Below are 56,978 nucleotides of genomic sequence, written 5' to 3'. Positions count from 1 at the left end.
GCTACGTGACTTCCGCGACGACAGAATGACGCCGATAGTGGTCAGAATGAGGATGGCGAACGGGTAGGAGTACCGCTCATATTTCTCGATGAGGTAGGTTTCGGTGTCGTCGGCGCCCCGGTCAATTTTCTGCTGGATAAAGCGGTTCAGCTCGGGCAGGGTGAGAGTTTCGGCCAGGCGGTAGGTGCTGGCAAAGTCCTTGGGGTAGAGGTTGAGCGTGGTGTCGCGGGCTGGCACGCTGCGCAGGGTTTCCTTGTCGCCCTGGAAGGTGTGAATCAGCTGGGGCGAGAGTTGCCAGGCCTTGCGCGTGGAGTCCCACTGGATGGTGTTGGCCGTGAGCCGGCGCTTGAGCTGGGTGCCCTCAATGGTTTCGAGCGCGAAACGGTAGCCAATGTTGCTCACGTTGTCGTAGCTCTCCATGTAGGCGTAGCTTTTCGGCCCGATCTTGATGTGGATGTTGCGGGCCTGAAAGCGGAAGGGGTTTTTGATGTAGGCCCGCTCAAACGTGACGCGCGTCTTGTTGGCATTCGGAATCACCCAGCCAATAAGCCCGAAAATCGACACCCCGATGATGGTGGCGCCCATGAGGTAAGGCACCAGCAGCCGCTGAAAGCTGATGCCGCTGCTGAGCATGGCCACAATTTCGGTGCGCGCCGCCAGCCGCGCCGTCACGAACACGGTGGCAATAAACACGGTGATGGGCGAAAGCAGGTTGGCGAAGTACGGAAACAGGTTCACGTAGTACTCCGAAATAATCTGCCAGGCTCCCAGGTCGTGCTTGATGAAGTCGTCGTTTTTCTCCGTGAAGTCAATCACACAGATAACCGACACCAGCATCACCACCGTGAAGATGTAAGACGTCAGAAACTTCTTTAAAATGTATTTATCGAGCAGCTTCACGTTGGTGCTTAGTTGTTAGTGCCTCGTGCTTAAAGCGTGTCATTGCGAGCAGCGCGAAGCAATCCGTCCTGTACAACGCAAAAATCATTATTTACCCCACAAAGCCCTTGGAAAGAGGATAACGTGTGTTAAGCTAGTCTCGTCTCGGGGTTCAGCACGTTGCCCAGGACGGATTGCTTCGCGCTGCTCGTAATGACAGCGTCTTATGACAACTCACTATAACCGTACCATCACCTGCTGCACCATTCGCTCTTTCCACTCGCGGAAGGTGCCGGCCAGGATTTGCCGGCGCGCCTCACCTACCAGCCAGAGGTAGAAGGTAAGGTTGTGGACCGAGGCAATCATGCCGGCCAGGTACTCGCTGGCCTGAAACAGGTGGCGCAGGTAGGCGCGGGAGTAGAACGTGCTGGCGTAGCCGCCTAACTCGGCATCAATGGGCGAGAAGTCGTCGGCCCACTTCTTGTTTTTGATATTGATGATGCCCTGCGTGGTGAAGAGCATGCCGTTGCGGGCATTGCGGGTGGGCAGCACGCAGTCGAACATATCCACGCCTAGGGCAATGTTTTCGAGGATGTTGGCCGGGGTGCCCACGCCCATCAGGTAGCGCGGCTTGTCCTGAGGCAGGATGTCGCACACGATTTCCGTCATTTCATACATCAGCTCGGCCGGCTCGCCCACGCTCAGGCCGCCAATGGCATTGCCCTCGCGCTCCTGCCGGGCCACAAACTCCGCCGACTTCACCCGCAAATCCTTGAAGGTGCTGCCCTGCACAATGGGGAAAAGCGTCTGCTGGTAGCCGTAGAGGCCCTCGGTGCTGTCGAACCGCTCGATGCAGCGCTGCAGCCAACGGTGCGTCATGTCGAGGGAGCGGCTGGCGTAGCCGTACTCGCAGGGCCAAGGCGTGCATTCGTCAAAGGCCATAATAATATCGGCCCCGATGATGCGCTGAATGTCCATTACGCCCTCCGGCGAAAACAAGTGCTGAGAGCCATCAATGTGGGAGCGGAACTTCACGCCTTCCTCCTTGATTTTGCGCGTCTTGCTGAGCGAGTATACCTGGTAGCCGCCCGAGTCGGTGAGAATGGGCCGGTCCCAGCCGTTGAACTTGTGCAGGCCGCCTGCCTGGCGCAGCACGTCGAGGCCCGGGCGCAGGTACAGGTGGTAGGTGTTGCCGAGAATAATCTGGGCCTTGATGTCCTCTTTCAGCTCACGCTGGTGCACTGCTTTCACGGAGCCCGCCGTGCCCACCGGCATAAAAATGGGTGTTTGAATGATGCCGTGGGCTGTGTGGACCACGCCGGCTCGGGCTTTGGTCTGCGGATCTTGCGCTACTAAATCGAAGGTCATGCGGGAAATCAGTTGCCGGTTGTCGGTTGATAGGTGCCAGTTGCTTGTTGCCGGTTGTCAGGGAATATCATGGCGGACAACTGGCAACGGACAACTATCAACCGAAGACAACCACAAAGGTAGCCCACCGCCGCCGAATGCCTACTTTTGCGGGCTTACCCCTGTTCTGCATCGTGCTACCCCTGTTTTCCCCGTTGGTTTGGCTGCTGCTCGTGTGCTTGCTGGTGCAGCTGTACTACGTGGGCTACTACTTTCTGCCCTTCGCCCGTCGTGCCCCCGAGACTCCGGCCGACGCTCCCGACCAGCCGCTGGAGGAGCCGGTGTCGGTGCTGGTGTGCGCCCACAACGAGCTGGAAAACCTGCGCCGCCTGCTGCCCCTGCTGCTTCAGCAGGACTACCCCGCCGGCTTCGAGTTGATTCTGGTAGACGACCGTTCCGAAGACGACACGTACCTGTACGTGCAGCAGCTGGCCCAGTACTACCCGCACGTGCGCCTGGTGTCCGTGGGCCGCACACCGGAGGGGTTGTCACCGAAAAAGTATGCCCTCACACTGGGCATCAAATCGGCCCAGCACCCGCGCCTGCTCTTCACCGATGCCGACTGCATTCCGGCTACCAATCAGTGGATCAGACTGATGCAGCGCGGCTTTGCCCGGCCCGCCGATCTGGTCATCGGATATTCGGCCTACGCCGCCGAAACAGGCTTTTTAAATAAAATGATTCGGTTTGAAACCCTGTTGAGCGGAGCGCAGTATCTGTCGTTCGCGTGGCGCGGCTACCCCTATATGGGGGTGGGGCGCAACCTGGCTTACACGCGGGCAGTCTTTCACTCTACCAAGGGCTTTGCCTCCCACATCCGCTCCCTCGGCGGCGACGACGACCTGCTGGTGCAGGATGCCGTACAGCGCGGGGCGCGGACTGTGGTGGTAGCCGAGCCGGCGGCCCATACTCTCAGCGAGCCAGCAACCAGCTGGGGCGCGTGGTGGCGACAAAAACGGCGGCACTTGTCGGCCGGCCGGCGCTACCGTTTGGCCGACCGGATGCGGATCGGAAACTTTATGGCCAGTAACGTGCTTTTCTACGGCATATCAGTGGCGCTGCTGTTTTCCCGTCCCGATTGGGTACCTTTGGCAGCCGTGTGGCTGGTGCGCACAGCGGCCATTTGCACCGCTTATGGGCAGCTCGGCCGTCGGCTCGACGACCCGCTGCCGGTAGGAGTGCTACCTTTTCTGGATGCTGTCTACTTTTTTTATTACTTAGCTCTGGGAATTTCACTGTTCCTTTACCGCTCTCTCCGATGGAAGTAAACAATCAGGAAATACAGAAGCAGTTTTCCGCTAAAGCCAAGCACGACTTCAAGCTGATTCGGGCCGCCGTGGAGCACGGCGACGAAAAGGCCTACGCCGAGCTAATGCAGATTTATAAGAAGCCGGTGTACCACGTGGTGCTCAAAATGGTGCGCAACCCCGACGACGCTGAGGACCTCACCATCGAAGCGTTTGCCAAGGCTTTCCGCAACCTGCACAAGTTCAACCCGGAATTTGCTTTCAGCACCTGGCTGTTTCGCATTGCCACCAACAACTGTATCGACTTTATTCGCAAGAATAAAATCAAAACGATGTCAATTGATTCGGCCATCAAAATTGACAACGGCGACGAAATCACCATCGACTTCCGCGACAACAACCTGAACCCGCAGGAAACGGCCATTAAAAACCAGAAAATCGAAATCATGCAGCACGTGGTGGCCCGGCTGCCCGAGAAGTACCAGCGCCTGGTGTCGCTGCGCTATTTCGACGAGCTGAGCTACGAGGAAATTGCCCAGGAGCTGAAAGCTCCCCTCGGCACCGTGAAGGCCCAGCTGCACCGCGCCCGCGAGCTGCTCTATGACATGGTAAAAAACAAGAAGCACATTATCTAAAGGGCTTTTTGTTGAAAGCTGAATAGTTAAAAGCCCCGGCGCGAGTCGGGGCTTTTCTATGAGGCTGGCCGCCACTACCGCGCATTCTTATCTTTGCCCGATGGATATTATTGCCCACTACTTTCCGCACCTCACCGACCGGCAGCGCGAGCAGTTCAGCGGCCTCATCACCGAATTCCGCAGCTGGAATGAGCGCCTGAACCTGGTAGCCCGCACCGACGTGGACAACCTGGCGGAACGCCACGTGCTGCACTCGTTGGGCATTGCTAAAGTAGTAGAGTTTCCGGCCGGCTCCTCGGTGCTGGACGTAGGAACCGGTGGCGGCCTGCCCGGGCTGCCGCTGGCCATCCTGTTTCCGGAAGTGAAGTTTCACCTCATCGACAGCATCGGCAAGAAAATCCGGGCAGTGCAGGAAATGGCCCACGCGCTGGGCCTCGCCAACGTGACGGCCGAGCAAATCCGCGCCGAGCAGGTGCGCCCCAAGTTCGACTTCGTGGTGAGCCGCGCCGTGGCCCGTCTGGCCACGTTCCACCCCTGGATTGAGCACCGCTACAAGCCCCACGGCCTGCCCTCCAGTGGCCTTTACTACCTCAAAGGCGGCGACCTGACCGAGGAAATCGAAGAGTCCGGCCTCGCCGCTCAGGTGTTCGACCTGCCCGATTATTTCCGGGAAGAGTTCTTCGAGACTAAGAAAGTGGTCTTTGTGCCCAGCAGCCCGGCCGGCCGGTAGCTTCTATACTGCAGCCAGTTAAGGAATCGGATGCTGCCCCGTGAGCGGGAGCTGCCGGAATAAACCAACCGGTTATTTCAAGTATTTTTATCTGGGGGAGAAGCGGAGATAAACCAACCACTTAGCTTTGCCCGGAGATACCAACGTGTGGTATTGCAACAGCTTAAATTCATTCTTTATCTCATGCAGAAAACCTTTACCAACCTAGTGGCAGCAGCTACCGTGGCCTCTACTTTAGCTGGTTGTGCTGGCAGCTACCGCGCCATCCAGCCCGAGCGTATCACCTCTTATCAATCTACCAGTGGCAAGGGGGTACCCGTCGAGTTTAGTTACCGGTATGGCGCCCTGCTTACTCATGGCCCTAACAAGAAGTACGTAAAAAAGAACGTAAGCGCGGGTATCAGCTGGTAGCTGTACAGGTCAAAAACAATACAGCCTCCGAGCTCAATTTCTCCCGCGACCTTGAGCTGTCATTTGGTGACCGGCCTATCCAACCGGTAGGCTCTTTGCAGGCTTCTGAAGACCTCAAGCAAGGAGTAGCTATTTACCTGCTATATCTACCCCTTAATTTCAATATCCAAAGTTCCACAAGTGTCAACGGCCAAGCAACAGGAAATAATTCGGTGTTTCTGCCAACTGGCCCCTTCATTGCAGCCGGCAACATGATTGGCGCTGGCACAGCTAACAAGAATATGCGCAACGAGCTGGCCCGCTATGACATGACCAATAAGGTAATTCGCCCCGGCGAAACGGTATATGGCCTTCTGCCGCTGCGCGAAACTAACGTAGCTCCGCTCAAACTAACGCTGCGCAACAGTGCCACCACCATTGCTCCTGCCACGGCACCCGCCGCTACGCCGGCAACTCCGGCTCCTGCCGGCAGCAACTAGCTGCACAAGATGTTACAAAAAAGCCCCGTCGGCAGCTGCCAGCGGGGCTTTTTACTTTGACTACCTGGCGGCCCCATCATCCGTTAAGGAGTGACTGGGCGGCAGGTAGGTTACTTATTGGCAATAACGTTGAAGCTCAGCGTGAACGTGTCGTCGATGGCTTTGTCGCCGATGCTTTCGAAGAACGATTTCGAGCCGTAGCGAATGTCGAACTGGGTACGGTCGATAGTGGCTACGCCGCTGGCGGAAGCTTTCCCGTTTTTCACCCCGATTTTAGCCGGGAACGTCACGGGCTTGGTGATGCCTTTGATGGTCAGGTCGCCGGTGATGGTGGCGTTGTTGCCCTGGGCATCAGCCTTAATGGGCGTGATGTTGGTGATTTTGAACGTTGAGGTCGGGTTCTTCTCGATGCTGAAGAAGTCGTCGGAGCGCAAGTGGCCTACCAGTTTGCCGTTCGTGCCTTCATCCTTGATGTCTACCACCTTCAGAGAGTTCATGTCGGCCGTGAACGTGCCGCCTACCAGCTTGTTGCCGCGCACCAGCATCTCGCCGTCCTTGAACTGCACCGTGCCGTTATGCTGGCCGGTTACTTTTTTGGCCAGCCAGCCCATGGTGCTGAGTTGGGGCTGTAATTTGTATACCGTAGCGGCCGCGTTGTCGGTGCCAGCGGTGGTTTTCTGCGCCATTGGCTTTTGAGCGAAAGCAGGGGCCGAGGCCAGAACGGCAGCAACCAGCGCCGGGAAGAACAATTTTTTCATGACAATGAAAAAGAGAAAAGAGAAAAAGTACGCGTGAAAAATTAGTCTCGAAGTTTATCCAGCAGATGGCTCAGCTGCTCGGCTTCCTGCTCCGACAGCTTGTGCAGGCCGTGCGCCTGCTGCTCCACCATCGGCTGCATGGTATCCAGCAGCGCCAGCCCCGCTTCCGTGATGCAGATATCCACGGCGCGGCGGTTGCTGGGGCACACCCGGCGCGTAACGAGCTGCTTGGCCTCCAGCTTGTCCACGATGCGTGAGGCGTTGCTGGTTTTGTCCAGCATGCGCTCAATCAGCATGTTGACGGTTGAAGGCCGGGGGTGCTGGCCCCGCAGAATCCGCAGCACGTTATACTGGGGTAAGGTGATATTGAATTCTTTGAAAGCCGCCGCCTGCCGGAGCTCCAGCCAGCCAGCCGTATACACCAGGTTGATGTATACTTTCTGGTAGACACTCTGAAAGTTGGCCTGCTTAATCTCGTCTTCAATTCTCATGGAATGGGACATGCTATCCAGGAATTACGCTGCAAATATATGTACATACATTTAATGTACAAACATCGTTTCCTGAAAATGGAAGATTTTTTTCGGCGGCAAGTTCTGCTTTATCCTTGATAAGCGCAGTTGCGTATGAGGCTGACACTCCTGAACTCAACCGCTTATGCGCCGTTTTTTTCTTCCGCTTTACTCGCGCTGGCCTTGGTGGCCTCGCTTGATGCCGCCGCCCAAACCAAAACCGCGCCGAAACCGGCCGGCGCCGTCAGCACCGGGGCTTCCGACCGTTTTCTGATGCAAAACGGGAGCGTGGTGCTGGTGCAGGGGGGGCGGCCCACGCCGCTCACCCAGAACGTGCGCCTGGGCAATGGCACCAAGGTCAACTATAAAAGCGGCATCGTGGAGCTGCCCGGCGGCAAGATTACCACGCTGCAGGAAGGTGACTATGTGACCAGCGGCGGCGAAATAATCTTTGCTACCCCGGCCAGTGCCGCCGCGGCCCGCGGGCAGAAAGCCGAGCCCGGTGCCAAGTTCGACCCTTATGTAGAGCGGGGCGCGGCCATGTCGCCTGCTGATTTCGACAGCCGGCTCACGTCCCTGAGTTCGCGCCTGGATCTGATGGCGCAGAAAATTCAGCTTCTCAACCAGAAGATTTCCCTGCTGAGCGTGAATGCCCAGCGCCCCACCGATACCAGCCAGCTCGACCAGCAGATTCAGCAGCTGGAGCAGCAACTGCAGCAGCTGAAATAGTTTAGATCAACAGCGGCGCCCCCGCCTGCGCCACCACGAGCCCTTCGGTTTCCCGCACGAAACCGAAGGGCTCGTCTCGTATAATCAGGAAACCGTCAAGGTCGTGCACCTGGGCCAGCCCGCTCACCTGCATTGCCGACCAGATGCCCAGTGAGGTTTCGACCATGCAGCCCAGCATGGTTTGCAGGCTGTGTGCCCGCGTCTGGCGCAGGATTTCCAGTCCCTGCCGGTAGCCGCCGGCTTTCATCAGCTTCATGTTCACGCCGTGAAACTGCCGGGCTGTGTCGGCAAAATCCGCGTCGTGCGTCACCGACTCATCGGCAAAAAGCGGAAATGGGCTGCGCGGCCGCAGGTAGCAATAGTCGGCGGCCGCGGCGGCGGGCAAAGGCTGCTCCAGCACCCGCACCTGCAGGCCCGGCAGCTGCTGGCAGGCTTCCAGAAACTGCAGCAGGGAATTGGCATCGGCCCAGGCTTCGTTGCCATCCACGATAAGCGGCTGCCCGGGCAATGCCTGCGTCACGGCCCGCAGCAGTTCCAGTCCACTTTCCCGGTTGACTTTCACTTTCAGCAGGGAAAAGCGCCCGGCGCGGTGCTCAGCCAGAAACCCTGCTACCGCGCCGGGCTCCATAATGGGTAGGGAAAATGCCGTGGGCACGGGCACCGGGGCCGGCACGCCCAGGTATTGCCACACGAACTGACGCTGGCCGGCAGCCCGCAGATGGATGTAGGCCGCTTCGAGAGCAAACCGCAGGGCATAGGCTACGGGATGGGCATGTAGCAGTGCGGCTAGGTCGTCTTCGCTTTGCACCAGGGGTAGTCCGGCTATCTGCAGCCCCTCAAACTGGCTTTGCAGTAGCTCGGGCGTTTCGCCGTAGCGGATGTTAGGCGCCGCTTCAGCCCAGCCGGCGGAACTCTTACCAGCCTCTGCAACGCCAACGAACAGGTTGGTTTTAGCCTCGGAGGCATTGCGGGAGATTTTCCAGGTGTAGCGAAGCGGCAGCGGCCGGGCCTGCAGAGTCCAGTTCAGCATAGGTGGGGTAGGGCTGAAAGTAAAGCGAGGCAGCAAGGTACGGACAGCGGTAATCCGCCGCGCTACTGGCCCGGCAGGTAGCCGTGTCCTAAAAACCTATCTTTGCCAGACCTCCCATCTATTCTGCTTGGTTTTCGCATGAAGTTTTCGCGTTTCGCACTGCTGGCCGGGCTGCTGCTCGTGCTGGCTGCCATCCTCACCGTTCTTTCCAACTATCAGCTGCTGGCCCTGGACCCGGTAGTAGCCCGGGTAGCCCGCTGGCTGGCCCTGGCCGCCGTGGTTGCCTACGCCACCGAGCGCCGCTCTCTCACCTTCTGGATTGTGGTGAGTATGCTGGTCGGGGCCGAAATCGGCCACGACTTCCCGACGGTGGCCGTGCAGCTGAAAGTGCTCAGTGACGTATTCCTGCGACTGGTCAAGACCATTATTGCGCCGCTGGTATTCGCCACGTTGGTGGTAGGCATTGCTGGCCACGCCGACCTCAAGCAGGTGGGCCGCATGGGGCTGAAGGCACTGATCTACTTTGAAATTGTCACCACGTTTGCGCTGTTCATCGGGCTGGCGGCCATCAACCTCACCCGCGCCGGCGCCGGCATCGACCGTTCCGGCATTGCCGCCGATACTGAGAAGCTGCAGGCCGTGGAGCAAAGCACGAGCGACATAATCCTGCACATTTTCCCCGAAAACATTGCCAAGTCCATAGCCGAAGGACAGGTGTTGCAAGTGGTGGTATTTGCCATCATTTTCGCCATTGGGCTGGCTATGGTACACGGCAAGCACCGCCGCCCCATGCTGGAGTGGTCGGAAAGCCTTTCGGAGGTGATGTTCAAGTTCACCAACGTGGTTATGTACTTCGCCCCAATTGGCGTGGGCGGCGCGCTGGCTTACACAGTGGGCAAAATGGGTTTCGACCCGCTCTTCAATGCCTTCAAGCTGCTGCTGACGCTCTACGCCGCGCTGCTTTCGTTCGTGCTGCTGGTGCTGCTGCCCATCGCCCTGATTGCCCGCATCCCGCTCCGGCGCTTTATTCAGGCTATTGCCGAGCCCGTGAGCATTGCTTTTGCCACTACGTCGTCGGAAGCGGCGCTGCCCCGGGCCATGGAGGCCATGGAAAGCATTGGGGTACCACGCCGGGTGGTGGCCTTTGTGATGCCTACGGGCTACTCCTTTAACCTCGATGGCACCACTCTCTACCTGTCGCTGGCGGCGGTGTTTGTGGCGCAGGCCGCCGGCATCGACTTGTCGTTTGGCCAGCAGCTGGTGATGGTGTTTACGCTTATGCTCACCAGCAAGGGCGTAGCCGGCGTGCCACGTGCTTCCCTCGTGATTCTGCTGGCCACGGTGGCTTCGTTCAACCTGCCGTCGTGGCCGGTATTCATCATCCTGGGCATTGATGCACTGATGGACATGGCCCGGACGGCGGTGAACGTGCTGGGCAACTGCCTTGCTACGGCCGTGGTGGCCCGCTGGGAGGGCGAGTTCGTGGACAACTTTGTGGCGCCCGACCCGGTGCTGGATCTGGCTGAGGCCGACAGCAGCCTGGCGCATCACTAGAGGCTTCGTAAAACCGAAGGCGTCCGTTTCCCCGTTTCTGGCCAGCAGAAACGGGGAAACCTGTTTTAAGGCCTATGCAAAACTTATTGTACAGCTTAATAGCGTTTGTCGTATTATTAGCAATGTTCTATCAAACCCATTTCCGTATCACATAATAATGTGAGGGATATGTAGTAAAAGTGCGCCTGTCAGATAATTCGTACAATATATTGTTGCATTAAATAAGTAAATTTTGGCTATCTAATAATAAGTCAAAAAGTAATATTTATACTCCTATTATAAAATGCACGTATTTCTATATCAGTCTGTTACTTTCGGAACTTGAACGCTACACTACTCGCCTAACCACCATGCTACTTCTACACCGCGCTGTATTGCTTTGTGCTTTCCCGGCTTTATTACTAGGCAGCTGCCGCTCCGCCGACCGGATCATGTTTAAAGCCAATCCGGCGGCGCTGACAATGCGTCTGCCCGCCCTCGAGGTGGCGGTGGAAAACGGCCCCCTCAACCGTATTGAGGATGAAGCCACCACCGACCCGATTCAGATTTTTCAGCGCGAAGCCAAGCAGAACCTGCTGGAGCCAAACGACAGCAGCGCCAAATTCGGCTACATGAAGCTGCAGGTGACGGAAGCCCAGATCACGCGCGGTGGCAAAGGGTTCCACGTTATTCAGATGCTGGGTATGCTTACGCCCAGCCTGCTGGGTATTCCTATTGAGTACTTCCGCACCAAGCTGCGTGCCGAACTGCAGGTAATTGATGCCAACGGGGACGTTGTGGGCTCCTATGTAGGGACAGGTAGCTCCAATGTGCGGGTGGCTATGTACCACGGCTACTCTCAGACGGCTGCGCCCCGCCTGGCCGATGCCGAAGCTCTGCGCCAGGCCCTGGCCCAGATCAAGCCGCAGCTCGACAGCGCCGCCACCCGCCTGCGGGCTCACCTCATCACGGCCGGTCCCATGACGGGCGAGGAAAGCGTTCCAACGGGCACCGGGCAGGAAATAGAGCTGGCTCCTGCCGCCGCTTCCACTACCCAACCCAACGAAGAATAAGCCGACGATAACGGCCGCTTATCGTTGGATTAGAGCAAGAACCGCTCTGGCGCCCTGCCGGAGCGGTTTTATTTTTTCGGTCGTGGCTGTTGCAGAACTCGTTTCGTTCGGCTCTTTTTCCAGCCCGTTACTGTGCGAGTTTCCATCTGTGCGTCAAGGTCGGGCAGTTGAGCTATACTAGCGCCTGGCAGCGGCCAGTAATGGCTGTGGCAGGGCCATGGTCAGGCTCACTTGCCGGTTGGGCCGGTACTTAAGCAGCTTTTTCAGGTTGTAGGCTACGGCCGTGAGCAGCATCGTCTTGTGGGCTCCGGCCTGGCCGCGCACGTTCATCCGGCGTAGGCCGTAGTGATGGAGCAGATTCCCGAAGACGGGCTCCACCGTGCCCTGGCGCACCCGGCGCATGTGTTGGCCCCGGCGGCTTTGCTGGCGCTGCCAGGCCCGGCGGTACGGCTCGTCGTAGAGCGTGCGGGTGAGCTGCTTGCGCTTGGCCCCGGGCACGCAGGTGGGCTTGAGCGGGCACTGCTGGCAGTCCGAGCAGGTGGCCCAGTAGATCTTCAGCCCGGTGCCGTCAGCCGAGGTGTCGTACTTACGAAACGAGAGGACCTTGCCGGCGGCACAGGTGTAGTCATCGGTTGAGGCCCGGTAGGTAAAGCCCTCGATAGCGGCCTTATAGCGGCCAAAAACCGGGATCCAGGCCGTCACCTGCTGGGCTTCGAGCAGGGCGTAGTTGGTGCCGTTGGCGTAGCCCGCATCGGCCAGCAGCTCCTGCATGCGCAGCTGCTGGGACCGTAACCGTTGCTGCAGGCCGGTGAGTAAGCGGGGTAGGTGCAGGCTGTCGCGACTATCGGCGAAATCGGCCTGCACGTGGCTGATCACGCCCTTAGCCGTGTCCACGGCCAGGCTGCAGAGGTAGTTCAGGGCCCGGGCTTTGCCGGGCTTGATGGAGATGCGCGCGTCGGGGTCGGTGGGGCTGTAGTGGGTCTTGTTGCTGAGCAAGCGGGCTTTTTCGTGCTGCGCGCCGGGTACGCTGGAGTGGGTGGCGAGCCGGGCCTGGTGAGCGGCCAGGTTGCGCAGCTGGTGGGCCGGAGCCGTCACCACGGACGCAGCCGGCGCGGTAGCCGCCTCGTCCGTGGCCAGAAAGGGACTTTTGACACCCGTTGTCCTCTTTTCCAGCACCGTTTCCAAGGAAGCATTGGCCTTGACGGGCGCCGAGTCGACGGCCTGCGTGTCGCCGGCGACCAGGCCCCGGGCCACGCACTGGGCAAAGACGTGGTCGAACAGGCGCTCGAAGACCGCGGCCGGAAAGAGCTGCCGCGTGCGGCTCACCGTGGAATGCCAGGGCAATTCCTCGTCCACCTCGTAGCCCAGAAACAACAAGATGTCGAGCCGCAGGGCGCAGTGTTCGACCAGGCGGCGGTCGCTGACCAGGTTTTCCAGCCGGCCCACCAGCACGAGCTTGAAGAACACGACCGGGTCCAAAGAGGGCTGGCCTGTGTGGCTGTACAGCGTCCGGGTCTCGTCGTAGAGAAACGACCAGTCGACGAGCTCGGCCAGCCGGCGGTACAGATTATGGCGCGGCACCCGCTCACTGAGCCGAAAGTGGGTCACCTCTTTGTCGAGAAACGGCTTCTTGCCTTGCATCTTCCCTGTACGAACCCGGGTTCTGCAACAGCCACGGTCGTTAAACCTGAACTTGGTTGAGGCCTCTATACAGCCATTGCTCATTTGTTCGTTTCTGCCTGTATGAAGACCTCTTTATTGACCATTGCCCGCCTCAGCACGCTGGCTTTACTGCTGCTGGGCCGTCCTCATTTTTCGGTGGCCGACTACGCCTCCAACCCGGTACGCCAGGAAACTCAGGCGTACCTGCAGCAGCAAGTGCTGCCGGTAGTGCGCCAGCAGCGCCTGAAGCTGGAGGCCCAGCTTAGTGCCGCCGACCGGGTGCAGGTGGCCGAATACCGGGCGCAGCTCAGCTCCCTGCAGAAGCAGCAGCGGGAGTTTCGGCGCAGCCTGCAGCAAGCTGGGGTACCTAAGGGGCCGCGCCCGGAACTGACGGAAGCGCAACGCCAGCAGGCCCGCAGCCTGCGCGAAGCCCGGCAGAAAGTAGACCGGGAGGTAAAACAGCTGGCCAAAAAGTACGAGCCCCAGATTCGGGAGCTGGCCGCCGAGGTGCAGCCGCAGCGCGAGAAATGGACCGCCGACCTGCAGGCCATCCGGCAGAAATACACCCAGTCCGACCCTACCCAGCCCCTGGATAACAAGCCCAAGAAGCAGCATTTGTCAAAGCCCGATGCCCAGTTTACCGCCACGCGTTTCTTGTTGTTTGATCCGGCTGCGCCGGCGCGTTCCTCCGCCTCGGCCGTTTTGCCTGCGCCCGGCCGTATGAGCGTGTATCCTAATCCGATAGAGCCACGCAGCCAGGTACAATACGACGTGCCGAAGTCCGGCAGTGTGCTGATAGAGCTGCTCGACAGCCGCGGCACCACCTTGCGGACGCTCCTGCAGGCGGAGCAGGAGAAAGGCGGCCACACCTTCGACCTGCCCACCCAGGACCTAAGCCGGGGCACGTACTACCTGAAAATAACTACCCGTACCGGCACCGAAACCCAGCGCTTTGTTAAGAACTAGCCTTGCCGATAACGCAAAAGAAACGCCGGCTCCTGCAGGAGCCGGCGTTTCTTTTGTGCCCGTTCCAAGCAGGTGCGGATGGCGGCCGTATCTTTGTAACGCTATGGCCACACGCTTTCCACTTAGTATTTTATTTCTGGGGCTTCTGCTAAGCCTGGCGGCCTGCTGCGGCAGCTCTACCTGCGACGAGTGCCAGGATGCGCACGCCGATGCTATTTATCTGCAGTTCAGCGTCGATTCTTCGGCTACCGGCAATGGTTTCCGGGCGGCGGAGCTGGATACCATTCAGCTGATCCGTCAGGCCGTCAGCGAAAAAATAACGCCCCGCCGGGATACGGCCCGCATAGTCCTGCGCCGAACGGCCGTAGCGGACTCTATCCGGCTGGACCGTACGTTGCCCTTCCCGGCCCGCGACACCCTGGTGACCGAAGACTATACCTACAGCATTCTGCTGCCGAACGCCAAACCCGCCCAGCGCTACGAGCTGACAGAGGTGAACATCGAAGGAAGCTTTGAGGCTGATGGCTGCTGCACCTGCTACCGCAACCGCGTGAAAACACTGCAGCTGGATGGGCGCCCTCTGGACCTCACCGACCCGGCCGGCAACAACGGCATCGTGCCCATCAGGCTCACCCGCAAGTAGGCAGCCGCCGCCCACTTTTTCGCGTATACGCCGGCATGGTTCGGGGCGCTACATAGTGGCGTGCCCAGGCCAGCCCCGACTGTATGACAAACGTGAACACGCTGGAACGCCCGGCTTCTACCGGCTTCTTTCCTTTCAAGACTTCGCTCAGCTTTGAGCCCCTTATCAAATACTGGAGCAACCGCCAGCACGACGCCAACGCGGGTACGGCCGCTCTGGCTCGGGCCGTAATGGCGCAGGTTGAGGAGGCCACCTGGAGCCGGGGCTGCATCACCGATATGCACGACCTGGTGCACGGCTGCGACCTGACCGAAACGCTGATGCTGGCCGTGTTCCCCCCGGCTTCTTTCAACAAGGATATTACCGGCGTAACGCCGCCCTTCACCCGCTATAGCTTTTACCAGACGCCGCGTTTCAGGGAAGTGCTGCTCAATGCCAACAGCACCATCAAGCAGCCGCTGAACGTGGACGCGGCCACCCTGGAAATCTACATGGCGCGCATGGCGTACCTACTGATTCTGGAAAAGGTGTACGACGTGCAGCTACCTTGGAATACAACCATTGTATTCACGGTGCCCGACTACAGCATTGGCCTGTACCGCCACTACGGCCTCGATTTCAACTCCACGTTTGTTGACGTGCAGGTAGTGGGCACGCCCCCCGAGCTCACGCCGGAGCAGGTGGAGCACCTGAGCCACAACCTGCACCGGCTGGATGTGTGGAAGGAAGTGCTGCCGCCTGAGCATTTTGAGTTGAGCGGCTTCAACATCATGCACCTGGTAGACGTGACGGACCAGGAAATCCTGTCGGAGCTGAAGTACGACCTGCTGGAGCGCGACGTGCTGCAGGCTTCCGACCGGCTGGAGCAGATACAGGAAAAGCTGCGGGTGCTGTTTGGCCGGCCGTTTCTGCAGCTGGGCATTGCCGCCTACGACGAGAAAAAGCGCGCCTTCGTGGATTTTGGCCGCAAAATCAACCACAGCTTCATCACCAAGCAATTGGCCAAGCAGCAGGAAGCCAGCGCCGGCTTCCGGCAGATTTATGCCCGCCTACTGATAGACCGCCAGCCGCTGATTCTGGAAAATGTAGAAACCGCCGACCTGCCCGAGGACCTGCGCCAGCAGATTCTGGGCCTGGGCATCCGCTCGGCCATTCTGGCGCTGCTGCCCTACGGCGACGATACGGTGGGGTTGCTGGAGCTGGGCTCCCCGCAGGTAGGCGACCTGGACGAGTTTTGCCTGGAGAAAGTAAACCAGTTTGTGCCGCTGTTTGCGGTGGCGGTGAAGCGCAACGCCGAGGAAATCCAGACGCGGGTGCAGGCCATTGTGAAAGAGAAGTTCACGGCCATTCATCCTACTATGGAATGGCGCTTTACCGACGCGGCCCTCAACCTGCTCAGCCAGCTGGAAGACGGCAATAAAAACGCTGAAATGGAGGATATCATCTTCCACGAGGTGTACCCGCTGCACGGTTCCAGCGACATCAGGGGCAGCAGTACGGCCCGCAACGAAGCCATCCAGGCCGACCTGATTGAGCAGCTCTCTTTAGCTAACAAGGCCCTTAAAAAGGCCTCCGAGCAGCAGGCCCTGCCTATTCTGGACGAGTTGAAGTTCTACGTTAACAAAAACCTGCGCCGCCTGCGCCAGAGCCTGGTGACAGGCGACGAAGTAACCATTCTTGACTCGTTGCGCACGCAGGTGGAGCCGCTGTTTGAGTACCTGGCCCAAAATACGCCGGAGTTGCGCCCCGTCATTGCCGAGTACTGGAACCACATCGACCCGGAGCTGGGCATCCTATACAAGCGCCGCAAAGCTTTCGAGCAGAGTGTAACCATGCTCAACGACATGGTGAGCGACTACCTCGACGAAGAGGAAGAAAAAGCGCAGAAGATGTTTCCGCATTACTTCCAGCGCTTCAAAACCGATGGGGTGGAGTTCAACATCTATGTGGGCGCCTCCCTGGTAGAAAACAAGCCGTTTGACCTCATCTTCCTGAAAAACCTGCGCCTGTGGCAGTTGCTGGCCATGGTAGAAATTACCCGGCGCACGGCGGTTCTCAAAAAGCAGCTGCCGCTCCCGCTGGAAACCACCCAGCTGGTGCTCATCCACGGCCAGCCGCTTAGCATCCGCTTCCGCCAGGACGAGCGGCAGTTCGACGTGGACGGAGCCTATAACATCCGCTACGAAATCATCAAGAAGCGCATCGATAAGGCTACCGTGCAGGGTACCGGGGAACGGCTTACCCAGCCTGGCCACCTGGCGCTGGTGTACAGCCAGGCCCGTGAAGCCGCCGAGTACATGGAGTACATCGACTACCTGCAGGACCGCAACCTGCTGGAGCCCGAGGTAGAAGAGCTAGGCCTCGAAGAGTTGCAAGGGGTAAAAGGCTTACTGGCTCTGCGGGTGAAGGTGAGGCTTTAATGTGCGGATGTAGTTGAATGTGAATAATGTGCCAATGAGGGCAATGTATCATTGTGAGGGAGAGCCAAAGCAAGTCCGTTCTGGGCAGCGTGCTAAGCCCTGAAATCGTGCATAACGAGTAAAGGCTTTTTAGTGAAAGTACGCGAAACACATTTCAGAGGACAGATAGCTTCGTCGTGCCTCCTCGCACTGACGACTCACCAGCTCACACTTTTACCTTCATTGCCAGCCGCAACAAGGCCAGCCACACCAGCCCGGCGGCAAAGCCGGCCAGCACGTCGGTGGCGTAGTGCACGTGCAGGTAGATGCGGGTAAGACCGATGACGACGGCCCAAACAACCAGCAGCAGTGCCCAGATGGGGTGCCGTCCGTGCTGCCACAGGAGCCAGGCCAAGCAGCCGTAGAGGGCCATGCCAATCATAGCGTGGCCACTAGGGAAGCTCAGGCCGGATTGGGGCAGTAAGGCGGAATCGGGGCGGATGCGGTGGTAATGTAGCTTCAGGAGCTGGTTGAACAAGGCTGCGCCGGCCACCGCCAGCAGTACTTCCCAGGCTTCGCGCCGGTGGCCGGCGCGGGCCAGCCCGGCTGGTATCAGCAGGCCAGCTGCCACCAGCCAAGGCAACGACGCAAAAAACGTAATGCCCCGGACCCAGGGCGTCAGGCCCGGCCAGGCGGCCCGCAGGGAATCCAGCTGCTGAAACGCCCAGCCATCCAGCGCCGCCGACTTTGCCACGAACACCACGCGGGTGAGATAAAAAAACAGCAGCAAAGCGGCCCCGAACACCAACCCCAGCACCGCCGCTTCGGTGGTGAGTACGGCCAGGCGGGCCAGCAGACGGGCAAGGTGGTTGCGCATACGTTCTGTGCTCAACGCAGGCGGGCCAGATGGGGTTAACGCCCCGGCCACCCAGGCGCCAAAACAAAAAAGCCGGCCCTGAAAAGGACCGGCTTTCGTGGTGCGCTCGGAGAGACTCGAACTCTCACACCTTGCGGAACTGCCGCCTGAAGACAGCGCGTCTACCAATTTCGCCACAAGCGCAGCTGTTCATCTCGGGCCTGAACTCTTAGGAGAGTAGCCTTTTGATGTTGCAAAGATACGGGCCTATTTCCGGGAAAGTCAAGCCAGGGGTTAATATTTTGGTAAAATAAATTGCGAATGCGCGCTACTGAGCCTGTTTTTCAACTAATTGCGGGTTGCGCTGAAAACGTTTTCTAATCGTTTTTTCCAACCGCCGAATCAACGGAATGGCAATCAGCAGCCAAGTAATGCCCGCTAGAAAGCCGGCCAGCACATCGGTGGCGTAGTGCACCCGCAGGTACACCCGCGTAGCCCCAATCAGCAGGATCAGTAAGCTTAGTCCCACCATCAGCACTACCCGCAGCCCACGGTGCCGCCGTACATGTGTGGCCACTAAGTAAATGAGCAGCCCGTAGAAACAGGCCGAAATCATGGCGTGGCCGCTGGGGAAGCTCAGGCCGCTGGCCGAAGTGAGCGGCAGCAGCGGCCGGGGGCGCTGGTAGATGTTTTTGAGTACTAGGTTGAGGCAGATGCCACCCAGGGCTACCACCGGCACCATGAGCGTGTACCAGCGGTGCCGCCGTAGCACCAGAAACCAGCCAATCAGGGCCAGGGAGGCAACCACGATAAAGTTGCGGGAAGCCAGAAACGTGACTCCCTCTACCCACTGCTGCCGCTCCCGCCCAAAAAACTGCTGCGTCCAGCGGAAGGCCGCTTCGTCGAACGGGGCCGCGTGCTGGTCCAGCACTTCCCGGCTGATGTACAGAAAGCCGACCACTCCCAATACGCCCACCAGCAGCACCAAAGCAAACTCCGTGAGAAACAGGGCAGCTCCGGCCAGCAGGCGTCGTAAGTGGTTGGTCATGTCGAAGAAAGGTAGGTGAGCAGTGGCGGTGAATGTAAACCTGTTTTTGCAAAGCAAAGATGCTTCGGCTGCTCGGGGCGCTTGCCCTGGAGGAGCCCTACGGCCAGCAGCCCCTGTTATTGTCGGGGTACCCTAACCCGCCTCAGGCCGGTACCTCGGCCGTCAGAAACTCAAGGGCCCGCCGCTCGGAGTAGTAACTGCCATCCGGGGAGCCTTCTCCAAACCCGACGTGGCCGCCAGCTTCGGGTGTTTCCAGAAACACGTAGCGGCTTTGGGCGGCCACGTCCCGCGGAAAGCAGGCCGGCGGTAGAAAAGGGTCGTTCTGGGCATTCACCAGCAGTGTGGGCACCTGGATGCTGCCGAGGTAGCGCCCGGAGCTGGCATGCTCGTAATATTCATCCGCCGATTTAAAGCCGTGCATGGGGGCCGTGTACCGGTCATCAAACTCCGGGAAAAAGCGCAGGTCATCCAGCCGCGAAATGTCCACCTGATCGGGTAGGAGCAGGGCCTTCTGCCGGATTTTCTCCCGCAGGGTGCGCATGAAGTTGTTGAGGTACAGCCGGTTTTCAAGGCGGGAAATTTGGTGGGAGCTGGCCTTCAGATCCGTAGGCACCGAGAAAACCGCCGCCCGCTGTACCTGTGGAGGCACGCGCTCCGGTTTTTCGCCCAGGTACTTTAGCGTCACGTTGCCGCCGGCCGAGAAGCCCGTCAGGAAAATGCGCTTGTAGCGCAGCTTGCTCAGGGCGTGGCGCACCACAAAGTCGAGGTCGTCGGTCTCGCCCAGGTGGTATGAGCGAAGCAGGCGGTTCATTTCGCCGCTGCAGCTGCGGTAGTTCCAGGCCAGTGCGTCGAAGCCGGCTTCGTTCAGGGCCCGCACCATGCCGCGCACGTAGGGCCGGTCGGCGTTGCCCTCCAGGCCGTGCGACACGATGCCCAGGGTATCAGCGGCCGGCTCACCACCCGGCCGCCGCGACCAGTCGAGGTCCAGAAAGTCTCCGTCTTCGGTTTCTACCCGCTCCCGCTGGTAGCGCACCTCGGGCACCGTGCGCCACAGGCTGGGCACAATGGTTTGCAGGTGGGCGCTGAACATATACAGCGGCGGCTGGTAGGCAGAAGCAGCAACAAGAGGCATAAAGAAAGGAAAAGCATACGGCAGGAACCCGTAACCACCTGACAAGATACGGAAAAGGCGGCATGCATACTATATTCAGCGGTGGCAGCTGACCAGGCAGCGTCACTATTTCGGGCGGAGTATTTGCAGATTCAAACCAAAGCCCTACCTTTGCCCACCCAATTGAATTGATTTCGAGCAGAACGTCACTTTACCATACCCATGGCAAACCATAAATCGGCCCTCAAGCGCATCCGCTCCAACGAAGCTAAGCGCGTACTGAACCGTTACCAAGCTAAATCGACCCGCACCGCTATCAAGAAGCTGCGCGCCACTACCGATGCCTCGGCTGCTCAGGAGCTGCTGCAGAAAGTATCGTCGATGCTGGACCGCTTGGCCAAAAAGAACATCATTCACAAGAACAAAGCCGCCAACAACAAATCGAAGCTGGCTAAGTTCGTGAAGTCGCTGGCTGCCTAAGCGGCAACAAACCAGCGTTTCTGCTCTCGTATAGACAAGGCCCGCGGCGCAAGCTGCGGGCCTTGTCGCGTGCGAGGCATTCGTGGTTTATTTGCGCCTGCCTGAGAAAAAAGAGCCCGCCGGATGCATCCGGCGGGCTCTTTACATAGTTGTTGAACTCGGAGTCAATTACACAACCGTCACCTTAATCATGTTGGCCTGGCCGTGCTCCGTGATAGGCGTGGAGCCGGTGGTGATGAAGGCGTCGCCGGCTTTGAGGTGGCCGGTGGTGGTGAGGATATACTTGATGTCGGCAATGGTGCTGTCGGTGCTGTTGAACCGGTCGTAGTAGAAGCCGCGCACGCCCCATACCAAACTCAGGGCCGTGAGCAGCGGGCGGTTGTCGGTGAAGATGAAGATGTCGGCCTTGGGCCGGTACTTCGAAATCTGGAAGGCCGTGTAGCCTTTATGCGTCACGCCGGTCAGCGCCTTTGACTTGGTATTGCGCGACAAGTGGACCGAGGCCGACAGCACGCTGTCTACCATAAAGGAAGGGGAGTTGGGGTCGACGGGGTAGAAGCGGTGGTACACGTCGGCCTGGCTTTCTACGCTGCGGATAGTGCCCACCATCGAGCGGATAACTTCTACCGGGTACTGGCCTACGGCCGTTTCGGCGGAAAGCATCAGGGCGTCGGCTCCGTCTATCACAGCATTGGCTACGTCGCTGGTTTCGGCGCGGGTGGGGCGGGGGGCCGTAATCATGCTCTCCATCATCTGAGTAGCCACGATGACGGGTTTGCCAAGCTTGTTGCACTTCTGCACAATCATCTTCTGCGACATCGGCACCTCCTCCATCTTCACTTCCACGCCCAGGTCGCCGCGGGCCACCATCACGGCATCCGTAATGGCAATGATTTCGTCGAGGTTGCGCAGGCCTTCGGGCGTTTCAATCTTGGCTACCACGCGGGCTTCCTTTCCACTTTCGGCAATGAGGCTTTTGATGAAGCGGATATCCTCGGCGCGGCGGGCAAACGACAGGGCAATCCAGTCGACGTCGTGTTCCAGACCGAACTTCAAATCCTCGATATCCTTCTCTGTCATCGACGGAGCCGACACGTCGGAGTCGGGCAGGTTGATGCCCTTGCGGGGTTTCACCAAACCGCCGTAGATTACTTCCACGTCCACTTCCTTGTCGCGGTCGGTGGCCAGCACGCGCAGCTCAATCTTGCCGTCGTCGATCAGAATCATGTCGCCGGGCTTCACGTCGCGGGCCAGGCCCAGGTAAATCGTGCTCAGGCGCGTGGCCGTGGTGATTTCCTTTTCGCCACAGACCAGCTTGATTTTGTCGCCGGCCTTGATTTCGACGCCGCCGCCTTCCACATCACCCAACCGGATCTTCGGACCCTGCAAATCCTGCAGCAAGCCCACATTGGTGCGCAGGTCTTTGTTGAGGCGGCGCACGAGGTTGATTACTTTCAGGTGCTCTTCGTGGGCACCGTGCGAAAAGTTCAGCCGGAACACGTCCACGCCTTCGCGGATGAGCGTGGCCAGCTTTTCATAGGTATTGGAAGCGGGCCCCACGGTGGCCACGATTTTGGTCTTGTTGTACTTGGGAAATGATTCCATGCAGGACGGTAACTGGTGACGGGTAACAGGTGACAAAAAAGCGGCTCAATGAAAGCAAGCAGGCGCGCGAAGCTCCTGCGGCGCGCATCGTGGGGGCCAATGTAAGGAATACCGGGCCACGATGCGCGCCGCGGAAGCTTCGCGCTACAATCTCAAAAGAGTAGGTTCTCTTTGAATTTTAAAGAATTTGGGTCGAACTGGCAGGCGTACTGTACGGCCGGCAGCTCCGTGAGGCGGGCCAGCAGCTCGTCGCCGGCCAAGCTACCCGTGCCGTTGCTGACTTGGAGCAGGTAGTCATACTCCTTGATATCAGGCGCCAAAAACGGCTTTTTCAGCGCCGATGGATCCACGGAGCGGTTGCGCAGCAGGCGCAAACTCAGCGTTTCGGTGGCGTGCAAGTAATTGCTAATCACCAGCCGGCCACGGCTGAGCAGGTCGTAGATGAGGTCCTGCTGTTTTACGAGGCGCAGGCGCAGGGCCGTGTTCAGCGTCCAGGCCAGGGTGTGTTCCCGGCTGGAAGACACGATGCCGAACAGGTCGAAGTCACAGTCGTACTCAACGTCGAGAGTGAGCATGGCAAGAAGAGAATTAGGCGGTCAGGGGCAAAGATACAAGCCGGCCGGGGCGGCTGCACGCAACGTCCGGTGCCCAGACAAGATTGCGTCTTTGTTTGACAATGTTAGGGAAGATAGTGTTATTTGTGGCGAGTTTTCTTTAAACCCCCACGGAAATGTCTGAAATCGCAGAAAAAGTAAAGGCCATCATCATCGACAAACTCGGCGTAGAGGCTTCGGAAGTTACTCCGGAGGCTTCGTTCACCAACGACCTGGGTGCCGACTCGCTGGATACCGTTGAACTGATCATGGAGTTCGAGAAGGAGTTCAACGTGTCTATCCCGGACGACCAGGCCGAAAACATCGGTACCGTGGGCCAGGCTATCAGCTACCTCGAAGAACACGCCAAGTAGTTGTCAGAACTTAGTTGTTAGTGCTTAGCCGCTTAGGTGTATGCCGAAAGCTGACAGCAAGTCAGCCGGCACTGACCACTAACAACTAAGTACTGCCCTCAACTGTGCTTACCGGCCGGCTCGCCGCCGGCCGTTTTGCTTTTTTACCTTTTTAGTTTCGCTTCTCTGCGCCAGCCTATGTCTCTCCGGAGAGTTGTTGTGACCGGCCTGGGTGCCATTACGCCCCTGGGCAGCACGGTGCCCGCTTATTGGGAAGGCCTGCGGGCCGGAAAAAGTGGGGCCGCCCCCATCACCCGTTTCGACGCCAGCAAGTTCAAAACCCGCTTTGCCTGCGAAGTGAAGGGCTATTCGCCGGATAATTACTTCCCTACCAAGGAAGGCCGCAAAATGGACCTGTTCACGCAGTTTGCCGTCATTGCCTCCGATGAAGCCATCAAGGATGCCGGCCTGCTTGAAGGCGTGAACAAGGACCGCGTGGGCGTTATCTGGGGCTCGGGCATTGGCGGGCTGAAAACCTTCCAGGACGAGTGCTTCAGCTTCGCCAAGGGCGACGGCACCCCGCGCTACAACCCGTTCTTTATTCCGAAGATGATTGCCGACTCCTCGTCGGGCAACATCTCCATCAAGAACGGTTTTCGGGGCCCCAACTTCGTGACTACCTCCGCCTGCGCTTCGTCGTCGGACTCCATTGTGGCGGCCTACAACTTTCTGCGTCTTGGCATGGCCGACGTGATTGTAACGGGTGGCTCGGAGGCGGCTATTACCGAAGCTGGCGTGGGCGGGTTCAACGCCCTGAAGGCCATGAGCGAACGGAACGACGACCCCGAAACCGGCTCCCGCCCCTACGACAAGGACCGGGACGGATTTGTGCTGGGTGAAGGTGCCGGCGCGCTGGTGCTCGAAGAGTACGAGCACGCCAAAGCCCGCGGCGCCAAGATCTACGCCGAAATCATCGGTGGCGGCTTGTCGTCGGATGCTTACCACATCACGGCGCCCGATCCTACGGGAGAAGGCGTGGTGCTGGTGATGCAGAACGCCCTGCGCGACGCCGGCATCCGGCCCGAGGAGGTGGACTACATCAACACCCACGGTACCAGCACGCCGCTGGGCGACGGGGCCGAAATTACCGCCATTCAGAAGGTGTTCGGTGAGGCTGCCTACGGCCTGAACATCAGCTCTACCAAGAGCATGACGGGCCACCTGCTGGGCGGGGCCGGCGGTATTGAGGCCGTTGCCAGCATTATGGCCATGCAGCACGGCATCGTGCCGCCCACCATCAACCACTTCACCGACGACCCCGAGCTGGATGCCCGCCTGAACTTCACGTTCAACAAGGCCCAGGAGCGGGAAATCAACATTGCGGTCAGCAACACCTTCGGGTTTGGGGGCCACAATACGTCGGTGGTGTTCCGCAAATTCCGCGACTAATGCCCAAGCCCGGTCAGCCCTTGCCGCTTTTCGGCTTTTTCCGCCGGTTGCTGGGGCAGGACCGGGCTTTTCGGCAGGCCATTGCCACGCTCATCGGGCGCACGCCCGACAATATTCGCCTGTACCAGCTGGCTTTCACGCACTCTTCGGTGGTGCGCCAACAGGGTGAGCAGGCCCGTCACCAAAGCAACGAGCGGCTGGAGTTTCTCGGCGACGCCGTGCTGGGCACGGTGGTGGCGGAGTACCTGTTCCGTAAATATCCCTACGAGCAGGAAGGCTTTCTGACGGAGATGCGCAGCCGCATCGTGAACCGGGAAAGCCTCAATGGGCTGGCACTTAAGCTTGGCCTCGATAAACTGGTTCAGTTGGACGCCACCCAGGGTCGCGCCACCCGCTCGCGCTCCGTGAACGGCAATGCCCTGGAGGCCTTGGTAGGTGCCGTATACCTGGACCAGGGCTACAAAGCCGCTCGCAAGTTTGTGCTCAGCCGCCTCATCAAGCCTTTCGTGGATGTGAAGGCTATGACGCAGACGACCACCAACTTCAAGAGCAAGCTCATTGAGTGGGCGCAGCGCCACGGCAAAGCCATTCGCTACGACCTGCAGGGCGAGGCGCGCCCCGGCGGCGTAATGGAGTTTACGGCCTCCGTAGTGCTGGAGGATGAAGTAGTAGCCACCGGTATGGGCCTCTCCAAGAAGCAAGCCGAGCAGTTGGCCGCCGAGCGGGCCTTGGTGGCGCTGGGCGTGTAGGAATCAATGAGTTACCTAAAGTAGAACAACTCTTATAGCCGGCTATTATGCTCAAAAAAATACTGCTGGGTACACTTTTGCTATACGTCGCCTACGTGCTTGGCGGCATTGGCCTTATTGCCTTGGGCACTATTGACAAAGTGTATTTTATGCCGGGCTGGTCGGTTAAGGGGCCTAAGAGCGACAAGTCGGGCTTCTCTGCCGACGGCCCCTTGGTGTTTTACCAAGATAGTCTGCTGATCAGCCGGCGCATTGCCCCGCAGGGCGGCTCCCTTGTGCTGCTGACGGATACGCTGCGCGCCGGCACCGCAAACGTGGTGACGTGCTTTGCCGACGAAACCAGCCAGGAGTTTCAGGTACCCCTGCGGTCGGAAAATCAGGTTCCGGCCGATACGTACGCCGAGCCGGAAAAGCTGCTGGCTGTTTCCGACATCGAAGGCAACTTCAAAGGTTTTCAGGCCCTGTTGCAGGGCGCCGGGGTAGTGAATGATAAACTAAGCTGGCAGTTTGGCCGGGGCCACCTGGTGCTGGTCGGTGACTTTTTTGACCGGGGCCTCAACGTGACGGAATGCCTGTGGCTTATCTACAAGCTGGAGCAGGAAGCCGAGCAGGCCGGGGGCCGGGTGCACTTCATCGTGGGCAACCACGAGCGGATGAACATGACGGAACATTTCAAGTACGTGCGCCGGAAATACCGCGTGAATGCCGATACATTGGGTGTACCGTACAACCAGTGGTACAACCGTACAACCGTGCTGGGGCGGTGGCTGCGGAGCAAGAACGTAGTCGAAAAAATCGGGGCTACGCTGTTTGTCCACGGCGGCCTCAGTCCGGAAGTAGTGGGGCAAAAACTACCCCTATCGAAGCTCAATGATCTGGCCCGGATCAGCCTCGACAAACCCGTTGCGGCCCTCACGGCACTGGAAAAGCAGGTGACGCAGCCACCGAGCAGCCCGGACTGGTACCGTGGGCTGGCGCTGAAGGAAGCTTCGGCGGCGCACGTAGCGCAGCTGTTGCAGCTCTACGCAGCTTCGCGAGTCGTCATCGGGCACACGCCGGTCGAACACATCAGTACGCTTTATGATGGCAAAGTAGTAGCTATTGACCTGCCGCACCAGGAGCTTACTGATGCCGGCAGCCCGGTACAAGCACTGTGGCTGGAAAAAGGCCAACTGGCGGTAATAGACAGTAAGGGACAGAAAAGCGCGTTGAAGTAAAGCCGGACTGTTCTTCGGGCCGGCGCAACCCAATCCGCCGAAATACAGTTGCTTTGTGGGACCAACCTTTGCTTCCCACCATGCGAATAGCCGGCGCTGCCCTTAATCAAATTCCCTTCGACTGGAGCCACAATCTGCGGAATATCCGCGAAGCCATTGAGCAGGCCCAGGCCGCCGGCGTGGAGCTGCTCTGCCTGCCCGAGCTGTGCCTGACGGGCTACGGCTGCGAAGACCTGTTTTTGAGCGAGTGGCTGCCCGAGGCGGCATTGGAGCACCTGCAGCTCATTCGGCCCTGGACGCAGGGAATCTGCGTGGTGGTGGGCCTGCCGGTACGCCTGAATCACCGGACCTATAATACAGCCGCCGTGCTGCGCGACGGGCAGATTCTGGGCTTCGCGGCCAAGCAGTTTCTGGCCAATGACGGCGTGCACTATGAGCCGCGCTTTTTCCACGCCTGGCCCGCTGGTGAAACGACCACGGTAACGTGGAAAGGGGAGGAGTGGCCGCTCGGGGATATGATTTTTGAGCACCAGGGCGTGAAGTTCGGCTTCGAAATCTGTGAGGACGCGTGGCGGCCCGACGACGTGCGCCCCGCCTGCCGCCTTGTCGACCGGGTGCAGCTGATTGTAAACCCCTCGGCCTCGCACTTTGCTATGAGCAAGACCGACGTGCGCTACCACCTCGTGACGGAGGCCTCCCGCAACTTCCGCTGCACCTACCTCTACGCCAACCTGCTCGGCAACGAAGCCGGCCGCATCACCTACGATGGTGAAATTTTGGTAGCCCGCCACGGCCACCTGCTGCTGCGCAACCAGCTCATGAGCTTCAAGGAAGTGGACATGGAGTGCGTGGACGTGGATTTCGCCCAGGAGCTAGCGCCGGCCGAAACTATTGAGCTGCTGCCTGCCCCCGACGAATACCGGGAGCTGAATCAGGCGCTCAGTCTGGCCCTGTTTGACTACCTGCGCAAGGCCCGCAGCCGGGGCTTCGTGCTGAGTCTCAGCGGTGGCGCCGACTCCTGCCTATGTGCCGTAGCCGTAGCCGAAATGGTAAGGCTGGGCACGACCGAGCTGGGCACGGCCGAGTTCATGCGCCGCTCGGGCTGCTTTACGGCCGAGGAGATAGAGCAGCTGGCTGGCCCTGTTGCCCCCGTGCCCGACCAGAACGCGCCCGGCCCGAAGGACGCATCCCTGACGGACCCCAGCCAGCACCAAAAGACCATCAACCAACAGCTAATGGCGCGGCTGCTTACCTGCGCTTACCAGGGCACCGTCAACTCGTCCGACGACACCTTCAACTCCGCCAAAGAGCTGGCCGATTCCATTGGAGCCGTGTTTTACAACTGGGAAATCGACGCGGAGGTGACGGGCTACACCGGCAAGATTGAGCAGGCCATTGGCCGGCCCCTAACGTGGAAAACCGACGACCTAGCCTTGCAAAACATCCAGGCCCGGGTGCGCGCCCCCGCCATCTGGCTGCTGGCCAACGTGCAGAACTGCCTGCTCATCACCACCTCCAACCGCTCGGAGGCCAGCGTGGGCTATTGCACCATGGACGGCGACACAGCCGGCTCCATCTCGCCTATTGCGGGCGTAGATAAGGACTTTGTGAAGAAGTGGCTGCGCTGGGCCGAAACGGAGTTGAACTACCCCGCCCTGCGCCACGTGAACGGCCTGCAGCCCACCGCCGAGCTACGCCCCCTCGAAGAAAAGCAAACCGACGAGCGGGACCTGATGCCCTACGTGCTGCTCAACCGCATCGAGCGGCTGGCTTTCTACGACCGGCTCAGCCCGCGCCAGGTTCTGGCCACGCTGGTGCAGGAAGACCCCGTCGCCGATGCCGAGCAGCTCAAAACCTACGTGAAGCGCTTCTACTCGCTCTGGAGCCGCAACCAGTGGAAGCGCGAGCGGTACGCTCCCAGCTTTCACCTCGACGACTACAACGTGGACCCGCGCTCCTGGCTGCGCTTCCCCATCCTGAGCGGGGGCTACACCCAGGAACTGAACGCACTGTAGCAGCTTGGGAGGTTCTTGCCAGCCGTTGTAGGTGCGGTACTTTGCTGAAATAATACAGCTCATTGCCAGTACATTGCGGAATAATTGGCCCGGTTGGCGCAAGTTTTTTGTGCTAACCGGGCCTAAGCTTGTGTGACCCCAGTACTTGCGGCAGCGGCCGGAGACAAACCGGGCCCTTTTCTATTCTTCCGTTTTCGCTTCACTGGTGTACACTCTTCCGCTGCCCGCTACGCAACCGCCCGTGCTTTTTGAGCCGCCTGCCATTGCTTCTGCCGATGCCGAGCTGGTAGCGCAGTTGCAAGCAGGCAGCGAGGCGGCGTTTCGCACCCTGGTGGAGCGGTTCCAGAACCGCATCTACCGCACAGTGCTGGCGCTGCTACAGTCGCCGGAGGAGGCCGAAGATGTGGCTCAGGAAGTCTTCGTGGAAGTTTACCAGACCATTGGCCGGTTTCGGGGTGAAGCGGCGCTGAGCACCTGGCTTTACCGGCTCGCTACCTCGCGCGCCCTGAAGCACCGGCGGCGGGCCCGGGCAATAAAGCGTTTCGCCTATTTCACCAGCCTGCTGGGCTTCGACAACCACTCACTGCCCGAGCCGGCGGATAATGAACACCCCCAGGCCCAGCTGGAAGGCCAGCAGCAGGTGGCACTGCTGCTGGTGCACATTGCTCGTCTGCCCGACCAGCAGCAGGTAGCTTTCACGCTGCGCCACGAGCAGGAGCTGAGCTACGAGCAGATAGCCGCCGTGCTCGGTACCAGCGTGCCGGCCGTTGAGTCGCTGCTGTTTCGGGCCCGCAAAACGCTTCGCACCCACTTTCAACCTTCCCTGCGCCATGTCTGATTCAGCTCCACGTCCCCATGCCGATGAAGAATGGGAAGACCTCTTGCGCCAGTGGCGTGCGCAGCCCGCACCCCAACCCCGCCCGTACTTTTACAGCCGGGTGCGGGCCCGCCTCATCAGCGAAACGGCAGAGCGCCGGCCGCACCGCGCCTGGGTGCGCTGGCCTGCCTACGCCGTGATGCTGGGCATCGTGCTGCTGCTCAGCGGCGACGGAGCAGCTTTACCTTCGGCACCAGACGCCGAGCACGAAACGCAGCTTAACAACCGGTAGCCTCCTTGTATATACACGCTAATTGGCCCTGGGCCATGGGCCGGGGCAGGGGCTTGCCCTACCTCGTGAGCAGCTCCCCGCGGTAAGCCGATTGCGCTGACTACCTTTGAACCCTTCTTTCTTTTTTGTAAACCATGCCCTCTATGCTTGCTTTCATTATCTGGGAACAGTCGCCCATTATTGCCCAGCTGGGCCCGCTTACACTGCGCTGGTACGGCGTGCTGTTCGCGTTGGGCTTCGTGTTTGGCTCGTTCATTCTCACCCACATCTACAAAGCAGAGCGGGTAAGTGAGCGGTGGGTGGATGTCATTACCATCTACATGATTGCGGGCACGGTGTTGGGCGCGCGTCTGGGCCACGTGCTCTTTTACTCCCCGGAGTATTACCTTACCTCAGAGCACTTTCTGGAAATCTTCAAGATCTGGGAAGGTGGCCTGGCCAGCCACGGTGCTACCCTGGGGATTTTGTTGGCTGTGTGGCTGTTCAGCCGCCGCAACAAGTTTGACTACCTCTGGGTACTCGACCGGATTGTGATTGTAGTAGCCGTGGGCGGGGCCTGCATCCGGCTAGGTAACCTGATGAACTCCGAAATCGTGGGCCGGCCCACGGACGTGCCCTGGGCTTTTGTATTCCCCCGCGACACGGAGCACCTGCAGCAGGCCAATCCCGGCCAGACGGTGCCCGCGGGTTCCGTACTGGTGCGACGCATTCAGAATCCTGATAAAACGATGAGCATTGAAACGGCCCCTGCCGGGGCTACCGTCACGGCACCTACCGAAGTAGCCGTGCCGCGCCACCCCACCCAAATTTACGAGTCCCTGTTCTGCGTCTTCCTGTTCGTACTGCTCTACGGGCTCTGGAATAAATACAAGGACCGCACGCCGCGGGGCCTGCTGTTCGGGCTGTTTGTGGTGCTGCTGTTCTCGTTTCGCTTCCTGGTAGAGTTCCTGAAGGAAGACCAAGTGGATTTTGAAAAAGGCATGGCCCTGAATATGGGCCAGTGGCTGAGCATTCCAATGATTTTTGTGGGCTTTTGGGTACTGTTCCGCGCCGGTAAAGACCCCAACAACCGCTACGGGTACGCCGTGCGTACCACGGATGAGCACAAATCTTAACGGAATCCACAGATTTCGTGAACGGCGCGGTTGGTGTTTGTAAAACACAGACAACAAAAAAGCCTCGCGCTGTGCGAGGCTTTTTTGTTGCTGAAAACGTCCACAAAATCCGCGAAACTCGAAAAATCCGCCCAATCCGTGGTTCCCGTCGTTGTTAGAAGCGCCGGTTTACGGCGTTGAGGTCTTCGAAGGCCGACTTAAGGCGGGTAACGAAGGTTTGCTCACCGGCGCGCAGCCACACGCGCGGGTCGTAGTATTTCTTGTTGGGCGAGTCCTCGCCGGTGGGGTTGCCGATCTGGCTTTGCAGGAAGCCTTCGTTTTTCTGGTAGTACCCACGGATACCGTCCCAGAACGCCCACTGCAGGTCCGTGTCGATGTTCATCTTGATGGCCCCGTAGCTGATGGCTTCGCGGATTTCCTCCTGCGAGGAGCCCGAGCCGCCGTGGAACACGAAGTTGATGGGCCGCTCGGCTTCCAGCGCGTATTTCTCCTTCACGAAGTCCTGGGAGTTCTTCAGGATAACGGGCTGCAGCTTCACGTTGCCGGGCTTGTACACGCCGTGCACGTTGCCGAAAGCCGCCGCAATGGTAAAGCGCGGGCTTACTTTGCTCAGCTCCTCGTAAGCGTAGGCCACTTCCGAAGGCTGAGTGTAGAGCTTCGAGGAGTCCACGTCGGAGTTGTCCACGCCATCTTCCTCGCCACCGGTTACGCCCAGCTCAATTTCCAGCGTCATGCCGATTTTGGCCATGCGCTCCAGGTACTTCTTGCAGACTTCGATGTTCTCCTCAATCGGCTCTTCCGAAAGGTCGAGCATGTGGGAGCTGAACAGGGGCTGGCCGTGCTCGGCGTAGTATTTCTCGCCGGCATCGAGCAGGCCGTCAATCCAGGGCAGCAGCTTTTTGGCGGCGTGGTCGGTGTGCAGAATCACGGGCACCCCGTAGGCTTCGGCCATCAGGTGCACGTGGTGGGCACCCGAGATGCCGCCCGCAATACTGGCTTGCTGCTTGTCGTTGGGCAGGCCTTTGCCGGCGAAAAACTGCGCGCCGCCATTCGAAAACTGAATGATAACGGGCGAGTTCAGGTCGCGGGCAGCTTCCAGCACGGCATTTACCGTGTCGGTGCCGGTCACGTTCACGGCGGGCAGCGCGTAGCCATTGGCTTTCGCGTGGTCGAAAAGCTGCTGCACTTCGTCGCCGTGCAGCACGCCGGCGCGCAGGCCGGTAAGGGTTTGGTCAGCCATAGGGAAGGCAATGCGGCGCTGCCTCCGGTGAGGCCCGCGCCAGGGTGATGAATCAGGGGTCAATGATAGGAAAAAAGCGCGGCCCGCAGCAGCTTTCTACCCAGATAGATGGAGTTTCTACCGGCTAGTAAACCGCTGCGGGCCGAAAAAGTAGCTACCAAGCCAGGTTTTTTACAGCTTATACTGATACAGGGTACCCTGTTCGGTGCTGATCATAAGTGTAGCATTGTCGGTAAAAACGACACCCTCCGTCTGGCCCGCCCCATTCAGGGAAACCACTTTGGGGGTGGCTTTGAGGGCTTCCTCCAGGTTGTTGCCTTCCAGCAGATACAGCTGCTCGCGGCCCAGCAGCGCCAGGCGGCGACCATCGGGACTAAGGTCAGCGCCGGTTACCTCCCCGTTGATGGCGAGCTTGCTTAGCAGCTTAGCCGTATGCTTGCCGGGCTGGTCGGGGAGGGTGTACACTTTGCTGGTGCTGTGCTGGGCGCGGTCTTTGGTGAAGAGGTAGAGCTGCCCGTTGTGCCATAAAGAAGCCTCGCAGTCGAAGTTGCGGTCGGCTTTGGTAGGCGGAAACTCGCTCTGGTCGGCGTAGGCAAAGCTGATGCGGCCTATCTGCTGGGGCTGGCTTGGGTTGAGTCGGTAGATGACCAGGTCGCGGCGGCTGTTGTCATTGTTGCCGGCGTCCGTCACGAAAAGGTTACCGCTGTTATCCTGGGCCAGGCTTTCCCAGTCAGTGTTTTCTGCCGAAGAAAGCTTAAGGCTGTTGAGGAGCTTGCCCTGGGCATCGATTTCAAACAGCACCGGGGCATTGCCGGCATCGGCGTGGGTGTAGAACGTGCCGGGCCGAGGGCCGCGGGCCAGCCCCGAGCTTTCGGGTACGCCGCCGCTTAGCTGGCCCAGGCGCTGCAAGTCGGCTACGGGCGCGTCGCTCTTGTCTTTTTGCCCTTTTTGCCGCCCTTTTTGCCTTTTTCGGCTGATTTTTTCTCGGTTTCGCCCGTTGTTTGAGCTTCGGAGCAGCTACTGGTAAGCAACAGCCCGGCCAGGGCCGAGGTAAGAACTGTCAGACGCATAATAAGTGCAGTAAATGCTGAAAAAAAGCTGCGGCAGCCACGGGCCACCACAGCAAGTCAGCCTCTTATACGGAGAAGCAGTGAAATAGTGAGATAGTGAGTTGGTGAGTTTGACGTTTTAGCGGCGCATTCTGCGCAAGTAGCGCCGCTGGAACGTCAAACTCACCAACTCACTATTTCACCATCTTACCTCAGGGAACCGGGTCGTAGCCATGGCCGCCCCAGGGGTGGCAGCGCCCGATGCGGCGCAACGCCAGTCGGCCGCCGCGCCAGGGTCCGTACTTCTGCACGGCTTCGGCCGCATAGGCCGAGCAGGTGGGCGTAAAGCGGCAGCTGGCCGGCGTGAGCGGTGAAATCAAGCGGCGGTAAACCCAGATAAGAGCCAGCAGCAGGTGGCGGAACAGAAAAGCCATAATCAGAAGCAGAACCGAAAACGAGCGGGCGTGGTTCTCGCCGGAAGTACGCGGTTTCTTCGTCGGCACGCAGGCAAAGGAAATCGGACCGGGCCGGTTAGCGGGTATTGCGTTGCGCACAGGCAAGTAGTCGGCAACAGATTATAGCGCTACTTAGGCCCCAGGTTTATGGTCTGGTTTTGTCTTTGCAAATATAACACAGCTAATTTTCGCTGCAGGATGCATGGCTAATTTTCGCTCCGGTAAAATTGGTCGGCTGGCTAAAGCTGCCTGAGCAGTGGTGTGATATTATATGGATAATATTGCTCTATTGCCTGATTTATCTGGTAGGCACCGGGTAGGCCTCGGATGAATAGACGCCAGTTTATACTAGCTGATAGACCGTGGCCTAAGTGAAAAGAAAATAGTATTTTTGCGGCCTCAAACCCCACCTCTCGTGCTGATGAAAAAAAATTACTTCCTGGTTTTGCTGGGCCTGTGGCTCTTACTTTCCGGGTTGCCGGCCCGCGCCCAGACCACCATCAAAAAGTAGTCCTGCAGGGCTTCTGGTGGGACTATTACAATGATACCTACCGCTTTAAATGGGCCGACTACCTCACGGAAATGGCCCCGCGCCTGAAGTCCATGGGCATTGATGCCGTTTGGATTCCGCCCACGCCCAAAAACAAGAATGCCACCAACGACGTTGGGTACTCGCCTTTCGACCAGTACGACCTGGGCGACAAATACCAGAAAGGCGACGTGCGCAGCCGTTTTGGCTCCAAGGATGAGTTTCTGCGCATGGTGGCCGTGCTGCACGCCAACGGCATTGAGGTGATTCAGGACGTGGTGCTCAACCACGTGGATGGCGCCGGCACCGCCGATGGCTCCGGCGGCCAGGACCCCAACGGTATGTCGACCTCAGCCAACGGTGGCTACAAAACCTTTCGGTACAGCTGCTTTGGCACGCCCCTGCCCGAAACCGACGACTCCGGCACCGCCTACGCGCAGCGCCAGGGCCGCTGGTCGAAAAACTACGCCAACTTTCACGCCCACCTGGGCCACAACACCACGAGCGGCGACATGGCCGCCCCGCACTTCGGCCCGGACTTCTGCTACGGCGGCAACGACGGCGGCAGCGACGGTTATGGCCCGCTCAGCAGCGAGTACCTGGCGCAGCATCCTACGGCTTACAACCCCGCACAAAGCGCCGGCTACAGCCGCGACCAGGCCCGCAGCTGGATTGTGTGGATGAAAAAGCAGACTGGCGTGGACGGCTTCCGCTGGGATGCGGTGAAACACTTCGACTACGCCACCCAGCAGGATCTGACCTATAATCTGAAATACAACGCCGGCTGGGCCAATGGCGGCAACGCCATGTTCAACGTGGGGGAATACGTGGGCAGTGCCGGCGAGCAGGACAGCTACCTCGACGCCGTGAACGGCCAGAACGGCGGCTCCGAGTTTCAGACCGGTACCTTCGATTTTGGGCTGCGCGGCGCCCTAAAGGCCATGACCGATGGCGGTGACGGCTACAACCTGGGGGCCGTTGCCGGCAGCCAGCAAAGCCGGCGCGTGGCCCAGTACGGCAGCGGCAGCAGCGCCGTGTACGTGCACCGCACCGTGCCTTTCGTGAACAACCACGACACCTTTCGGCCGAAGCTGAACAGCAATGGCAACTATATCGGCTGGGATTCGGGCAACGAGCTGGGCGGCGGCCACATCGACCCGTTCAACGACCGGTTGTCGGCGGCCTACGCCATTGCGCTGGCCGTGGACGGCGCCCCGCAGGTTTTCTTTGAAGACCTGTTCAACGTGGGCAACACCGGCAAGCGCTGGAGCCACCTGGCTACCAGCACCACCGACCTGCCCGTACGCTCCGACCTGGAAAACCTGCTGTGGTGCCACCAGAACCTGAACTTCAAGGACGGAGCCTACAAAGTGCGCCCCGACGCCGATAAGTCGACCCCTAACCACATGATTATTGAGCGGAGCGCCCGCGCTGTTGTCGGCATCAACAACAGCTACAATAACTGGCAGAACAGCTGGATTAAGTGTGACTTTGCGCCCGGCACCGTGCTGAAAGACTATTCCGGCGCCAACGGCAACGACACCAAAACGGTAAACAACGACGGGTACGTCAACATCAACACCCCACCCTGCAACGGTACGGCCCTGCTGGGCCGCCGGGGCTACTCGGTGTGGGCACCCGTGAACATGGGCACCAGCTACAGCCCGGGCCGGGCTACGGCTACCTCCCAGGAGTGGGAAATGGCCGACGACCTGGGCGACCTGAACTGCCGCAGCCTGGGGCAGGGCGGCCGTCTGCCGGATAACTCCACCAACTCGCGGCTGGTAGGCAAAATCTACGTGGAAGCCGGCAAAGCCATTCAGTACGAGCTGTACCCCGAAGCGGCCGGCAACACCCGCAGCCTCACCATCGGCCTGTACGACCTCAGCGGCACGCCGCTGAGTGCAGCCTCGGGCACTGCCTCGGCCGCGGGCAGCTACACGCCCACCACTACCGGCTGGGTGGCCCTGAAGGTGCGCAACACCAGCAACACCTACGCCGGGCAGCGCTGCTATGTGAAAGCTACATACACGGCCCCCGCCGTGGTGAACACGCGCACGGCCCCGGCTCCGGAGAATACGGTAGCCATCTGGACGGGCAATGACAACTCCAACGATCCTGCCGACTGCCGCAACTGGGAAAACGGCATAGAGCCCTCCGCTACCACCGATGTGCTGGTGCCGGCCGGTGCCACGTTTGCCCCGCGCTTTGCCGTGGGTTCCTTCACGGCCCGCAACCTCACCGTAGCCCCCGGCGCAACCCTGGAAGTAGCCAGCGGCAGCACGCTCACGCTTACCGGTAATCTGGTCAACCAGGGCAGCGTCACGGCTACGGGCACCGTTAGCTTTGCCGGTACCACCAATCAGACGATTACCGGGGCTACGTCCTTTGCCAACCTCACGCTTAACAACGCGGCCGGCCTGACGCTGGCTGCGCCCGTGGCCATCAACGGCGCCCTCACGCTCACCAGCGGCCGTCTGCGCCTGGGTACTCATGACCTGACGCTGGGCAGCGCCGCCACCATCAGCGGGGCCGATGCCAGCCACTACATTCAGGTGAACAATACGGCGGCCAGCGCCGGCAGCCTGGTGCGGCCGGTAGCTACGGGCGCCAGCGTGCAGTTTCCCATCGGAACCGGCACCAGCTACACGCCTGCCACGGTAGCCAACAACGGCGTGGCTACCAGCTTTCGGGCGCGGGTGTTTGAGGGCGTACTCGCCAGCGGCACCAGCGGCGGCCCCTACGACAAGGCGGCGGAGTTTGTGAGCCGGACCTGGGAAGTCGTGCCCGCTGCGGCTGGCGTGGCGGCTACCCTTACGCTGCAGTGGAACGCTGCCGAGGAAGGCGCCAGTGTGGAGCGGGCCAAAATGCGCGTGTATGGGTACGTGGGCGGCGCCTGGACCAGCCTGGCAGGCAGCGCTGCTACCGCCAGCGCCCCGTACAGGGCTACGGCTACCAGTACAGCTAATGCCTCCGTTTTCAGCGTGGGATTGGTTAATCAGCCTCTTCCGGTATCATTGACCGACCTGAGCGCGCAGCGTCAGGGCAACGCCGTGCAGATAACCTGGAATACGGCTTCGGAGCTGAACAACGCGTACTTTGTGGTTGAGAAATCCGCCAATGGGCGGGAGTTCGAGGCCGTTGGCCGCGTGGCCGGACAGGGTACTTCGGCCCAGCCGCATACCTACGTGCTGCGGGATGAGCACGCGCCCGGCGCACTGTACTACCGTCTGCGGCAGGTAGACGTCAGCGGGAAATCAACCCAGAGCCTGGCGGTGTTTGTGGCGGCGGCCGGTGCCGTCGGGCAGGTCCGCCTTTCTCCTAACCCCACAACCGGGCAGGTGATGGTGCACGGCCTCGCGGCGGCCCCCGCCAGCCTGACGGTTACCTCCCTGCACGGCAAAGTGCTGCTGAGTTTCCGGGCAGCTTCCGCGGCCGAGGCCAGCAGCCAGCTTAGCGCCGCCGTAACGCGTTGCCCGGCCGGGGTATATATGATAACCCTGGTGCAGAACGGTCAGCGTCAGCACCTCAAGCTGGTGAAGGAGTAACCCCTGATTTTTTTGTTGGCAAGCTGAAGACAATACCGCCCCGGTGCCGCAAGGTGCCGGGGCAGTTTGCTGTCTGGCCAGGATATAGACTATAGAAAATTATTGCGCTAAGGCCCTTGCGCAAAGCCGGGCCGCCTGCTACCTTCCAGCTATGCGAAAAATATACCTATCAGTGAGTTATTGTATGTTGATGGCAGGCTGGGCGCACGCCCAGGGCAGCGGACCCGGGGTAGCCGGCGCCCGCGCGGCGGGTATGGGCCAGGCCGCCGCCACGCTCTCCGATGTATGGGCGCTAAGCAACAACGTAGCCGGCCTGGGCTCCCTGAACCGCCTGGAAATTGGCGTGGCCGCCGAAAACCGGTTTCTGACGCGGGCCCTTTCTACCGCTACGCTGGCGGCGGCCGCGCCTCTGGGCCGCGCTACCGCTGACAACGCGGCCGGCCGCTACGGCGTGGTGGGCATCACGTTCCAGCGCTTCGGCGACAAGCTCTACAACGAGCAGCGCGTAGCCGCCGGCTATGCCTACCGCACCGGCGTGATGAGCGTGGGCGCCCGGGTAGATATGCTGCAGGTGAGTCTGGAAGGGCTGGGCAGCCAGCGGGCCGTGGCTGCTTCGGTGGGCGCCCAGGCCGAGCTGCTGCCCCGGCGGCTGGTTTTCGGGGCCTTCCTCTACAACCTCAACCAAGCCAGGCTGGCTTCCTACGAGGATGAGCGCGTGCCTACAGTGCTGCGCGCCGGCCTCTCGTACCGCCCCACTGAGAAGGTGATGCTGAACGCGGAGGTGGAAAAAGACCTGGACCGCGGTGCCGAGTTTCGGGGCGGACTGGAGTACCAGGCCCTGCCGGCCCTGGCCTTGCGGGCGGGTGTGCTCGGTTTGTCGGAGCAGGTGACGGGCGGCGCCGGGCTGCGGGCCGGCCGCTTCCGCTTCGACTACGCTGCCGCCTGGCACTCGTCGCTGGGGCTGAGCCAGTTTCTCACGGCAGCGTTCCGGCTGGATTCTCCGGAGGCCGCTACTGTTCCGGCGCAGCCATGAAGAAGCTGAAAACCTGCCAAGGCGCTTCCCGGGATGAATCGGCCCGGCCGGCCGGGCACTGGCACAAACGGGTCAGAAATGGAGCAGCAGTGCTTGCCCTGGTGCTCATGGCTTCAGTTGCCCGGGCCCAGGAGTACGTGCGGCCTCAGCCCGACCTTGACAAGCTGATGCAGGAGCTGTTTGCCGAGCCCCAGAGCGACCAGGTGCCCTACGAAGACCTCTACGAGACGCTGGTCCAGCTCTACCAGACGCCCCTCAACCTGAACACGGCTACGGCCGAGGAACTCCGTTCCCTGCTGCTGCTTTCCGAGTCCCAGATTGCCGCCCTGCTGCAGCATCGCCAGGAATTCGGGCCGCTGCTCAGTATTTATGAGCTCCAGACGATTCCGGGGCTGGATCTGCGCGCCATTTACCGCGTGGCGCCCTTCGTGACGGTGGTGAACGTGAACCCCAACGGTACCCGCGGTCCGCTCTGGCAGCGCATTCTGCAGGAAGACAACAATGCCCTGTTCATTCGCTACGAGCGGGTGCTGCAGCAGCGCCAGGGCTACACCGCGCCCGATACTACCAGCAGCGGCAGCCTCAGCAGCCGCTACCTCGGCTCCCCCGATAAGCTCCTGATCCGCTACCGCACCAGCCACACCCGCGACTTTAGCCTGGGGTTTGTGGCCGAGAAAGACGCCGGCGAGCAGTTCGTGTGGAACCCGGCCACCCGCCGCTATGGCGCCGATTACCTCTCGGCGCATTTCGTGGTGCAGGAACGGGGCCGGCTGAAAACCCTGGCTTTGGGCGACTATCAGCTGCAGTTTGGGCAGGGCTTGCTGCTGTCCTCGGGGCTGCAGGTGGGCAAGGGCGCCGAAACCATTACTTCCCTGCGGCGCAGCTCCCTGGGTGTGCGGCCGTATTCCTCGGTGCTGGAAAGCACGTTTTTCCGGGGCGCGGCGGCTACCGTAACAATGGCGCGGGGCCTGCAGGCTACGGTATTCGGTTCCCGCAAGCGGGTGGATGCCAACGTGCAGGCCGCTACCGATACCCTGGCCGAGTTCGACGAGTTTTCTTCGGGCGTGCTGCTCACGGGCTTTCACCGCACGGCCTCGGAGTTGGCTAACCGCAAGCAGCTGCGCGAAACCATCGGGGGCGGCAACCTGAACTACGCCAACCGCGACGGGAGCTTCACGGCGGGTTTCACGGCCGTGCATACGGCCTACGACAAGGCCCTGCAGCGCCAGCCGGAACTGTACAACGCCTACGAGTTTCGGGGACGTACCAATACGGCCGTGAGCGTAAACTACAGCTACGGGCGCGGCAACGTGAACTTCTTCGGCGAAACGGCCCGCTCGGCCAGCGGCGGCATCGGCACCATCAACGGCCTGCTCGTAAGCCTGGCCTCGAATGTGGATGCCTCGGTGCTCTACCGGCACTACGACCGGGACTTTCACACATTCTACGGCAACGCCCTCAGCGAAAACACCCGCAATATCAACGAAACCGGCCTGTACATGGGGCTGAAAGTGCGGCCCGTAGCCCGCTGGGAGCTGTCGGCGTACTACGACCAGTTCCGGTTTCCGTGGCTGAAATACCGGGTCGGGGCTCCTTCCCAGGGCCACGACTGGCTGGCGCGGCTCACGTTTGCGCCCACCAAGACCAGCACGCTCTACGTGCAGGTGCGCACCCGCGTAAAGCCCTACGACTTCGACACCGACCCCTCGCGCCTGCTGCCGCTGCCCGAGCCCACCGTGCGCCGCAGCATCTTAGGCTACTACAATGCCGATGTGACCCCCATCTTCAGCCTGCGTACCCGCGTGCAGGGCACCCGCTACCGCGAGGCCGACGGACCCTGGCGCACCGGCTTTCTGATGGCCCAGGATGCCTCCGTGGCCATCGGCCGCCCGCTACGCCTCACGGCCCGCTACGCCCTCTTCGATACCGACGACTACGACACCCGCCAGTACGTGTTTGAGCAGGACGTGCTGTACGCGTTTTCGGTACCGGGCCTCTACGGGCGGGGTACACGCATGTATTTGCTGGCGGAGGGCCGCCTCAGCCGCCACCTCACCCTCTGGGTGCGCTACGCCACTACTCGCTTCCGCGACGTAGCTACCGTGGGCTCAGGGCTGGAGGAAATTCAGGGACCGGAGCGCTCCGAGGTGAAAGCCCAGCTACGCTACCGCTTCTAGCCCCGGTACAGCTACTTATAGCTTCGTCAGTCGGAGCGTGACCGGGGCGGCGTTGTCAATCTGTACGCGCACCAGGTAGAGGCCGGCTGGCTGGGCCGGGAGCAGCAAAGGGCGCTGCACGCGGGTGCCAGGCTTGGCAAAGGTTTCGCGGCTGATTTCGCGCCCTAAGGCATCAAGCACCTGTACCTGCGCTGTGCCGCGCCGGGCGTTATCGAGCAAAAGCTGAAACTCGCCGGAGCCGGGGTTCGGGAAAACCGACACGCCCGCCAGCGCGCTGGCCGTAGTGGTGGCCGTGGCCGTGTTGCGGATGGTGCACAGTTCCAGCGTCCAGGCCTGCAGACTGCCGCCCAGCGTGTTGCTCTGGTCCTGCACCGTCAGCGTCCAGGTGCCGTTGGCGGAGAGGCCCTGCAGGGCAGAAAGCGGGTTGGCAGGCTTCGCGCTGGCATTGCTGGAGAGCGGACAGGCCACAGCGGCCGTAGCCTGGTCATCGAAGGAAACCTGTACGCCGCTGGTACCGGCGCAGGCATCGGTAGCCAGCACCACGCGCTGCCCGGTGGGGGAGGTAAGCGCCACAATCAGCTCCGATACATCGGGATAGGTAACGGCCAGGTTGCGCACATTCACATCCGCTACTTTATCGGCGCTTTCAACTACCACCGTAGAGGAAACCGTAGCTACCGCCGATACGCCCAGCACCTTGGGCACATCCGTGCTGACGAACGTCTGACAGTCAATGCTACCAACAGTGAAGCTGGCGGCCTCCGAAAAAGGACCGTTACTGCACGAAGCGTTATGGCCCCGCACACGCCAGAAATACGTGGTGCCGGGCGTAAGCGCCGTGGGCAGTGTGAAGCTGGTGCCGATGATATCCGTTTGCGTAAAAACGGGTTGGGCGAAGTCCGCGTCCGTAGCCAGCTGCAGCTCGTAGCTGGTGGCATTGGCAGCCGCAGCCCAGCTCAATACCGGCAGGTTCGACACGCTGGTGGAGCTGGCGGCCGGAGCCTTCAGGGCAGGCGCGGCGGTAACGGCCGTCGGAATCCGGAAGCTGAAGGTTTGGGTGCGCACCTGGCTGCCGGCGGTGGCGGTGATAGTAACGGAATAGGTTCCGGTAGCCAGGGTAGCCGGTGTGGTGAGCGTGAGTTGTACCGGGCCGAAGACTGTTACAGTGGCAGGCGAAAAGGTAGCCGTAACCCCTGCCGGTAGCTTGCTGGCCGAGAGTGTGATGCTGCCCGAAAAGCCCTGCAGCGCCGTCAGCACCAGATTGGTCGTGATGGTAGTGCCGGGGCAGGAGGTTAATTCGGCGCTTTCGCCCCCGCGGCTCAGGGCAAACGTAGCGGCGGCGGGCACCTCAATCGTGCTGTTCTGGTTGGAGATGTCGAAGTAGATGTTGCCCACGGCTGCCACTTTGATGCGGGCCTGCGTGGTGGCCGGCGTATTGGACGGAATAGAAACCAGCTGGGCACCGTCGTTGGGCGTACCGGCCGCCAGCGTAATGGGAAACGTCTGGCCCCCGTCGGTGGAAAGCAGAATGTCAACCAGCTGGGTGTTGATGGGGGCCTGATTGGTGCGGGCCACGTCCCAGGCAACGCGCTGCGGGGCGCCGGCCAACCACGTCTGCGCGGCGGCGGGCTCCGTCACCAGAAATGGCCCGGCCGTACCCACCACGGGCAGCAGCACGGTGTCGGCGGCGAAACCACCGCGGTTGTCGCGGGTGGTAAGCCGAAAAACCAGCCGCCGGGCGTAGGAAGGCAGCACTTCCCCAACGCGCGTGGTATTGCTCAGCAGGTCGGCAAGGTTCGGAAACGTGCGGGCTGGGCTGGTCGTTGGAGCATACGACCGGAAAATAGGCGCACTCCCGCGGGGCGCGGTAGGCGCGCCGGCGGCGCCCTTGTCGAACTGCTCCCAGCAGTACGTCAGGATGTTGCCGTCCACGTCGGAGCCCGAGCCGGTCAGCGTAAACGGGGTGCCGATGGGCAGCACGTAGCGGCTGCCAGCCGAGGCCGTGGGCGCGTGGTTGGCCGTGCTGGTAAGAGCCGGGCAGGCACTACCCGAGCCCGAGGCCGCAAACGTGCTGATTTCGTCCAGGCTGATAGCGTGGAAGTACGGGTCGGAGTTGGCCTGCAGATTCTGGGGGGCGCAAATGCCCGCGTAGGCCATAATGGTGGTGCCGCTGCCTGGCTCGTAGGCCGTCGTACTTTCGCGGTTGCCGCCCGCGCAGTTGCCCGCCGTGCCGTTGAAGGTATGGCTGGCCCCGAACTGATGGCCGATTTCGTGGGCCACGAAGTCCACATCGAAGGCGTCGCCGGAGGGGTTGGGCAGGCCGGTCCCGCCCTGGGCTTTATAGCCGTTTTCGCACACCACGGCCATCGAGGCCAGCCCCCCATCAGCGGTGCAGAAGAGGTGACCAATATCGTAGTTCGCCGTACCGATTCTCTCGTCGATAATGCGCTGATTGGTGTTCAGGGCCGCGTCGTCCACCTCGTTGGAATACGGGTCCGTGGCCGGGTCAAGGTAGATCAGCGTTTCTTCGTTGTCGACCAGCTGCAGGCGGATGGCCAGCTCCCTTTCGTAGATGCCGCTCACCCGATTGATGGAGGTGGTAATGCCCGCCAGCGCGCCCGCCACGGTGCCGCCTTTCGCCCGTGCGTACTCCCCGGTGCAGGCCACGGCAATGCGGTAGGTGCGGAGCTGCTCACCGCTGGCACTAACCTGGGTGCGGGCCGTCTGGGCGACCCCGCGGCCACTGGTTACGTAGCACACCGGGGCTGCGCCAGTCAGGGCCGAACGGTCGTACACCACGTGGGTGGCCGCGCCGGCCGGGTCGATGTACACCGTGCCGGAGGCCGACAGAATCTGGGCGTGCAAGCCCGCGGGCGTCACATCCAGCCGCACGGTGGCCGTGGGGTCGTCGATGCCCTGGCCGGCGTAGGTGACTATCTGCGGAAAGCGGGCTGCCAGCGCGGCGGGCAGCACCGGCACCGTCGTCAGCTGGAAGCGGCCGGACGTGCCGTTGGGCAATGGCAGGGCTATAACGGTAGCGGCTGAGCTGCGGCGTGCGGCGGTTTCCGCCGAGGGTGCGGCTGCCAGCACCTGGCGCAGGGCCGTCAGCTGTACGTTCACCGGCCGGTAAGTACCCAGGCGCTGCACCACGGGGTGGCTAACGGCCGCGGCCGATGGCGCATCGGCCCACAGCACCCGCTGGGCGTGGGAGGCAGATACGCTCAGCAACAGCAGCGCACCGGCCCCGGCCAGCCGCCGTACAGCGCGCCGGGTAGACAAATAGAAAGCAGAAAAAAGCATCAGCAGCAGGCCAGTAGCAAGAGGGCCTTGAAAGTACGGAATTAGCTCTGATTTTCCCGCCGGGTATTCCGCCAATCAGGTTGGGCAGCCGACGAAGCGGTCCAGAAATAAACCAGCCCATTTCTCACGAGGAAAAATGGGCTGGAACAACGCTGTGGCAAGCTGGCGGCAAAGCCCTCAGACGTCGTTTTTCAGGAACACTAACGGAGTTTTGTCGGCTTTATTGATGCGGCGGCGAAAATCCAGGTAAGCCGGGTAGTCGGCCTTGGGAAAGCGCCCCCGGTTCATCTGCAACCGACGAATATACTGAATAGTACCGTCGGGCAGGGCCTGGAGCTGGGCCGAGTACGTGCCGAACGCGGTAGAAACCTGCACGGGGGCCGGTAAGTTTTCGGGCCGGAAGCCAGTCGGGGTTGTCAGCTGCACGGTATCGGCATCGAGGTAGGCAAAGCTCTGCCACACGTCCGTTTTCCGCTCCCCCAGCTGCGGCGCCGGCGCCCCCGATTGGTTGAGCACGTTGGGCACTACAAACACCCGCTTGCCGCTCACGGTGGCGTAGCGGGGCAGGCTCAGCTCCAGGTTTTCCACCATCACCGGTACCGGCAGCGTGGCCCCGGTCTTGAGGGTATAGCGGCTGATGGTGAAGCTGGGCACGGAAATCTGGCGGTAGGCGCGCTTTTTCTGGTCGTCGGGCGTGAGGTTGTGAAACACCTGAGCCAGATCGTCCTGCTGCAGGGCGGCCGTGCGGGTGCGCACCGTGGCGGTGGCGTTGCCCTGGTCATCAAGGCGCAGCTCGGCCCGGCGGAACTGGGTGTTGTCGGTGGCTTTATACACCGGGGTGCGCACCAGCTTGCCGCCCGCCGGCGTAAGCAGCAGCACGTGGCGTCCGGCCGTAAAGTCGCTCAGGTAGTTGAAGGGCGTGGTCTGGGACGTGCATTCCAGCCACACGGTATCGGCGCGGGCGGCCTGTTGCAGGGGCACGCACAAAATCATGTGGTTGAACTGGTTGCTGGGAAAGTCCGTCCGGATGTCCGGGCGGTCGGCCCCGGCCAGGGCGCAGTAGGAGGGCACGCCGGCCGCTTTCAGCAAAGCCATGCCGTAGTTCGACAGGGCTTTACAGTCGCCGTAGCCTTTGGCCGCTACCTCGGTGGCCGGAATGGTCTGCCAGCCGCCCAGGCCCAGCTGAATGGAAATGTAGCGGGTATTGGCCTGCAGATACTCGTACACCTGCCGCACCCGCTCGCGCACGTCGGGCACGCGCTGGGCCAGCTCCTGCATGCGCGTAAGCTGGGCGGCAGGCAGCTCGCCCCGTCCTTCGTTCAGCTGGTACTCCCACTGCTGCCGAATCCCTCCCAGGAAGTCAGGTCGCCGGCGTGGTTCTGCACCTCAAAGGTGGCCGGGGCAGTATATACGGCAGGCAGCAGCTCCCGCAGCGGCAGGCTGTACGACTCGGGCTCGAAGGCGGGCACATTGACGATGCTCCAGGCGTGCACCGTGTAGTTGCCTTCGGTGGTTTGCTTGTCTTGGCTGCCGGCCGGCAGGTTTACCTCGCGGTAGCGGAGGGCCGGCAGGCTGGCGGGCATCTTCACCCGAAACTGGGACTGTTCCACGCCCAGGTGCGTGGCCAGCACGGGCATCCAGACGGGGTAAAACAGGGTGTTGGACGTGGTGTACTCTTCCTCAAACTCCACCGTGTAGGGGTAGCGGCCCTGCTGCAGATTGGCAATGCGGGCGCGGTTGTCCTCGGCAATGCTGATGTCGGAGGTGATGCTCACGTCGCGCACGTCGGCGGAGCGCAGGGTGCGCAGCAGCTTGCCCTCGGCATCGTACACGGCGCCTTTCAGGTAGTTGATGCTCGTGAACTTGTCGTAGCCGACCTGGTCCACGGCGTAGTCGTCGCCGTCGGCATCCAGAATGGTAATGGCGTAGCGCAGCGTATTCACCGCCTGCCCCGCCGACTTCACCGTGAACGTTTGGTCGTAGAGGCGCACTACGGCGTGGGCATTTTCGCGCAGCGCGTCGGGAATGGTAGCAGCCGGGTACTTGGGCGGAGCGCCGGCCCAGGCAGCCGTAGAGGCCAGCAGCGCGGCGGACAATAAGCAGAAGCCTTTCATCTTAGGATTTCTTTTTCAGGACGATACGCTCGGCGTGCTTGGCCACAATCAGGCTGTAGAACTCGCGCAGGTTGGCGTACTCCTCGGCCGAGTAAGCGGCTTTGGTAAAGGAAATGCGGCTTACCACCTGCAGGCCGCCCGGCGTTGGGTTTATCAGGTACTGGAAGCGGCCCCCGTTGTCGGGCAGCGCCACGGCGGCATTTTTGGGCAGCTCTTCCACCTCGTAGCCTTCGGGCAGGGTGAAGGTGAGCATAAGCGTCTCGTCGTGGCCGGCGCCAAAATCAACCGGGAAGCGGCGGTCGGCCAGGCGGAACGGGTTTTCTTCTTCCCCGAAGTTCTGCATCGGGCTGAGGTAGAGGGTGCCCGCCGGCTCATTATCCCCGGCTACCTCCAGCTTCCATGTCTACGGCCAGCGGCTTGGCCAGCGCATCGGCCTGCTGCACCGTGTACTTGGGCACCGACCAGCCTTCCTTGCCTTTGATGTAGGTGGTTTCGATGTACTTCTTCTCGCCTAGCCGTTGCAGCGTGGCCCGGGCGTTGAGGGCCTGGTAGCCGCCGTGCTCGTCGTGGATTTTGCCTTTCCAGCCGCCCCGGCTGTCCAACTGCAACTGGGCCGTCTGGAAGTGCACGTAGCGTTGGGGTGAGCTGATAGTCAGCCAGTGGTCCTCCTGGTTTTTCTCGGTTACCAGGTGGCCCTGGGTGTTGAGCACGCGCTCCGGCAGCATCCCAAAGTCGGCTTGTTTCTGGGTGGCATCCAGCAGCAGGGGCTGGGTTTGGCCGGGCAGCGTCAAGGCCGCCAGCACGTAGTTGCAGCGGCTAACCATCGGAGAGGCTATGTCGAGGCGGCCGTTGTCGCGGGTGCTCAGGATAACGGGCGTGGCCGTCAGGCCCGCGTCGCGCAGCAGCCCGATCAGCAGCAGGTTGATATCGGCGGCAGTGCCACTGTGCAGCTCGTAGGCCTTCCGCACGCCGTTGCTATACATCCGGTCGTGGTCGTTGTACTGCATATTGGTGCGCACCAGCTGGTGCACGGCGGCCGCGCGGGCCAGGGGCTCGGTGTGCTTGGCCATGATGGCCGCCATTTCCGCTTTCAGAAAGCCGGTGCGGCCGATCTGGGCGCCAAAGTTATCGGATGAAAGCAGCTCCGAGTTGATTTTGGTCCAGCTGCCCATCTGCTGCGTGTAGCCCTGCTGGGGAAAGCGGGTGCCTTTCAGCTCAAAATCGACGCGGGCCACATAATCCTGCACCGTGGTAATGAAGGGCTCCTGGCGGAAGGCGGGCACGTCCTTCATAGCCCAGCGGTAGATCTTGGTGGACGGGGTTACGGTTTCCATTTCATTCCGGTCCCGTATCGTAAACTGAACCGTGCCGGAGCTCTGCTCGCTTACTTCCAGGGGCTCGTAGCCCTGCATCGACAGTCGATAGTCGAAATACTCCGGGATGCTGACCCGGTACTCGCTCCAGCGTACCGGGATGGAGCGCTGAAACTGCCAGTCCTGCAGGTTAAAGAGGAAATCCGACGACACCATGTAGGTGTATTCCACCACGGAGCCTTCCTTTACGTTGGGCAGGGTAAACTTGCGGGTGGAGCGGTTGGCATCCTGCTGCTCCGTGAATACGCCCGTCGACTCCAGTTTTTCCTTTACCAGCTGGCCATTCACCAGGTTGTAGGTAAAGCCGCGCAGGCCACCGACCCGCTCTTCGTTGCCGTTGGTCTTATATAGGGGGATTTTAACCGTAGCCCAGTCGTAGCCCGACTTTTTGAGGATTTTGATTCGCGTGGTGCGTTCAAACACCACTTTAAAGTCGTTCTGCGCATACTCAAAATGCGTCCGGCCGTAATCGGCCATCACCACGGCCTCGGCGGCGGTATCGGCGGCAAAGTTTTTCGCATCGAAGTCTTTCAATTCGAGCTTGCCAAACTTGATAGGGTCGGCCTGCGCGTGGGCTGATCGGGCTGTTGCGCAACCCAGGCTCAGGGCCAGGCCGGTAAGAGAAAGTACACGTAGTATCATAAAGGGAGAAGTAGGTGTGGCGGTAGAATTGCTGACTAGGGACGGGCGGCGGTGCTGAGCACCAGCGGCTCGGCATGCTTGGCCACAATGCGGGTGTAGAACTCCCGCAGAGCCGTATACTCCGCCGCGCTGTACTGCACTTTGGTTAGCTGCAGCCGGCTCACAAACTGCACTTTATTGCCTTCCTGGGTGCAGCTATAATAGAACTTGCCACCGTTTTCGGGCAGGGCCAGGGTAAGGCTCTGGGGCTTCTCCGCCACGGCCATTCCCGCCGGCAGCGTAATGCTGAGCTGGTGCGTTTCGTCGCGGGTAACGCCAAAATCAACCGGGAAAAAGCGGCTTTCCGACCGGAACGGGTTTGTGCTCAGGCCCAGGCGCAGCAGGGGGGTCAGGTAGAGGGTAGCGGGCTTGTCGTCGGCTCCTTCCAGCACCAGGGGCAGATCCAGCTGTAGTGGGCGGGTAGGGTCCTGCTGGTTTTTCCACTGGGCCGCGGAGGGCGGGGTGGTATCATCGCCCAGCTGATGTTGCAACTGGGTAACCAATTCCTTGGGCTCGGTCATGCGGGCCGAGGTGCCTTCGTAGCCATTCCATTCCCAGTGGGTGGTGCCCTTCAGGGCGCCGCTGGGCTGGAGGGCCAGCGCCGAGGTAGAGAGCTGCACCTGCTGGTGCTGGGGCATGAGCGAAACCCAGCGGCTTTCGGTGGGCGACTTCAGCAGGCGGCCTTTCCCGTTCAGGCAGCGGCGCGGAAGCATGCCCACGGGCACTACCGGCTCCGTAGCGTCTGCCAGCAGCTCCTTGTTGTTGGGCAGGGTGATATGCGCTACCACGTAGTTGAAGTTGTTGAGCACGGGCATCGACTCCAGCACATGCCCGTGGGAGCGGGTGCTGAGAATAAGCGGGTGGGCTTCCAGCCCGGTGGCACGTAGGCTCTGCACCAGCAGCATATTCACTTCGGCCGCATTGCCCAAGCCCCGCTTGACCGCGTCGGCCAGCGTTTTCTCGAAGTACAGCCGCTCCTCGCCGTTGTACTTGAGGGAATTCTGCACAATGGCTACCACGGCAGCCGCTCTTTCCCTGGGGTCGGGGTAGCGCAAACTCAGGCCGCTCAGCTGAGCAGCCAGCAGCGGCTTCTGCTTGAGGTCGGCCCCAAACTGTTCTTCCTTCAGCAGGTCGGCCGCTATCGATTCCCAGGTAGCGGCTACATCCTTCGGCTCCTGGTTGGGATACTGAATAGAGGACAGCTCAAACTCTATCGACGAGAAATAGTCCCGCATGGCCGTCATGTAGGGCTCCTCGTTCAGGGCAGGCACATGCTGCATAGCCCAGCGGCTGCTCAGTGCCTGCGTCGATATTGAGTAGTCTTCCGAGATGGCGGAGCCCGGTATACGCTGCGTAAAGGTCGCCGAATAAGCTACGGCCTTCTCTTCCTGCACGGCAAAGGGCAGGAAGCTGCGGGTAATCTGCTTGTAGCGGAAGTAGGCCGGAATAATGGTGCGGTACTCGCTCCAATGGGTGGGAATGGTGTGCTGAAACTGCCAGTTCTGCAGGTTGAACAGGAAGTCCGACTCCACCGTGTATGTAAACTCGATGATGGAGCCTTCCCGCACGTTGGGCAGCGTGAACCGGTAGCGCAGGTGGTTTTTATCCTGGTTTTCCTTGAAAATGGCATTGTCGGCCATCTTCTCCTGCACCAGCTTGCCATTCACGACGTTATAGGTGCTGCCCTTGAGGTTTTTCAGCCGCTCTGCCTGTTCGCCGTTGCGGTAAAGCGGCACGTCTACGGTCGCCCATTCGTAGCCGGCTTTGCGCCGGATGAGCAGGCGGGCGGTGCGCACGAATTCCAGATGAAAACCCTCGCGTCCGCCAACGATTTTCGACTGCCCGAAGTCGCAGAGCATGACGGCCGGAGCAGCAGAGTCGGCGGGGGCAGCTATGAAGTCGGCGACGGTTACTTTCCCGAACTTGATGGGCGCTTCCTGGGCCAGCGCGGCGGGCGTGCCCAGCACCAGCAGGCATAGAAGAGAGAACTGCCAGCGGCGGGAAAAAGCTCTGATAATCACCGGGAATATTACTTAAATCAGACAAAGGATAAACTCCTAAAGAATTGAGTGCAGCCTTGTTACTGGCAGCCGGGCACACCTCGTATCTTCTTCACCAAATGTACATAATCCGGCCACTAAGCCGCGCGTAGCCTATATATTATTTTCTGAAGAGGGCTGCCCGTTACGCTGTGGCCGGGCGGTTGCGCACGGCCACCAGCAGGTACACCAACGCCAGCAGCAGCAGGGCCGCGCTGAGCATGTGCACGTAGGGCAGGCGGGCGGTGGTATTGTCGAAGAGCCAGCCGGCCAGCAGCGCGCCCAAGCCAATACCTATTTCGAGGGCAATGTACATGGTGGCTACGGCCCGGCCGCGCCGCTCGGGGTGGCTCAAATCCACCGTCCAGGCATACAGGGTAGGGGAGTTGAGGCCCGCGCCCAGTCCGAACAGCACCGCCCCGAGCAGGAACAGCACCACCGACTGGCCCATAAACGCCAGCACCACCAAAGCCAGCAGCAGCACCGCCGTGGATATGCGCAGCACGGGCACCCGCCCGTAAGTATCGGAGGCCCGGCCTGCTACCAGGCGCACCAGCAGGGAGGTAAGCGTGTAGCAGGTATAGAACAGGCCTTTATCGGCGCCTTTCAGGCCCAGGGCCACGCTTTGGTCGGGCACTACCGTGAGAATGGCACCGAAGGGAAACAAACACAGCATGGTAATCAGGGCGGGCTTGAACACGCGGGGCTCCAGCACCTCGTGCCACTCCAGGCGCAGCAAACTCCAGCTGAAGGGCTGCCGCTGGGCTACGGGCAGGGTTTCCGTCATGGTGCCCTGCACGGCCAGGCTCAGCAGGGCCATGCCCGAGGAGCAGTAAAACAGGGTGTCGAGCGAAAACGTGGCCGTGATATAGGGGCCCAGGGCCGGGCCGGCCGCCATACCCAACGAGCCCGCCACGCCCAGCAGCCCCATGGCCTCGCCGCGCCGGGAAAGCGGAATGATATCGGCAATGAAGGCGGCCGTACCGGTGGGCTTGAAGCCCGTGCTGAACCCGTGCACCAGCCGCAGCAGCAGAAACCCGGTTACGGTAGTAGCCCAAGGGTAGAAAAAGCCGCACACAAAGCACACCAAAGAGCCAAACACCATCACCGGAATCCGCCCCACGGTATCGGCCAGCTTACCGCTGAACGGCCGCGAAAGGCCCGCCGTGACCGTGAACAGGGCAATGATGTAGCCCTTATAGTCGCCACCGCCCATGCGCGTGAGGTAGTCCGGCAGCTCGGGCAGGAGCATGTTAAAGCTCATGAAAAAGAAAAACGACGACAGGCACATCAGCCAGAAGCCGGCCGTGTAGACCTTGGGAGCAGAAGCAGGAGTGGGCATTGGGGCAAAGGTAAGCCAGCCCATTGGCACTGGCCACCGTTCCCGCTATTTCTGCCAAAACGGCCGCTCCCCAACTGCGGCCCGAAGTGTGCCGTAGGCTCAGCCTATGTCCTGGTTTTCTGACTTCCTCAACACGATTTCCGCCAAAAAGCCCCGGCCCGATGGCAAGCCCGCGCTTTCGGTGCGGGAGCGGGTGTCGGCCCTGCGTAACCTGCCGGCTTTTCTGCGCCTGATCTGGGACACCAGCCCCGGCCTCACGCTGGCCAATGCCGCCCTGCGCCTGCTGCGGGCCGCCCTGCCGGTGGCCATGCTCTATGTGGCCCAGCTGATTCTGGATTCAGTGGTGCAGCTCAGTCGCCTGCCCGCCCCCGAGCGCACGCTCACGCCCGTGCTCAGCCTGCTGGCGCTGGAGTTCGGGCTGGCTATTCTGTCCGATGCCCTGGGCCGGGGCGTGGCTTTGCTGGATTCCCTGCTGGGCGACCTGTTCGCCAACCGCTCCTCGGTGCGGCTGATGGAGCACGCCGCCGAGCTGGACCTCGACCAGTTCGAGGACAGCACCTTCTACGACAAGCTGGAGAGGGCCCGCCGCCAGACCCTCTCACGCACGGTGCTCATGGCCCAGGTACTCTCCCAGGCCCAGGACCTCATCACCATGCTGTTTCTGGCCGTGGGGCTGGCGGCCTTCAACCCCTGGCTGCTGCTGCTGCTGCTGGTAGCCGTGGTGCCGGCCTTCCTGGGCGAGTCCCACTTCAATGAGCGCAGCTACTCCCTGGTGCACGGCTGGACGCCCGAGCGCCGCGAGCTGGACTACCTGCGCCAGACCGGCGCCTCCGACGAAACGGCCAAGGAAGTGAAGATCTTCGGGCTGTCGGGCTTTCTGATTGACCGGTTCCGCACCCTGTCCGACGAGTTCTACCGGCAAAACAAAAGCCTCGTGATTCGGCGGGCCGGGTGGGGCACGTTCTTCGCGGCGGTGGGCGCGGCGGGCTACTACGCGGCCTACCTATATATCGTCAAGGAGGCCGTGTACGGGCGCGTCAGCATCGGGCAGCTCACGTTTCTGGCCGGCTCGTTTGCCCGGATGCGCGGTTTGCTCGAAGGAATCCTGAGCCGGTTCAGCACGGTGGCCGAGGGCGCGCTGTACCTGCAGGACTTCTTCGACTTCTTCCACCTGCAGCCCCGCATCCGCCGCGACGACTCGCGGCCCGTGCTTCCCTTCCCCCGGCCCATCCAGCAGGGCTTCACCTTCGACAACGTAGGCTTCAAGTACCGCAACGCCGAGAAGTGGGCCGTGCGTAACCTGTCCTTTACCCTGCAGGCCGGCGAAAAGCTGGCGCTGGTGGGCGAAAACGGGGCTGGCAAAACCACCCTGGTCAAGCTCCTGTCCCGCCTCTACGACCCCACCGAGGGCCGCATCCTGCTCGATGGCCACGATTTGCGTGACTACGACCCGGCCGAGCTGCGCCAGGAAATCGGGGTGATTTTCCAGGATTTCGTGCGCTTCCAGCTGTCGGCGGGCCAGAACCTGGCCGTGGGCCGCATCGAGCAGAAAGACAACCAGCCCCGCATCGAGCAGGCCGCCGCCCAAAGCCTGGCCGACTCGGTGGTGCGCAAGCTGCCCGAGGGCTACAACCAGATCATCGGCCGCCGCTTTGCCAAGGGCGTGGATTTGAGTGGGGGCGAGTGGCAGAAAATAGCCCTCGGCCGCGCCTACATGCGCGACGCCCAGCTCCTGATCCTCGACGAGCCCACCGCCGCCCTCGACGCCCGCGCCGAGTACGAGGTGTTCCAACGCTTCAAGGACCTGACCCAGGGCAAAACCGCCGTGCTCATCAGCCACCGCTTCAGCACCGTGCGCATGGCCGACCGCATCCTGGTCATCGAAAACGGGCAGTTCGTGGAAATCGGCTCCCACGAAGAGCTGCTGGCCCGCGGCGGCCGCTACGCCGAGCTGTTTCAGCTCCAAGCGGCAGGGTATCGGTAGGTTGTTTTGGCAGGAGGCTTGGGCTATCTTGCATACAGCACAAATCTTACCTGCTATTGATATGGAGTATCCTTTGAATACAGATAAAATAACTTTTGAACTCGATGAATATTTGCGAGTTAATAATTGTTTTGACAATTGCAACACTGCAGATGTTAACAAGCAAATAGTTTCTTCGTGGGGTAGACAGTTTGAAGAAGCAATTAGCCGAGATGTTGCAAGTAGGTTTAAGTATATAAAGATTAGCGTAATATATTCTGAGTTTGATATTTCTTCAGAAGACAACCGAGGAGCATGTGTTTTTCAGCATAAAGCAGAGCTGGTTGACAGTGAAAATATGGAATTTGTCAAAGTTTCTATTAGAACGCTTGTCAATTATCATAAAACGGTAATCTATCTGGATAGCGCTTATGCCACCATAGATAAATGGTCTGGAAAAAGTAAGTCACTAATGCAAATATTTGACAAGCTGAAAATGGCTCATCAGCAGACAGGGTATTTCAAACCTATTACGTTGAAGGCTATGTTGAATAACTAACTCCAGTTAATAATATTTTACCGTAACAGGTTATATGGAGTATGTTTTCAATAGTTCTATTTTTATATGATTAAAGTAAAAATTTAGTTTTTAAATAAAACTATTAATAGGGGGGGTATAGTTTTCATTATATAAATAGTATGAAAACCAGAAAAGCGCAGAAATACGTCAAGCAAAATGAGCGAGAAATTGAAAAAGCTATTTCAAGATTCTCTTAGCACCTTATGTTAAACTCTAAATGGATACGACTAATGGAGCTGATAGAAAATGCCAATGATATTATGAGGGTATAATTCAAAACCCTGCAAGATGCCCAGATAAGGGAATTGTGCCTGGATGACTATGGGCAAATAGGGTTTGAAAACGGGCATGACGGCTCTTTTGGGTATAGGGAGGTAGAACTTCTAATTTTCCTGAGAATTGTGAATGATGACGTTAGCCAAGACTTGGTACAGATAATGGACTCTATAAATAGCATTGGTCTGTTTGTTCTAGATATAGATGAGAGCCGACTGCTATTGACGTGCTACCGGGAATAAAACCGGTTCACCTCGCTCCATTCCGTACCCCAATCAGCTCGGCCGCAATGCTGATGGCAATTTCCTCGGGCGTGCGGCTGTGGATGGATACCCCGACGGGCGCGTGAATGCGCGCCAGTGTGGCTTCGGCAACGCCTTCGGTGTGGAGCGTGGCCCACATATCGGCAATCTTGGCCTGGCTGCCCAGCACGCCCAGGTAGCCCAGCTGGTGGTGCAGTAGCTGCTTTAGGGCCACATAATCGGTGCGGTAGCCGAAGGTCATCAGCACCACGAACTGCTCCGGGCCCTCCGGTATTTCCGGGGCCAGGGCCTCGTAGCGCACGGCGCGGCGCTGGTGGGCGTAGTGGTTGCCCACAAACGTGTTCAGCTCGGCCCGCTCTTCCAGTACCGTGATACCAAAGTCCAGCGTAGCCAGAATGCGGGCCAGGGCCAGGCTCACGTGCCCGCCGCCCACGATAGTCACGTGCTGCCGGAAACCCAGCGGCTCGGCGTAGTGCCAGTCATAGCCAAGGCTGAAGGCTGCGGGAGCTGGGGTATCAGTGAGGCGGAGGCCGGCCGGGGTAAGGTGCAGCTGTCCGCGCCGGGCCGTGCGCAGGCGCAGCAGGATTTCGGCCAACACGGGCGCGTGAGCAGCCTGCAGGGGCAGTAGCAGCACGGTTTGCTCGCCGCTGCAGATCATGCCCGAGCGGTCCGTGGGCTCGTCGCGGCGGTGCACCTGGCGGCGGATTTCGGGCGCGGCGTCGGTCTGCAGAAAGTGGGCACGGGCTAACTCCACCAGCTTATGCTCCATCATCCCGCCCCCGATGGAGCCGGCCATGCCCGTGCGCGTTACGCTCATCTTGAAACCCTGCCGGCCGGGGCTGCTGCCCTGGCTGTGCAGCACGCACAGCAGCGCCACCGGCTCCTGCTGGCGCAAGGCTTCGGCGGCGTACTCCCACACGGCCGTCTCACGCGGCACCGGAGCCTGGGCACCAGGGCCGTAGTCGGGGAGGTTAAGCTGCATCAGGCAGAGATAAGTGGTAAGAAGATGAGGAACGGTGATTTGTGCGCTGGGCCGATTCGCAGCCGGTGAACGATGTAGAGACGCATACTTGCGTCTCGTCGTTGGGGCTATTGTTTACGCTGTCATTCCGAGCGAAGCGAGGAATCTGGATCTACCATTGAACAAATGCGACGATTACCCCAGATTCCTCGCTCCGCTCGGAATGACAGCTATTGCGTTAGGCTTCTCTACAGCCACACGGCGGCCAGCGCGTAGGAAACGGCCATCAGCCCCGAAAAAAGCGCACTGACCATAAAGCGCCGCTGGGCCGTGACGCGGTTCTGAATGTAGTAGTTAGCCGCCAGCGACACGGGGGCGTTCAGCAGAAACGAGCGGCCCGCTACCGGCAGCAGGGCCAGGGAAATCGGCTCGGCCACGCCCCCAAATAAACCGAGGAACGCGTAGTGCCGGGCAATCCAGAGCGGGTTGAAGTACAGCAGCGACAGGGCGGCCCGCTGCCAGCGCTTCACGCGGGTGGTAGCCCCGGCAGCCGGTTGCTGTCGGTCGAGCCAGCGGAAATAGGCGGGCACTTCGGTGGAGTAGAGCAGGCCGCCAACCAGGGCCATACCCAGCAGACGAAACCAGGAAAACTGGTGCAGGAGCAGGGCCGCGGCCGTGTCGCCGGCGGCGTAAATCAGGAATCCTCGGAGGTGGTTACGGAGTTGAGTGGGGCGGGTGAGTTCCAAGCGGGGGTGGGGGCGGGCGTAAATTTGAAATCGGGGTGCAAATTTACGAGAACCTTCTCGGGCGTCATAGGGGCCGAAAAAGATATATCCGCCGTGGGGTTGAAGGCCCGAATGGCGTCGCGCAGGGCAAAGTAGGTGCCGATGCCGTACATGAGCGGCGGCTCGCCCACGGCCTTGGAGCGCAGCACCGCCCGCGAGTGGCCGGGCGTATCTAGGAAATGCACGTCGAGCACCTTGGGCGCCGAGTACAGGTCGGGGATTTTGTAGGAGTTTAGCGAGTTACTGAGCAGGCGGCCCTCGTCGTTGAATACCAGCTCCTCCAGGGTCATCCAGCCAATGCCCTGCACCGCGCCGCCTTCAATCTGGCCGCGGTCCACGGCCGGGTTCATGCTCTGCCCGAAGTCGTGGGCAATCTGCACGGCTTCTACCTCGTAGGTGCCGCGCAGGCAGTCCACGCGCACAGTGGTGAGGGCCGTGCCGTATACGTGGTAGGCGAAGGGGTAGCCCTGGTTGGTT

The 56,978-nt window shown here is 60.5% G+C and carries 50 protein-coding genes and 1 tRNA gene (2 of these 51 cut by a window edge); 25 read left to right on the top strand and 26 right to left on the bottom strand.

Translation table 11 applies throughout. The features are described 5' to 3' along the window. A protein-coding gene (locus tag LRS06_RS04930; protein ID WP_257870459.1) for an LptF/LptG family permease crosses the window boundary here: on the bottom strand, window positions 1-900 show its 5' portion. 177 nt of this gene lie to the left of the window's left edge; the window shows 900 of its 1,077 coding nt (coding positions 1-900); its start codon is at window positions 898-900; its stop codon lies beyond the left edge, outside the window. 216 nt (window positions 901-1,116) lie between these two features. After that, the gene (gene tgt, locus LRS06_RS04925; protein ID WP_257870458.1) at window positions 1,117-2,247 is read right to left on the bottom strand and encodes a tRNA guanosine(34) transglycosylase Tgt; all 1,131 of its coding nucleotides are present in this window, start codon (window positions 2,245-2,247) and stop codon (window positions 1,117-1,119) included. A 137-nt stretch (window positions 2,248-2,384) separates the two neighbouring features. Between tgt and LRS06_RS04920 the strand changes: the two genes are divergently transcribed. From LRS06_RS04920 to LRS06_RS04900, 5 genes are all read left to right on the top strand, one after another. Then, window positions 2,385-3,554: a glycosyltransferase gene (locus LRS06_RS04920; RefSeq protein WP_257870457.1), complete on the top strand. Its 1,170-nt coding sequence runs from the start codon at window positions 2,385-2,387 to the stop codon at window positions 3,552-3,554. Further along, window positions 3,545-4,168, top strand: coding sequence for an RNA polymerase sigma factor (locus LRS06_RS04915; RefSeq protein WP_196953458.1), 624 nt, complete (start codon window positions 3,545-3,547; stop codon window positions 4,166-4,168). Before LRS06_RS04920 ends, LRS06_RS04915 begins: the two co-directional genes overlap by 10 nt. Window positions 4,169-4,268: 100 nt before the next feature. After that, entirely contained in the window at window positions 4,269-4,898 is a 630-nt protein-coding gene (gene rsmG, locus LRS06_RS04910) for a 16S rRNA (guanine(527)-N(7))-methyltransferase RsmG (protein ID WP_257870456.1), read from the top strand. 183 nt (window positions 4,899-5,081) lie between these two features. Further along, the gene (locus LRS06_RS04905; RefSeq protein ID WP_257870455.1) at window positions 5,082-5,309 is read left to right on the top strand and encodes a hypothetical protein; all 228 of its coding nucleotides are present in this window, start codon (window positions 5,082-5,084) and stop codon (window positions 5,307-5,309) included. A gap of 212 nt (window positions 5,310-5,521) precedes the next feature. After that, a complete protein-coding gene (locus tag LRS06_RS04900) occupies window positions 5,522-5,788 on the top strand; it encodes a hypothetical protein (RefSeq protein WP_257870454.1) in 267 nt (88 codons plus the stop codon). Window positions 5,789-5,898: 110 nt separating this feature from the next. Here LRS06_RS04900 and LRS06_RS04895 read toward each other — a convergent pair whose 3' ends face one another. After that, the gene (locus LRS06_RS04895) at window positions 5,899-6,546 is read right to left on the bottom strand and encodes a YceI family protein (protein WP_196953455.1); all 648 of its coding nucleotides are present in this window, start codon (window positions 6,544-6,546) and stop codon (window positions 5,899-5,901) included. 41 nt (window positions 6,547-6,587) lie between these two features. Next, complete coding sequence (locus tag LRS06_RS04890) at window positions 6,588-7,049, bottom strand: MarR family transcriptional regulator (RefSeq protein ID WP_308239868.1); 462 nt, start codon at window positions 7,047-7,049, stop codon at window positions 6,588-6,590. Between the two features lie 123 nt (window positions 7,050-7,172). Between LRS06_RS04890 and LRS06_RS04885 the strand changes: the two genes are divergently transcribed. Further along, a complete protein-coding gene (locus tag LRS06_RS04885; protein ID WP_257870453.1) occupies window positions 7,173-7,787 on the top strand; it encodes a DUF6799 domain-containing protein in 615 nt (204 codons plus the stop codon). Window position 7,788: 1 nt separating this feature from the next. On the opposite strand, the gene LRS06_RS04880 is transcribed toward LRS06_RS04885, so the two are convergent. Then, window positions 7,789-8,817, bottom strand: coding sequence for a dipeptide epimerase (locus LRS06_RS04880; protein ID WP_257870452.1), 1,029 nt, complete (start codon window positions 8,815-8,817; stop codon window positions 7,789-7,791). Between the two features lie 138 nt (window positions 8,818-8,955). Between LRS06_RS04880 and LRS06_RS04875 the strand changes: the two genes are divergently transcribed. Continuing rightward, window positions 8,956-10,371 (top strand): dicarboxylate/amino acid:cation symporter, encoded by a 1,416-nt coding sequence (locus LRS06_RS04875; RefSeq protein WP_257870451.1) that lies wholly within the window; start codon window positions 8,956-8,958, stop codon window positions 10,369-10,371. Between the two features lie 431 nt (window positions 10,372-10,802). Next, on the top strand, window positions 10,803-11,423 hold the full coding sequence (locus tag LRS06_RS04870) for a hypothetical protein (protein ID WP_257870450.1): 621 nt from the start codon (window positions 10,803-10,805) through the stop codon (window positions 11,421-11,423). A 177-nt stretch (window positions 11,424-11,600) separates the two neighbouring features. On the opposite strand, the gene LRS06_RS04865 is transcribed toward LRS06_RS04870, so the two are convergent. Next, window positions 11,601-13,064 (bottom strand): IS1182 family transposase, encoded by a 1,464-nt coding sequence (locus LRS06_RS04865; protein WP_257869603.1) that lies wholly within the window; start codon window positions 13,062-13,064, stop codon window positions 11,601-11,603. Window positions 13,065-13,166: 102 nt separating this feature from the next. Between LRS06_RS04865 and LRS06_RS04860 the strand changes: the two genes are divergently transcribed. The 3 genes from LRS06_RS04860 to LRS06_RS04850 all read left to right on the top strand — a co-directional run bounded on the left by LRS06_RS04860 (window position 13,167) and on the right by LRS06_RS04850 (window position 17,114). After that, window positions 13,167-14,051 carry a T9SS type A sorting domain-containing protein gene (locus tag LRS06_RS04860; protein ID WP_257870449.1) on the top strand — a complete coding sequence of 295 codons (885 nt, stop codon included), beginning with the start codon at window positions 13,167-13,169 and terminating at the stop codon, window positions 14,049-14,051. A gap of 103 nt (window positions 14,052-14,154) precedes the next feature. Next, a complete protein-coding gene (locus LRS06_RS04855) occupies window positions 14,155-14,694 on the top strand; it encodes a hypothetical protein (RefSeq protein ID WP_257870448.1) in 540 nt (179 codons plus the stop codon). Between the two features lie 83 nt (window positions 14,695-14,777). Continuing rightward, a complete protein-coding gene (locus LRS06_RS04850) occupies window positions 14,778-17,114 on the top strand; it encodes a GAF domain-containing protein (RefSeq protein ID WP_257870447.1) in 2,337 nt (778 codons plus the stop codon). Window positions 17,115-17,319: 205 nt separating this feature from the next. Here LRS06_RS04850 and LRS06_RS04845 read toward each other — a convergent pair whose 3' ends face one another. From LRS06_RS04845 to LRS06_RS04830, 4 genes are all read right to left on the bottom strand, one after another. Further along, complete coding sequence (locus LRS06_RS04845; protein ID WP_257870446.1) at window positions 17,320-17,970, bottom strand: phosphatase PAP2 family protein; 651 nt, start codon at window positions 17,968-17,970, stop codon at window positions 17,320-17,322. A gap of 98 nt (window positions 17,971-18,068) precedes the next feature. Then, window positions 18,069-18,153 (bottom strand) — tRNA-Leu (locus LRS06_RS04840). A 124-nt stretch (window positions 18,154-18,277) separates the two neighbouring features. Beyond that, on the bottom strand, window positions 18,278-18,997 hold the full coding sequence (locus LRS06_RS04835) for a phosphatase PAP2 family protein (protein WP_257870445.1): 720 nt from the start codon (window positions 18,995-18,997) through the stop codon (window positions 18,278-18,280). Window positions 18,998-19,139: 142 nt separating this feature from the next. Next, a complete protein-coding gene (locus LRS06_RS04830) occupies window positions 19,140-20,129 on the bottom strand; it encodes a YheT family hydrolase (protein ID WP_257870444.1) in 990 nt (329 codons plus the stop codon). Between the two features lie 201 nt (window positions 20,130-20,330). On the opposite strand from LRS06_RS04830, the gene rpsT reads away from it, so the two are divergent. Further along, entirely contained in the window at window positions 20,331-20,588 is a 258-nt protein-coding gene (gene rpsT, locus LRS06_RS04825) for a 30S ribosomal protein S20 (RefSeq protein ID WP_088843362.1), read from the top strand. Between the two features lie 168 nt (window positions 20,589-20,756). Here the strand turns inward: rpsT and pyk are convergent, their stop codons facing one another. Next, a complete protein-coding gene (pyk, locus tag LRS06_RS04820; protein WP_257870443.1) occupies window positions 20,757-22,193 on the bottom strand; it encodes a pyruvate kinase in 1,437 nt (478 codons plus the stop codon). A 152-nt stretch (window positions 22,194-22,345) separates the two neighbouring features. After that, window positions 22,346-22,768 (bottom strand): IPExxxVDY family protein, encoded by a 423-nt coding sequence (locus LRS06_RS04815; RefSeq protein ID WP_196953441.1) that lies wholly within the window; start codon window positions 22,766-22,768, stop codon window positions 22,346-22,348. Window positions 22,769-22,923: 155 nt separating this feature from the next. Between LRS06_RS04815 and LRS06_RS04810 the strand changes: the two genes are divergently transcribed. From LRS06_RS04810 to lgt, 8 genes are all read left to right on the top strand, one after another. Beyond that, window positions 22,924-23,160: an acyl carrier protein gene (locus LRS06_RS04810; RefSeq protein ID WP_019948606.1), complete on the top strand. Its 237-nt coding sequence runs from the start codon at window positions 22,924-22,926 to the stop codon at window positions 23,158-23,160. A 177-nt stretch (window positions 23,161-23,337) separates the two neighbouring features. Continuing rightward, the gene (gene fabF, locus LRS06_RS04805; RefSeq protein WP_257870442.1) at window positions 23,338-24,588 is read left to right on the top strand and encodes a beta-ketoacyl-ACP synthase II; all 1,251 of its coding nucleotides are present in this window, start codon (window positions 23,338-23,340) and stop codon (window positions 24,586-24,588) included. Next, window positions 24,588-25,337, top strand: coding sequence for a ribonuclease III (rnc, locus tag LRS06_RS04800; protein ID WP_257870441.1), 750 nt, complete (start codon window positions 24,588-24,590; stop codon window positions 25,335-25,337). The genes fabF and rnc overlap by 1 nt, the downstream gene beginning before the upstream one ends. A gap of 47 nt (window positions 25,338-25,384) precedes the next feature. Beyond that, window positions 25,385-26,554: a metallophosphoesterase gene (locus tag LRS06_RS04795; RefSeq protein ID WP_257870440.1), complete on the top strand. Its 1,170-nt coding sequence runs from the start codon at window positions 25,385-25,387 to the stop codon at window positions 26,552-26,554. 80 nt (window positions 26,555-26,634) lie between these two features. Then, on the top strand, window positions 26,635-28,569 hold the full coding sequence (gene nadE / locus LRS06_RS04790) for an NAD(+) synthase (RefSeq protein ID WP_257870439.1): 1,935 nt from the start codon (window positions 26,635-26,637) through the stop codon (window positions 28,567-28,569). A 205-nt stretch (window positions 28,570-28,774) separates the two neighbouring features. Beyond that, window positions 28,775-29,407 carry an RNA polymerase sigma factor gene (locus tag LRS06_RS04785; RefSeq protein ID WP_257870438.1) on the top strand — a complete coding sequence of 211 codons (633 nt, stop codon included), beginning with the start codon at window positions 28,775-28,777 and terminating at the stop codon, window positions 29,405-29,407. Next, window positions 29,400-29,678 carry a hypothetical protein gene (locus LRS06_RS04780; protein WP_257870437.1) on the top strand — a complete coding sequence of 93 codons (279 nt, stop codon included), beginning with the start codon at window positions 29,400-29,402 and terminating at the stop codon, window positions 29,676-29,678. Before LRS06_RS04785 ends, LRS06_RS04780 begins: the two co-directional genes overlap by 8 nt. 143 nt (window positions 29,679-29,821) lie before the next feature. Next, a complete protein-coding gene (gene lgt / locus LRS06_RS04775) occupies window positions 29,822-30,793 on the top strand; it encodes a prolipoprotein diacylglyceryl transferase (protein WP_257870436.1) in 972 nt (323 codons plus the stop codon). Window positions 30,794-30,947: 154 nt separating this feature from the next. Here lgt and fbaA read toward each other — a convergent pair whose 3' ends face one another. The 4 genes from fbaA to yidD form a co-directional block, all read right to left on the bottom strand. Next, window positions 30,948-32,033, bottom strand: a complete 1,086-nt coding sequence (gene fbaA / locus LRS06_RS04770; protein ID WP_257870435.1) for a class II fructose-bisphosphate aldolase — start codon at window positions 32,031-32,033, stop codon at window positions 30,948-30,950. A gap of 171 nt (window positions 32,034-32,204) precedes the next feature. Continuing rightward, entirely contained in the window at window positions 32,205-32,942 is a 738-nt protein-coding gene (locus LRS06_RS04765) for a hypothetical protein (RefSeq protein ID WP_257870434.1), read from the bottom strand. A gap of 5 nt (window positions 32,943-32,947) precedes the next feature. Then, complete coding sequence (locus LRS06_RS04760) at window positions 32,948-33,103, bottom strand: hypothetical protein (RefSeq protein ID WP_257870433.1); 156 nt, start codon at window positions 33,101-33,103, stop codon at window positions 32,948-32,950. 191 nt (window positions 33,104-33,294) lie between these two features. Further along, a complete protein-coding gene (gene yidD, locus LRS06_RS04755; protein ID WP_196953432.1) occupies window positions 33,295-33,516 on the bottom strand; it encodes a membrane protein insertion efficiency factor YidD in 222 nt (73 codons plus the stop codon). A gap of 477 nt (window positions 33,517-33,993) precedes the next feature. Here yidD and LRS06_RS04750 point away from each other — a divergent pair, with 477 nt between their 5' ends. From LRS06_RS04750 to LRS06_RS04740, 3 genes are all read left to right on the top strand, one after another. After that, on the top strand, window positions 33,994-37,614 hold the full coding sequence (locus LRS06_RS04750) for an alpha-amylase domain-containing protein (protein WP_257870432.1): 3,621 nt from the start codon (window positions 33,994-33,996) through the stop codon (window positions 37,612-37,614). A 190-nt stretch (window positions 37,615-37,804) separates the two neighbouring features. Further along, on the top strand, window positions 37,805-38,647 hold the full coding sequence (locus LRS06_RS04745) for a hypothetical protein (protein ID WP_257870431.1): 843 nt from the start codon (window positions 37,805-37,807) through the stop codon (window positions 38,645-38,647). Window positions 38,648-38,754: 107 nt separating this feature from the next. Beyond that, window positions 38,755-40,824, top strand: a complete 2,070-nt coding sequence (locus tag LRS06_RS04740) for a helix-hairpin-helix domain-containing protein (protein ID WP_257870430.1) — start codon at window positions 38,755-38,757, stop codon at window positions 40,822-40,824. Window positions 40,825-40,839: 15 nt separating this feature from the next. Here the strand turns inward: LRS06_RS04740 and LRS06_RS04735 are convergent, their stop codons facing one another. The 7 genes from LRS06_RS04735 to LRS06_RS04705 form a co-directional block, all read right to left on the bottom strand. Continuing rightward, window positions 40,840-44,103 (bottom strand): reprolysin-like metallopeptidase, encoded by a 3,264-nt coding sequence (locus LRS06_RS04735; RefSeq protein ID WP_257870429.1) that lies wholly within the window; start codon window positions 44,101-44,103, stop codon window positions 40,840-40,842. 198 nt (window positions 44,104-44,301) lie between these two features. Beyond that, a complete protein-coding gene (locus LRS06_RS04730) occupies window positions 44,302-45,402 on the bottom strand; it encodes a transglutaminase domain-containing protein (protein WP_257870428.1) in 1,101 nt (366 codons plus the stop codon). 41 nt (window positions 45,403-45,443) lie between these two features. Beyond that, entirely contained in the window at window positions 45,444-46,238 is a 795-nt protein-coding gene (locus LRS06_RS04725; RefSeq protein ID WP_257870427.1) for a DUF3857 domain-containing protein, read from the bottom strand. A 1-nt stretch (window position 46,239) separates the two neighbouring features. Beyond that, a complete protein-coding gene (locus tag LRS06_RS04720; protein WP_257870426.1) occupies window positions 46,240-46,581 on the bottom strand; it encodes a hypothetical protein in 342 nt (113 codons plus the stop codon). Between the two features lie 31 nt (window positions 46,582-46,612). Continuing rightward, on the bottom strand, window positions 46,613-48,253 hold the full coding sequence (locus LRS06_RS04715; RefSeq protein WP_257870425.1) for a DUF3857 domain-containing protein: 1,641 nt from the start codon (window positions 48,251-48,253) through the stop codon (window positions 46,613-46,615). 35 nt (window positions 48,254-48,288) lie between these two features. Continuing rightward, window positions 48,289-50,313, bottom strand: coding sequence for a DUF3858 domain-containing protein (locus LRS06_RS04710; RefSeq protein WP_257870424.1), 2,025 nt, complete (start codon window positions 50,311-50,313; stop codon window positions 48,289-48,291). Window positions 50,314-50,476: 163 nt separating this feature from the next. Beyond that, window positions 50,477-51,673: an MFS transporter gene (locus tag LRS06_RS04705; RefSeq protein ID WP_257870423.1), complete on the bottom strand. Its 1,197-nt coding sequence runs from the start codon at window positions 51,671-51,673 to the stop codon at window positions 50,477-50,479. Between the two features lie 106 nt (window positions 51,674-51,779). On the opposite strand from LRS06_RS04705, the gene LRS06_RS04700 reads away from it, so the two are divergent. Continuing rightward, complete coding sequence (locus LRS06_RS04700; RefSeq protein WP_257870422.1) at window positions 51,780-53,657, top strand: ABC transporter ATP-binding protein; 1,878 nt, start codon at window positions 51,780-51,782, stop codon at window positions 53,655-53,657. Between the two features lie 61 nt (window positions 53,658-53,718). Further along, the gene (locus LRS06_RS04695) at window positions 53,719-54,195 is read left to right on the top strand and encodes a hypothetical protein (protein WP_257870421.1); all 477 of its coding nucleotides are present in this window, start codon (window positions 53,719-53,721) and stop codon (window positions 54,193-54,195) included. A 546-nt stretch (window positions 54,196-54,741) separates the two neighbouring features. On the opposite strand, the gene LRS06_RS04690 is transcribed toward LRS06_RS04695, so the two are convergent. The 3 genes from LRS06_RS04690 to LRS06_RS04680 all read right to left on the bottom strand — a co-directional run. Further along, window positions 54,742-55,737 (bottom strand): XdhC family protein, encoded by a 996-nt coding sequence (locus tag LRS06_RS04690; protein WP_257870420.1) that lies wholly within the window; start codon window positions 55,735-55,737, stop codon window positions 54,742-54,744. Window positions 55,738-55,964: 227 nt separating this feature from the next. Further along, a complete protein-coding gene (locus tag LRS06_RS04685; protein ID WP_257870419.1) occupies window positions 55,965-56,462 on the bottom strand; it encodes a hypothetical protein in 498 nt (165 codons plus the stop codon). Beyond that, a protein-coding gene (locus LRS06_RS04680; RefSeq protein WP_257870418.1) for a xanthine dehydrogenase molybdopterin binding subunit crosses the window boundary here: on the bottom strand, window positions 56,411-56,978 show its 3' end. 1,763 nt of this gene lie beyond the right edge of the window; the window shows 568 of its 2,331 coding nt (coding positions 1,764-2,331); its start codon lies beyond the right edge, outside the window; its stop codon occupies window positions 56,411-56,413. Before LRS06_RS04680 ends, LRS06_RS04685 begins: the two co-directional genes overlap by 52 nt.

Origin of the sequence: Hymenobacter sp. J193, from assembly GCF_024700075.1 — a bacterium.
Classification (GTDB): Bacteria; Bacteroidota; Bacteroidia; order Cytophagales; family Hymenobacteraceae; genus Hymenobacter.
The sequence above is the reverse complement of the archived record's forward strand: the minus strand, read 5'-3'. Positions and strand labels throughout refer to the sequence as shown.

What these genes read in the sequence shown, in the direction of transcription:
- tgt (WP_257870458.1), bottom strand. Translation starts at nt 2,247, where the DNA reads ATGACCTTCGATTTAGTAGCGCAAGATCCGCAGACCAAAGCCCGAGCC.
- LRS06_RS04920 (WP_257870457.1), top strand. Translation starts at nt 2,385, where the DNA reads ATGCCTACTTTTGCGGGCTTACCCCTGTTCTGCATCGTGCTACCCCTG.
- LRS06_RS04915 (WP_196953458.1), top strand. Translation starts at nt 3,545, where the DNA reads ATGGAAGTAAACAATCAGGAAATACAGAAGCAGTTTTCCGCTAAAGCC.
- rsmG (WP_257870456.1), top strand. Translation starts at nt 4,269, where the DNA reads ATGGATATTATTGCCCACTACTTTCCGCACCTCACCGACCGGCAGCGC.
- LRS06_RS04905 (WP_257870455.1), top strand. Translation starts at nt 5,082, where the DNA reads ATGCAGAAAACCTTTACCAACCTAGTGGCAGCAGCTACCGTGGCCTCT.
- LRS06_RS04895 (WP_196953455.1), bottom strand. Translation starts at nt 6,546, where the DNA reads ATGAAAAAATTGTTCTTCCCGGCGCTGGTTGCTGCCGTTCTGGCCTCG.
- LRS06_RS04890 (WP_308239868.1), bottom strand. Translation starts at nt 7,049, where the DNA reads ATGTCCCATTCCATGAGAATTGAAGACGAGATTAAGCAGGCCAACTTT.
- LRS06_RS04885 (WP_257870453.1), top strand. Translation starts at nt 7,173, where the DNA reads ATGAGGCTGACACTCCTGAACTCAACCGCTTATGCGCCGTTTTTTTCT.
- LRS06_RS04880 (WP_257870452.1), bottom strand. Translation starts at nt 8,817, where the DNA reads ATGCTGAACTGGACTCTGCAGGCCCGGCCGCTGCCGCTTCGCTACACC.
- LRS06_RS04875 (WP_257870451.1), top strand. Translation starts at nt 8,956, where the DNA reads ATGAAGTTTTCGCGTTTCGCACTGCTGGCCGGGCTGCTGCTCGTGCTG.
- LRS06_RS04870 (WP_257870450.1), top strand. Translation starts at nt 10,803, where the DNA reads ATGTTTAAAGCCAATCCGGCGGCGCTGACAATGCGTCTGCCCGCCCTC.
- LRS06_RS04865 (WP_257869603.1), bottom strand. Translation starts at nt 13,064, where the DNA reads ATGCAAGGCAAGAAGCCGTTTCTCGACAAAGAGGTGACCCACTTTCGG.
- LRS06_RS04860 (WP_257870449.1), top strand. Translation starts at nt 13,167, where the DNA reads ATGAAGACCTCTTTATTGACCATTGCCCGCCTCAGCACGCTGGCTTTA.
- LRS06_RS04855 (WP_257870448.1), top strand. Translation starts at nt 14,155, where the DNA reads ATGGCCACACGCTTTCCACTTAGTATTTTATTTCTGGGGCTTCTGCTA.
- LRS06_RS04850 (WP_257870447.1), top strand. Translation starts at nt 14,778, where the DNA reads ATGACAAACGTGAACACGCTGGAACGCCCGGCTTCTACCGGCTTCTTT.
- LRS06_RS04845 (WP_257870446.1), bottom strand. Translation starts at nt 17,970, where the DNA reads ATGCGCAACCACCTTGCCCGTCTGCTGGCCCGCCTGGCCGTACTCACC.
- LRS06_RS04835 (WP_257870445.1), bottom strand. Translation starts at nt 18,997, where the DNA reads ATGACCAACCACTTACGACGCCTGCTGGCCGGAGCTGCCCTGTTTCTC.
- LRS06_RS04830 (WP_257870444.1), bottom strand. Translation starts at nt 20,129, where the DNA reads ATGCCTCTTGTTGCTGCTTCTGCCTACCAGCCGCCGCTGTATATGTTC.
- rpsT (WP_088843362.1), top strand. Translation starts at nt 20,331, where the DNA reads ATGGCAAACCATAAATCGGCCCTCAAGCGCATCCGCTCCAACGAAGCT.
- pyk (WP_257870443.1), bottom strand. Translation starts at nt 22,193, where the DNA reads ATGGAATCATTTCCCAAGTACAACAAGACCAAAATCGTGGCCACCGTG.
- LRS06_RS04815 (WP_196953441.1), bottom strand. Translation starts at nt 22,768, where the DNA reads ATGCTCACTCTCGACGTTGAGTACGACTGTGACTTCGACCTGTTCGGC.
- LRS06_RS04810 (WP_019948606.1), top strand. Translation starts at nt 22,924, where the DNA reads ATGTCTGAAATCGCAGAAAAAGTAAAGGCCATCATCATCGACAAACTC.
- fabF (WP_257870442.1), top strand. Translation starts at nt 23,338, where the DNA reads ATGTCTCTCCGGAGAGTTGTTGTGACCGGCCTGGGTGCCATTACGCCC.
- rnc (WP_257870441.1), top strand. Translation starts at nt 24,588, where the DNA reads ATGCCCAAGCCCGGTCAGCCCTTGCCGCTTTTCGGCTTTTTCCGCCGG.
- LRS06_RS04795 (WP_257870440.1), top strand. Translation starts at nt 25,385, where the DNA reads ATGCTCAAAAAAATACTGCTGGGTACACTTTTGCTATACGTCGCCTAC.
- nadE (WP_257870439.1), top strand. Translation starts at nt 26,635, where the DNA reads ATGCGAATAGCCGGCGCTGCCCTTAATCAAATTCCCTTCGACTGGAGC.
- LRS06_RS04780 (WP_257870437.1), top strand. Translation starts at nt 29,400, where the DNA reads ATGTCTGATTCAGCTCCACGTCCCCATGCCGATGAAGAATGGGAAGAC.
- lgt (WP_257870436.1), top strand. Translation starts at nt 29,822, where the DNA reads ATGCTTGCTTTCATTATCTGGGAACAGTCGCCCATTATTGCCCAGCTG.
- fbaA (WP_257870435.1), bottom strand. Translation starts at nt 32,033, where the DNA reads ATGGCTGACCAAACCCTTACCGGCCTGCGCGCCGGCGTGCTGCACGGC.
- LRS06_RS04760 (WP_257870433.1), bottom strand. Translation starts at nt 33,103, where the DNA reads ATGCGTCTGACAGTTCTTACCTCGGCCCTGGCCGGGCTGTTGCTTACC.
- yidD (WP_196953432.1), bottom strand. Translation starts at nt 33,516, where the DNA reads ATGGCTTTTCTGTTCCGCCACCTGCTGCTGGCTCTTATCTGGGTTTAC.
- LRS06_RS04745 (WP_257870431.1), top strand. Translation starts at nt 37,805, where the DNA reads ATGGCAGGCTGGGCGCACGCCCAGGGCAGCGGACCCGGGGTAGCCGGC.
- LRS06_RS04740 (WP_257870430.1), top strand. Translation starts at nt 38,755, where the DNA reads ATGGCTTCAGTTGCCCGGGCCCAGGAGTACGTGCGGCCTCAGCCCGAC.
- LRS06_RS04730 (WP_257870428.1), bottom strand. Translation starts at nt 45,402, where the DNA reads ATGCAGGAGCTGGCCCAGCGCGTGCCCGACGTGCGCGAGCGGGTGCGG.
- LRS06_RS04725 (WP_257870427.1), bottom strand. Translation starts at nt 46,238, where the DNA reads ATGAAAGGCTTCTGCTTATTGTCCGCCGCGCTGCTGGCCTCTACGGCT.
- LRS06_RS04720 (WP_257870426.1), bottom strand. Translation starts at nt 46,581, where the DNA reads ATGCAGAACTTCGGGGAAGAAGAAAACCCGTTCCGCCTGGCCGACCGC.
- LRS06_RS04715 (WP_257870425.1), bottom strand. Translation starts at nt 48,253, where the DNA reads ATGATACTACGTGTACTTTCTCTTACCGGCCTGGCCCTGAGCCTGGGT.
- LRS06_RS04705 (WP_257870423.1), bottom strand. Translation starts at nt 51,673, where the DNA reads ATGCCCACTCCTGCTTCTGCTCCCAAGGTCTACACGGCCGGCTTCTGG.
- LRS06_RS04700 (WP_257870422.1), top strand. Translation starts at nt 51,780, where the DNA reads ATGTCCTGGTTTTCTGACTTCCTCAACACGATTTCCGCCAAAAAGCCC.
- LRS06_RS04695 (WP_257870421.1), top strand. Translation starts at nt 53,719, where the DNA reads ATGGAGTATCCTTTGAATACAGATAAAATAACTTTTGAACTCGATGAA.
- LRS06_RS04690 (WP_257870420.1), bottom strand. Translation starts at nt 55,737, where the DNA reads ATGCAGCTTAACCTCCCCGACTACGGCCCTGGTGCCCAGGCTCCGGTG.